This window comes from Mesorhizobium sp. ArgA1 (genome assembly GCF_053714375.1).
In genome coordinates, this window is the sequence record NZ_JBSKBQ010000013.1 from 1 (window position 1) to 57,671 (window position 57,671).

The 57,671-nt window shown below is 62.6% G+C and carries 49 protein-coding genes, 1 tRNA gene and 1 pseudogene; 32 read left to right on the top strand and 19 right to left on the bottom strand.

The genetic code is table 11. From position 1 onward, the window contains the following. The 3 genes and pseudogenes from ACWGTI_RS23585 to ACWGTI_RS23595 all read right to left on the bottom strand — a co-directional run. Window positions 1–509, bottom strand: a pseudogene (locus tag ACWGTI_RS23585) (alpha-N-arabinofuranosidase); the annotation flags it as partial. Window positions 510–692: 183 nt separating this feature from the next. Beyond that, window positions 693–1,619 (bottom strand): ArsR/SmtB family transcription factor, encoded by a 927-nt coding sequence (locus ACWGTI_RS23590; protein ID WP_454576705.1) that lies wholly within the window; start codon window positions 1,617–1,619, stop codon window positions 693–695. Between the two features lie 223 nt (window positions 1,620–1,842). After that, window positions 1,843–3,021, bottom strand: a complete 1,179-nt coding sequence (locus ACWGTI_RS23595) for an OpgC family protein (protein ID WP_454589342.1) — start codon at window positions 3,019–3,021, stop codon at window positions 1,843–1,845. Window positions 3,022–3,233: 212 nt separating this feature from the next. Between ACWGTI_RS23595 and ACWGTI_RS23600 the strand changes: the two genes are divergently transcribed. From ACWGTI_RS23600 to ACWGTI_RS23620, 5 genes are all read left to right on the top strand, one after another. Then, window positions 3,234–3,908 carry an alpha/beta hydrolase gene (locus tag ACWGTI_RS23600; protein ID WP_454589343.1) on the top strand — a complete coding sequence of 225 codons (675 nt, stop codon included), beginning with the start codon at window positions 3,234–3,236 and terminating at the stop codon, window positions 3,906–3,908. A gap of 120 nt (window positions 3,909–4,028) precedes the next feature. Next, on the top strand, window positions 4,029–5,108 hold the full coding sequence (locus ACWGTI_RS23605; RefSeq protein ID WP_454589344.1) for a toxic anion resistance protein: 1,080 nt from the start codon (window positions 4,029–4,031) through the stop codon (window positions 5,106–5,108). 11 nt (window positions 5,109–5,119) lie between these two features. Beyond that, entirely contained in the window at window positions 5,120–6,691 is a 1,572-nt protein-coding gene (locus ACWGTI_RS23610) for a substrate-binding domain-containing protein (RefSeq protein WP_454589345.1), read from the top strand. Between the two features lie 4 nt (window positions 6,692–6,695). Then, a complete protein-coding gene (locus ACWGTI_RS23615) occupies window positions 6,696–7,313 on the top strand; it encodes a 5-bromo-4-chloroindolyl phosphate hydrolysis family protein (protein WP_454589346.1) in 618 nt (205 codons plus the stop codon). After that, window positions 7,313–8,422, top strand: coding sequence for a hypothetical protein (locus ACWGTI_RS23620; RefSeq protein WP_454589347.1), 1,110 nt, complete (start codon window positions 7,313–7,315; stop codon window positions 8,420–8,422). The genes ACWGTI_RS23615 and ACWGTI_RS23620 overlap by 1 nt, the downstream gene beginning before the upstream one ends. A gap of 9 nt (window positions 8,423–8,431) precedes the next feature. Here ACWGTI_RS23620 and sthA read toward each other — a convergent pair whose 3' ends face one another. Then, window positions 8,432–9,820 (bottom strand): Si-specific NAD(P)(+) transhydrogenase, encoded by a 1,389-nt coding sequence (gene sthA, locus ACWGTI_RS23625; protein WP_454589348.1) that lies wholly within the window; start codon window positions 9,818–9,820, stop codon window positions 8,432–8,434. 198 nt (window positions 9,821–10,018) lie between these two features. Here sthA and ACWGTI_RS23630 point away from each other — a divergent pair, with 198 nt between their 5' ends. From ACWGTI_RS23630 to ACWGTI_RS23645, 4 genes are all read left to right on the top strand, one after another. Continuing rightward, on the top strand, window positions 10,019–10,489 hold the full coding sequence (locus ACWGTI_RS23630) for an RDD family protein (RefSeq protein ID WP_454589349.1): 471 nt from the start codon (window positions 10,019–10,021) through the stop codon (window positions 10,487–10,489). Between the two features lie 138 nt (window positions 10,490–10,627). After that, window positions 10,628–11,392 (top strand): arginyltransferase, encoded by a 765-nt coding sequence (locus ACWGTI_RS23635; RefSeq protein ID WP_142869454.1) that lies wholly within the window; start codon window positions 10,628–10,630, stop codon window positions 11,390–11,392. A 144-nt stretch (window positions 11,393–11,536) separates the two neighbouring features. Then, a complete protein-coding gene (locus tag ACWGTI_RS23640) occupies window positions 11,537–12,433 on the top strand; it encodes a DMT family transporter (RefSeq protein WP_454589350.1) in 897 nt (298 codons plus the stop codon). 122 nt (window positions 12,434–12,555) lie between these two features. After that, complete coding sequence (locus tag ACWGTI_RS23645) at window positions 12,556–12,879, top strand: hypothetical protein (protein ID WP_454589351.1); 324 nt, start codon at window positions 12,556–12,558, stop codon at window positions 12,877–12,879. Window positions 12,880–12,897: 18 nt separating this feature from the next. Here the strand turns inward: ACWGTI_RS23645 and ACWGTI_RS23650 are convergent, their stop codons facing one another. Both ACWGTI_RS23650 and parC read right to left on the bottom strand, forming a co-directional pair. After that, window positions 12,898–14,112, bottom strand: coding sequence for an AI-2E family transporter (locus tag ACWGTI_RS23650; protein ID WP_454589352.1), 1,215 nt, complete (start codon window positions 14,110–14,112; stop codon window positions 12,898–12,900). 117 nt (window positions 14,113–14,229) lie between these two features. Next, complete coding sequence (parC, locus tag ACWGTI_RS23655; protein WP_454589353.1) at window positions 14,230–16,482, bottom strand: DNA topoisomerase IV subunit A; 2,253 nt, start codon at window positions 16,480–16,482, stop codon at window positions 14,230–14,232. Window positions 16,483–16,883: 401 nt separating this feature from the next. Here parC and ACWGTI_RS23660 point away from each other — a divergent pair, with 401 nt between their 5' ends. Then, on the top strand, window positions 16,884–18,074 hold the full coding sequence (locus ACWGTI_RS23660) for a hypothetical protein (protein WP_454589354.1): 1,191 nt from the start codon (window positions 16,884–16,886) through the stop codon (window positions 18,072–18,074). A 121-nt stretch (window positions 18,075–18,195) separates the two neighbouring features. On the opposite strand, the gene aspS is transcribed toward ACWGTI_RS23660, so the two are convergent. Further along, the gene (gene aspS, locus ACWGTI_RS23665; protein WP_454589482.1) at window positions 18,196–19,986 is read right to left on the bottom strand and encodes an aspartate--tRNA ligase; all 1,791 of its coding nucleotides are present in this window, start codon (window positions 19,984–19,986) and stop codon (window positions 18,196–18,198) included. A 224-nt stretch (window positions 19,987–20,210) separates the two neighbouring features. On the opposite strand from aspS, the gene ACWGTI_RS23670 reads away from it, so the two are divergent. After that, window positions 20,211–20,603, top strand: coding sequence for a hemin receptor (locus ACWGTI_RS23670; RefSeq protein WP_454589355.1), 393 nt, complete (start codon window positions 20,211–20,213; stop codon window positions 20,601–20,603). Between the two features lie 22 nt (window positions 20,604–20,625). Here the strand turns inward: ACWGTI_RS23670 and ACWGTI_RS23675 are convergent, their stop codons facing one another. Further along, window positions 20,626–21,384 carry a DeoR/GlpR family DNA-binding transcription regulator gene (locus tag ACWGTI_RS23675; protein ID WP_454589356.1) on the bottom strand — a complete coding sequence of 253 codons (759 nt, stop codon included), beginning with the start codon at window positions 21,382–21,384 and terminating at the stop codon, window positions 20,626–20,628. A gap of 114 nt (window positions 21,385–21,498) precedes the next feature. On the opposite strand from ACWGTI_RS23675, the gene ACWGTI_RS23680 reads away from it, so the two are divergent. From ACWGTI_RS23680 to rnd, 3 genes are all read left to right on the top strand, one after another. Continuing rightward, window positions 21,499–22,704, top strand: coding sequence for an MFS transporter (locus tag ACWGTI_RS23680; RefSeq protein WP_454589357.1), 1,206 nt, complete (start codon window positions 21,499–21,501; stop codon window positions 22,702–22,704). Window positions 22,705–22,904: 200 nt separating this feature from the next. Next, window positions 22,905–24,149, top strand: coding sequence for an MFS transporter (locus ACWGTI_RS23685; RefSeq protein ID WP_454589358.1), 1,245 nt, complete (start codon window positions 22,905–22,907; stop codon window positions 24,147–24,149). A 73-nt stretch (window positions 24,150–24,222) separates the two neighbouring features. After that, window positions 24,223–25,374 (top strand): ribonuclease D, encoded by a 1,152-nt coding sequence (gene rnd / locus ACWGTI_RS23690; protein ID WP_454589359.1) that lies wholly within the window; start codon window positions 24,223–24,225, stop codon window positions 25,372–25,374. 171 nt (window positions 25,375–25,545) lie between these two features. Here the strand turns inward: rnd and ACWGTI_RS23695 are convergent, their stop codons facing one another. The 3 genes from ACWGTI_RS23695 to guaB are packed head-to-tail and all read right to left on the bottom strand — an operon-like array spanning window position 25,546 to window position 28,079. Then, the gene (locus ACWGTI_RS23695) at window positions 25,546–25,965 is read right to left on the bottom strand and encodes an MAPEG family protein (protein WP_454589360.1); all 420 of its coding nucleotides are present in this window, start codon (window positions 25,963–25,965) and stop codon (window positions 25,546–25,548) included. Between the two features lie 22 nt (window positions 25,966–25,987). Then, entirely contained in the window at window positions 25,988–26,557 is a 570-nt protein-coding gene (locus ACWGTI_RS23700) for a hypothetical protein (RefSeq protein ID WP_454589361.1), read from the bottom strand. A 19-nt stretch (window positions 26,558–26,576) separates the two neighbouring features. Continuing rightward, window positions 26,577–28,079, bottom strand: a complete 1,503-nt coding sequence (gene guaB / locus ACWGTI_RS23705) for an IMP dehydrogenase (protein WP_454589362.1) — start codon at window positions 28,077–28,079, stop codon at window positions 26,577–26,579. A 330-nt stretch (window positions 28,080–28,409) separates the two neighbouring features. Here guaB and ACWGTI_RS23710 point away from each other — a divergent pair, with 330 nt between their 5' ends. Then, window positions 28,410–29,831, top strand: coding sequence for an MFS transporter (locus ACWGTI_RS23710; protein ID WP_454589363.1), 1,422 nt, complete (start codon window positions 28,410–28,412; stop codon window positions 29,829–29,831). Window positions 29,832–30,025: 194 nt separating this feature from the next. Here ACWGTI_RS23710 and ACWGTI_RS23715 read toward each other — a convergent pair whose 3' ends face one another. Then, a complete protein-coding gene (locus ACWGTI_RS23715; RefSeq protein ID WP_454589364.1) occupies window positions 30,026–30,736 on the bottom strand; it encodes an RlmE family RNA methyltransferase in 711 nt (236 codons plus the stop codon). Window positions 30,737–30,794: 58 nt separating this feature from the next. Continuing rightward, a complete protein-coding gene (locus tag ACWGTI_RS23720; protein WP_454589365.1) occupies window positions 30,795–32,135 on the bottom strand; it encodes a Ppx/GppA phosphatase family protein in 1,341 nt (446 codons plus the stop codon). Window positions 32,136–32,420: 285 nt separating this feature from the next. Here ACWGTI_RS23720 and ACWGTI_RS23725 point away from each other — a divergent pair, with 285 nt between their 5' ends. The 10 genes from ACWGTI_RS23725 (at window position 32,421) to ACWGTI_RS23770 (ending at window position 43,867) form a co-directional block, all read left to right on the top strand. Further along, window positions 32,421–33,353, top strand: coding sequence for a lysylphosphatidylglycerol synthase domain-containing protein (locus tag ACWGTI_RS23725; protein WP_454589366.1), 933 nt, complete (start codon window positions 32,421–32,423; stop codon window positions 33,351–33,353). A 148-nt stretch (window positions 33,354–33,501) separates the two neighbouring features. Further along, a tRNA-Gln gene (locus ACWGTI_RS23730) sits at window positions 33,502–33,575 on the top strand. A 375-nt stretch (window positions 33,576–33,950) separates the two neighbouring features. Next, window positions 33,951–34,481: a DnaJ domain-containing protein gene (locus ACWGTI_RS23735; protein WP_454589367.1), complete on the top strand. Its 531-nt coding sequence runs from the start codon at window positions 33,951–33,953 to the stop codon at window positions 34,479–34,481. Window positions 34,482–34,716: 235 nt separating this feature from the next. After that, on the top strand, window positions 34,717–35,346 hold the full coding sequence (locus ACWGTI_RS23740) for a hypothetical protein (protein WP_454589368.1): 630 nt from the start codon (window positions 34,717–34,719) through the stop codon (window positions 35,344–35,346). Between the two features lie 95 nt (window positions 35,347–35,441). Further along, window positions 35,442–35,732, top strand: coding sequence for a hypothetical protein (locus ACWGTI_RS23745; protein WP_454589369.1), 291 nt, complete (start codon window positions 35,442–35,444; stop codon window positions 35,730–35,732). 286 nt (window positions 35,733–36,018) lie between these two features. Continuing rightward, complete coding sequence (locus ACWGTI_RS23750; protein ID WP_454589370.1) at window positions 36,019–36,516, top strand: hypothetical protein; 498 nt, start codon at window positions 36,019–36,021, stop codon at window positions 36,514–36,516. 346 nt (window positions 36,517–36,862) lie between these two features. After that, window positions 36,863–40,204 (top strand): M10 family metallopeptidase C-terminal domain-containing protein, encoded by a 3,342-nt coding sequence (locus tag ACWGTI_RS23755; RefSeq protein ID WP_454589371.1) that lies wholly within the window; start codon window positions 36,863–36,865, stop codon window positions 40,202–40,204. A 192-nt stretch (window positions 40,205–40,396) separates the two neighbouring features. Then, window positions 40,397–40,789 carry a hypothetical protein gene (locus ACWGTI_RS23760; protein ID WP_454589372.1) on the top strand — a complete coding sequence of 131 codons (393 nt, stop codon included), beginning with the start codon at window positions 40,397–40,399 and terminating at the stop codon, window positions 40,787–40,789. Between the two features lie 34 nt (window positions 40,790–40,823). After that, on the top strand, window positions 40,824–42,560 hold the full coding sequence (locus tag ACWGTI_RS23765; protein WP_454589373.1) for a type I secretion system permease/ATPase: 1,737 nt from the start codon (window positions 40,824–40,826) through the stop codon (window positions 42,558–42,560). Further along, window positions 42,557–43,867, top strand: coding sequence for an HlyD family type I secretion periplasmic adaptor subunit (locus ACWGTI_RS23770; protein ID WP_454589374.1), 1,311 nt, complete (start codon window positions 42,557–42,559; stop codon window positions 43,865–43,867). Before ACWGTI_RS23765 ends, ACWGTI_RS23770 begins: the two co-directional genes overlap by 4 nt. Window positions 43,868–43,930: 63 nt before the next feature. Here the strand turns inward: ACWGTI_RS23770 and ACWGTI_RS23775 are convergent, their stop codons facing one another. From ACWGTI_RS23775 to ACWGTI_RS23790, 4 genes are all read right to left on the bottom strand, one after another. Further along, the gene (locus ACWGTI_RS23775; protein ID WP_454589375.1) at window positions 43,931–45,364 is read right to left on the bottom strand and encodes an aldehyde dehydrogenase family protein; all 1,434 of its coding nucleotides are present in this window, start codon (window positions 45,362–45,364) and stop codon (window positions 43,931–43,933) included. Window positions 45,365–45,514: 150 nt separating this feature from the next. Then, window positions 45,515–45,898, bottom strand: a complete 384-nt coding sequence (locus ACWGTI_RS23780; RefSeq protein ID WP_454589376.1) for an ACT domain-containing protein — start codon at window positions 45,896–45,898, stop codon at window positions 45,515–45,517. A 92-nt stretch (window positions 45,899–45,990) separates the two neighbouring features. Then, entirely contained in the window at window positions 45,991–46,314 is a 324-nt protein-coding gene (locus ACWGTI_RS23785; RefSeq protein WP_454589377.1) for a hypothetical protein, read from the bottom strand. Further along, the gene (locus ACWGTI_RS23790; RefSeq protein WP_454589483.1) at window positions 46,314–46,778 is read right to left on the bottom strand and encodes a GNAT family N-acetyltransferase; all 465 of its coding nucleotides are present in this window, start codon (window positions 46,776–46,778) and stop codon (window positions 46,314–46,316) included. Before ACWGTI_RS23790 ends, ACWGTI_RS23785 begins: the two co-directional genes overlap by 1 nt. Window positions 46,779–47,123: 345 nt before the next feature. On the opposite strand from ACWGTI_RS23790, the gene ACWGTI_RS23795 reads away from it, so the two are divergent. Further along, window positions 47,124–48,194 carry a YeiH family protein gene (locus ACWGTI_RS23795; RefSeq protein ID WP_454589378.1) on the top strand — a complete coding sequence of 357 codons (1,071 nt, stop codon included), beginning with the start codon at window positions 47,124–47,126 and terminating at the stop codon, window positions 48,192–48,194. On the opposite strand, the gene ACWGTI_RS23800 is transcribed toward ACWGTI_RS23795, so the two are convergent. Next, window positions 48,191–48,688: a GAF domain-containing protein gene (locus ACWGTI_RS23800; RefSeq protein WP_454589379.1), complete on the bottom strand. Its 498-nt coding sequence runs from the start codon at window positions 48,686–48,688 to the stop codon at window positions 48,191–48,193. The genes ACWGTI_RS23795 and ACWGTI_RS23800 overlap by 4 nt on opposite strands. A 182-nt stretch (window positions 48,689–48,870) precedes the next feature. Here ACWGTI_RS23800 and ACWGTI_RS23805 point away from each other — a divergent pair, with 182 nt between their 5' ends. The 6 genes from ACWGTI_RS23805 to ACWGTI_RS23830 all read left to right on the top strand — a co-directional run bounded on the left by ACWGTI_RS23805 (window position 48,871) and on the right by ACWGTI_RS23830 (window position 56,719). Then, entirely contained in the window at window positions 48,871–49,767 is an 897-nt protein-coding gene (locus ACWGTI_RS23805; protein ID WP_454589484.1) for a GlxA family transcriptional regulator, read from the top strand. A gap of 174 nt (window positions 49,768–49,941) precedes the next feature. Next, window positions 49,942–51,246 (top strand): M24 family metallopeptidase, encoded by a 1,305-nt coding sequence (locus ACWGTI_RS23810; protein ID WP_454589380.1) that lies wholly within the window; start codon window positions 49,942–49,944, stop codon window positions 51,244–51,246. Next, window positions 51,247–51,924 (top strand): isochorismatase family protein, encoded by a 678-nt coding sequence (locus tag ACWGTI_RS23815; RefSeq protein WP_454589381.1) that lies wholly within the window; start codon window positions 51,247–51,249, stop codon window positions 51,922–51,924. An 8-nt stretch (window positions 51,925–51,932) separates the two neighbouring features. Further along, window positions 51,933–52,991, top strand: coding sequence for an alpha/beta hydrolase (locus ACWGTI_RS23820; protein ID WP_454589382.1), 1,059 nt, complete (start codon window positions 51,933–51,935; stop codon window positions 52,989–52,991). A gap of 278 nt (window positions 52,992–53,269) precedes the next feature. Then, the gene (locus tag ACWGTI_RS23825) at window positions 53,270–54,910 is read left to right on the top strand and encodes an ABC transporter substrate-binding protein (RefSeq protein WP_454589383.1); all 1,641 of its coding nucleotides are present in this window, start codon (window positions 53,270–53,272) and stop codon (window positions 54,908–54,910) included. Window positions 54,911–55,033: 123 nt separating this feature from the next. Next, window positions 55,034–56,719 carry a hypothetical protein gene (locus ACWGTI_RS23830; RefSeq protein ID WP_454589384.1) on the top strand — a complete coding sequence of 562 codons (1,686 nt, stop codon included), beginning with the start codon at window positions 55,034–55,036 and terminating at the stop codon, window positions 56,717–56,719. A 33-nt stretch (window positions 56,720–56,752) separates the two neighbouring features. Here the strand turns inward: ACWGTI_RS23830 and ACWGTI_RS23835 are convergent, their stop codons facing one another. Then, the gene (locus tag ACWGTI_RS23835; protein WP_454589385.1) at window positions 56,753–57,622 is read right to left on the bottom strand and encodes a hypothetical protein; all 870 of its coding nucleotides are present in this window, start codon (window positions 57,620–57,622) and stop codon (window positions 56,753–56,755) included. Between the last annotated feature and the right edge of the window lie 49 nt (window positions 57,623–57,671).

Here is a 57,671-nt window from a genome sequence, read left to right on the forward strand (position 1 = left end):
CCGAGGCACCAGAGCTTGACGCCGAACGGCTCCGTGCGGCCGTTGGCGATGCGCTTGTCGCTCCATTCGCTGCCGCCAGGATGGTTGGCGTATTCAAGAAGGTTGCGGGCTTCGTCGAGGCCGCGCGAGCCGAGATTGACGGCGAGCATCATCTCGGTGTTGGCGGAGGTGCACCAGTCGGCGAATTCATGCAGGCCGACTTCATTGCTCTCCGACGTGTGCCAGGCGAGGTCGAGGCGCACCGGGCGCCCCTCCCTGGGGCCAACGCCGTCCTCCCAATTGTAGGCGGACACGAAATTTCCGCCGGGATAGCGCACAACAGGAACATTGAGTTCCCTGACGAGATCGATGACGTCCTGACGCATGCCATTGGCATCTGCGGTCGGATGGCCAGGCTCATAGATACCGGTGTAAACCGCGCGGCCCAGATGCTCGATAAAGGATCCATAGAGCCTCGGATCGATTTCCGAGACGACATAACGAGGATGCGCCGTAACTTCTGCCTTCATCATTCCTGCCCTAAATATCAAAAATGGTGATTTAAATCACCTTGTCCGATATCAGAAGGGAACCAGCAGGCTTTCGTCAAGTCAAAATAGGCAAATGTCTGATAAATCAGATGATTATTTGGAGAGCCTGTGTGCCATTTGGCTGAAATTGCTGCACAATTTTTCAAACCCGATTTTACGATATCAACTGGTTTTGATCCTGAGCAGGATGTCCTGGTCGTAATTTCCGAACCCCTTGCCGAAAATGTTGATTCCGCCGGGGCGCAGGGCGTCGTCCTTGACGCCGATACGGACGCGGATCGAATGATGGCCCATGAGGTCGAGGGCAGCGAGGCTGGCTTCGGAAATCCTGACGCCGTCGACATATGTGCCGTCGGTGGAAATTCGCCAGTTCTTCAGCTTGCCATATTGTGAGCCCTTGAGCTTCCACCAAGAAGGCGTGAAGACGCCGCGCTTGTCGCCGAAGTCGCCGGGCGAGGTCCAGGTGCCGACATCGACGCCATTGATCGTCAGCGTGATGTCGGAGGGCCAGTCGGCGCTGGTGCCCGGCACTTCCGAGGACAGTTCTATGGCCACTTCGAGCTCGGTGATCTCCGCATTGGCGAGCTTGGCATTGTTGGGAAACTGGTATTCGACAAAGCCGCGCGTGAACCACAAAAGCCCGGCTTTCATGCGGTCCGGATCGAGAAATGTGTTCGGCACGTCGAGCAGGCCGATGATGCCGTCCGGCGAACAGAGGCCGCAGGGCGCGGTGACCTCGAAACCGGTGTAAAGCCCGATCGGCATTGACACTTCGATCGCGTCGTTCCTGACAGCGCGATACTCGCTCTTGAAAACCACGAGCACTTCCTCGGCGGTCGGATAACAGATCTTCTGACTGCCTTTCTTTGCCTTCTGGTTCTCGGTGCGGATCAGTCCTGCATCCTCGAGAACCTGGATATTGGTCGAGACCGTCGATTGCGGCAGCGACAGCACGGCGGCGATTTCGTTGACATTCATCGGCCCCTTCTCATGCAGCAGCTTAAGCATGGAGATGCGCGCCGAAGAGGCCAGCCCTTTGAGAACGGCAATGCCTTCCTCAGGGTCGATCACCAGAAAATTGGGACTCATGCGATTTGCCAGTCTGCGCGAAATCTATATCCGGAATCACATTGTATATCTGGATATTTGATTTAAACAATGCGCCCGCCGAACCGCAGGCGCTGCAGCGATCAGCGGCAGGTGACAGGGTCTCGAGGCACCTGGCTGGCGGTTCAGCTATGCGACACGCGGGATGCCTGCCGCTCGGACTCCATGCGCCTGACGTCAACCATCCAGAACGGCTGGTCTGGATTCACCTGCTGAGCCTTGCCACCGCGGGCGACATGCCGAAAGCCTGTGGAACGGCCGGCGCTTCGGTGCGCACCGGTTTCTTGCCCGACCAGCCGATGCCGGACAGCCATTCGAGATAGAAGGCGAGCGCGAACTGCATGGCGATGCCGGCCGATATCAGCAGGGCGTCATAGGCAAAGCCGCCCGGATTGATCAGCTTCATCACCTGCGCCGCCATGGCGATCACCGTGCCGGCAAGGAACACCGGCAACGAGCGTTTGCCGAGCAAAGCGAGCGGATGATCCCGGCTGAGACGGAACAGGTTCGAGAAAGCCGGCAGGGCGACGATCAGATAGCTTACAGCCAGGATATGCAGCAGCCGTGGCAGCGACAGGAATGTCTTGTCGAAGCCGCCGATCACCACTGGCAGGTCGAACCAGCTTATCTGGCCCCAGAGCGGGCTGTGTACCCAGACCAGCGCTGCCGCCACATAGGTCGCGGCGGCACCCACCAGCCAGCGATTGACGGGAATTGTGCCGCCGCGCCGGACATGCAGCATGCCGGCCAGGCCAATGTTGAACAGGAACTGCCAGGACAGCGGGTTGAGGAACCAGAAGCCGGGCTCGGGATAGTTCGGCGGCGCGATCTGCCAGATGCCGGCAACGAGCCACAGCGCACCAGAGAACACAAGCGCCGGCAGCGGCCGGTAACTGACGAAGAGCAGGAAGAGCGGCGCCATCAGCAACAGCGCCGCATAGACCGGCAGGATGTTGTTGTAGCCGAGCTGGTGGCCAAGCGTGACGATGCCGACCATCACCTCCGGCGTGTTTTTCATCAGCGGCTCGATGTTGATCAGTTTCAGCATTTCGGGTCGATGGGCGAACACCGCCGCCATGCAGAACAGGGCCATCACCACCATGGTGGTGACGATGTGGGCGGTGTAGAGGACGCCGGCGCGGCGCCACATCTTCAACGTCGCGAGCAGCCGGCCGCCCGGCTGGAATTTGTTGCCATAGGCGAGCGCGACCGACATGCCGGAGATCAGCACGAAGGCTTCCGCCGCGTCCGAGAATCCGAAATTCTTGTAGGTCAGCGTTTCGAAGACGGTGCCCGGCACATGGTCGACATAGATGGTCAGGAGAGCGAGCGCGCGGAACACGTCAATGCGCGTGTCGCGCTCATTCGGAACTGGCAGGGTCATCGACAAAAGGCCTCAAAGCGAGAGCAAGGGTGCTCGTGTTGTTCATGCCGGGATGCGACCATCGGCGCACACCGCTTCGATTCCTCCCGCAGGAAGCATATCGGCGCAGAAACGGTCTGAAATGAGCCTGGTTCAATCACATTTCGCGGAGCATGAAAATATTCCGTTTTGAAGCCGGCAAATGAACAATATATCTACAAAATCAAAGAGATATGAGCGTGTCCGAATATAGCGAAAAGAACGGCTTTCTGCATCAGGATTTGGCCTTTCCCTACCGCCTGCTCAAGCCGGAAAATGCCGGCGGCGAGTGCCTGTTTTTGCTGCACGGATCGGGTGTCGACGAAACAACGATGCTGCCGATTGCAAGGCAGATCGCACCCGACGCCACGCTCGTCGCGGTGCGGGGCCGCATCCCCCAGGAGGACGGCTTCCGCTGGTTCGAGCGTGTCACCCCGACCCGCTTCGAGCAGGCGAGCATCCGCGCCGAGACCTCAGACTTTGCCGCTTTTGTCAGCGAGGCGGCAAGGCGGCACCGGCTCGATCTCGCCCGGGCGATCTTCCTCGGCTATTCCAACGGCGCCAATCTGGTGTCCAGCCTGATGCTGCTCAACCCCGGCCTCGTCCGCAAAGCGGCGCTGCTGAGAGCGATGCCGGTGCTTGACGATATGCCGTCAACCGACCTCAGCGGAACGCGTGTGCTGATCGTCGCCGGCGCCGCCGACGAGACCTACGGACCGTTTGCGCCGGCGCTGGTGACGCTGCTTCATGGTCGCGGCGCCGAGGTCGACGCCCGCATCGTGGCGTCCGGCCATCAAATCGGCGACCCCGATGCGGCAATCGTCCGGCAGTGGCTGGCGGGACCAGTCGTGGTGGCACGGGCAAGCTGAGCGGCCGGATTCACCGCGATTTCAGGCCAGGCCCGGGCAAGCTCTTCCATTGTCCACAAGACGGACATATCTCTGTCACACATTGTGTATCGAGATACTGTTCACTTGAGGGGGGTCCGCATGGCCGACAAGAACAGCATCACTCTGCTCGACGACACCTCGAAATTGCCGGTGATCGCGGCCAATCCGGCCGAAGTGGCGAAGATTGAAAGCGCCATCGACGTGCGCGACCGCGCCGGGATTTCGGTCTATGGCGACCGCGCCCAGCAAGCTGTCAGCGACTATGCCGACAAGATCCTGGGGCAGTTGCGCAACCGCGATCTCGGCGACACCGGCGATCTCCTCACCGATATCATCATGAAGGCCAAGAACCTCGATCCGGCTGCGCTGAAGGATCAAGGGTTCCTTAGCAACCTGTTCTCCTCCTTCAAGGCACGGCTCGAACGCTTCAAGGAAAAATACGAGGACGTGGCGGGGCAGATCGACCGCATCGGCCTCGAGCTCGACCGCCACAAGGATACGCTGCGGCGCGACATAGCGGTACTCGACGATCTGCATGAGCAGACCAAAGATTCCATCGTCAAGCTCGACGCCTATGTGCAGGCCGGCAAGAAGTACGTCGAAAACTACCGCGCCAATGAACTGCCCAAGCTGAAGGCGGCCGCGGACGCTGCCGGCAGCGATGTCGGCGGCACGCTTGAGGCGCAGACCTACCAGGACACCGTCCAGGCTCTCGACCGGTTGGAAAAGCGCATCTTCTATCTCATCCAGGCGCGCCAGCTCGGCATCCAGCAATTGCCGCAGATCCGCATCGTTCAATCCGGCGACGAAACGCTGATCGAGAATCTGCAGGCGACTTCGGCGCTGACCGTGCCGGCCTGGAAGCAGAAGATGGTCATCCTGCTTGGCCTCACCAACCAGAAATCGGCGCTCGACCTGCAAAAGACCGTGACCGATGCCACCAATGAGATGATCCGCCAGACGTCCAAGATGATGAAGGACCAGGCCATCTCCATCGAAGAACAGGCGCAACGCGGCATCGTCGATGTCGAGACCCTGGCGCAGGCCAATCGCGACCTCATCGACACGGTGCAAGGCGTCCTGAAGGTGCAGCAGGAAGGCCGCCAGAAGCGCGCCGATGCCGAAAAGCAGATGGACCAGATGACCGTCGATCTCAAGAAGGCGCTGACCCAGGCCTGATCGGAACCGCCATGCCGAAGACGCTGACGTCCGTTCTGGTGCTGGCCCTGGCGCTGCTTCTTGCGGCGTGCAGCGGCAGCAATGTGAAATTCTCCATCGTCTCCGGCTCCGAGAACACGGTGCTGGAACCGATCGTGCAGGAGTTCTGCGCCAAGCAAGGCGCCACCTGCACTATCACCTATCAGGGCTCGCTCGACATCGGCCTTGGCCTGCAGAAATCAGGCGGCCTCGACCAGGATGCGGTATGGCCGGCCTCGAGTGTGTGGGTCGATCTGTTCGACAGCGGCCGCAAGGTGCGCAACCTGACCTCGATCGCGCAGATGCCGGTTATCCTCGGCGTGCGCAAATCCAAGGCGGCCGAACTCGGCTGGGTCGGCAAGGAGGTGTTCATGAAGGACATCCTCGCGGCGGTGAAGGACGGCAAGCTGAAATTTCTGATGACCTCGGCGACGCAATCCAATTCCGGCGCCAGCGCCTATCTCGCCATGCTGTCCAGCGCGCTCGGCGGCAAGGAAGTGATCGAACCCGGCGACCTCGACAGTCCGGCTGTGCGGGACACGGTCGGCGCCTTGCTGCAGGGCGTCGAACGCTCGTCCGGCTCGTCGGGCTGGCTGGCCGACCTCTATGTCGAATCCGCGCGCCAGGGCACGCTCTACGATGCGATGTGGAACTACGAGGCGACGCTCAAGGAAACCAACGACAAGCTGAAGCAACTGGGCGACGAGCCGCTCTATGCCATCTACCCGGCCGATGGTGTCGCTGTCGGCGATTCACCGCTCGGCTTCATCGACCATGGGCGCGGGCCGGAGGTCGAGAAATTCTTCACCGACCTTTTGGCGTTTCTGCAATCGGATCCGATCCGCAAGCGCATCGCCGACACCGGCCGGCGACTGCCGCTCGGCGGGTCGGCGACCCAGGCGGCGGCCGAGCCGGACTGGAATTTCGATCCGGGCAAGCTTGTGACGTCGATCCGCATGCCCGAGCCGGCGGTGATCCGCACGGCGCTCAATCTCTACCAGGAGGCGCTGCGCAAGCCGTCGCTGACGGCGCTCTGCTTCGACTTTTCCGGCTCCATGGAAGATGAGGGCGAAAAGCAGCTGCAGGCAGCGGCGCAGTTCCTGTTCACGCCGGAAAAGGCCAGCGAAGTGCTGGTGCAATGGACGCCGTCCGACCACATCTTCGTGCTGCCTTTCGACAGCACCGTGCGCGACACGTTCGAGGCCAAAGGCGACGCTGTCGGCCAGAGCGAGCTTCTGGCAGATGTCGCCCGGCAGCATGCCGGCGGCGGTACTGACATGTATGCCTGCGCCGAGCAGGCCTTGCAGAAAATCACCGCCACGCCCGATCTGTCGAAATACCTGCCGGCCATCGTCATCATGACCGATGGCCGCACCGACGGCGGTCCCGATTACTTCCTCAGCCAGTGGCGCAGCGCGCCGATTCGGGTGCCGGCGTTCGGCATCACTTTCGGCGATGCTGACAAGAGCCAGCTCGACAACCTCGCCAAAGCGACCTCGGCGCGGGTCTTCGACGGCGGTCGCGATCTGGCCGGTGCCTTCCGCGCCGCCCGCGGATACAATTAGAACAATGCGCGGGCTGTTCGGCAACGACTGGAACTGGATCGCGGCAGGCGCGGTGTCGGCAGCGCTTTTGCTCGCCTTGAGCTTTCTCACCCATTTCCCGTTCCTGGTCTCGGCCATCATCGCCGGCTTGGTCTTTGCCGGACTGGTCTTCGTTCTGGCGCCGCGCCAGCTGTTCGAAGGGCTCGACCTCAGATCGATCAGCGGCAGCCGCGTGGCGTTCGCGCGCGAGTTGCTGGCGCAGGCGCAACCGGCGGCTGATCAGCTCGCCATGGCCGCCTCGTCGATCTCGGACAAGGAGATGAAGGCCAAAGTGAAGAATCTGTCCGACATTGCGGCCGACGTGATCGCCAAGGTCGAGGCAAAACCGGAAACCGCGCCCTCCGTGCGGCGGTTTCTCACCTACTATGTGCCGCAGGCGGCGGAAGTGGCCGACGGTTATGCGACGCTGGCGAACCGGCGCGCGCCGAGCCAGGCGCGGCTTGCAAATGTCGGCGCGGTCATCACCAAGCTTCAGGACGCTTTCGTGCATTATGCCGACAGCCTAGCCGATAGCGAACTCGGCACGCTCGACGTGGACTTGCGACTCATTCAGGAGTCGCTGAAAGAGGATATCGGTCGCTGATGGCCATTTCGCGCCGCGCTTTCGGACTGGGATTGCTGGGTGCCGCCGCCGCCGGCACCGGCGGCTATCTGACGCTGAAGGACCGCCCCGAGTTTCGCGGCTATCTCGGCAACCGGGCGCATCTGTTCGGCTTCATCGGCGGCGAGAAGCAGGCGTTTCTGGCCGACCCCGATGTCGTCAGCGCGCTTGGCGGTTACGGCCTCGAGCTTGACGCGCGTGTCGCCGGTTCCGTCGAAATGGTACGCGAGCCGGCCCTTCTCTCGCAAAAGCCGCAATTCCTGTGGCCGTCCTCCTCGATCATGGTCGACCTCGCCCGCAAGAGTGGCGTGTCGATCCGCAACGACCAGGTGGTGCTCAACTCGCCCATCGTCGTCTACACCTGGGGGCCGGTGGTCGAAGGCCTGAAGAAGAGCGGGCTGGTCACGGTCGCGGCCAAGGGCGGCTACAACCAGCTCGATCTCAAGGCGCTGCTCGACGCCATACTGGCGGGCAAGAGCTGGGCGGATCTCGGCATCGACGAGCTTTACGGCCGTGCCCGCATCGTTTCCACCGACCCCAACCGCTCCAACTCCGGCTTCATGTTCGCCGGCCTGGTGCTCAGCCTGATGAGCGGCGACGTCGCGACGCAGGAACTGCTGGCGCAGCATGGCGAGCAGGCCAGGGCGATCTTCCGCACCATGGGGCTGAAATCGTCCTCGTCAGGCAAACTGTTCGACCAATACATTGCCGGCGGGCTCGGCGCCGAGCCGATGGCGGTCGGCTATGAGAACCAGCTGGTCGAATGGGCGCTGGCCGATCCGGCTCGCTGGCAAAGGGTGCAGGCCGGAACCGGCGCCAAGCCGGAAATCCTCTACCCGCGCCCGACCGTCTATTCGGCGCACCCCATGATCGTCATCGACCCGGCCGTCGATCCGCTGCTCGACGCGCTGACCAGCCCGAAGCTGCAGGAACTTGCCTGGTCCAAGCACGGGTTCCGCGGGCCGCTGGGCACCGTCGCCGCTGGAGCCGATGCGGCGATCGCCGGCGTGCGGCCGGCCGAAATCGAGGCGGTGCTGCCGATGCCTTCGGCCGAGGTCATGCTGTCGCTGCTTGCGCAGATGGAAGGCTAGCGCCAGCGCCTACCCCCGCCCCATCCGGTTCCAGGCATCGAGCCCGGCGATCTTGTAGGCTTCGGCCAGCGTCGGATAGTTGAAGGTGTTGTTGACGAAGAAGTCGACCGTGCCGCCGAGATTGATCACCGCCTGGCCGATATGGATCAGTTCGGTGGCGCCCTCGCCGACGATGTGGGCGCCGAGCAGGCGGCGCGTCTCGACCGAGAACAGCAGCTTCAGGAAGCCCGAATTGACGCCCATGATGTGGCCCCGCGAGGTTTCGCGGAACCGCGCCAGGCCAACCTCATAGGCTGCACCGCTCTCGCGCACCTGTTCCTCCGACTGGCCGACGGTGGAGATCTCCGGCACGGAGTAGATGCCATATGGAAAGGTTTCCGGCGGTGGCGGCAATTGCACGCCGAAGGCGTGGCAGGCTGCCACCCTGCCCTGTTCCATCGAGGTCGAGGCAAGGCTGGGAAAACCGATGACGTCGCCGGTGGCATAGATGTTGGGTGCACTGGTCTGGAAGGTCTGCGGATCGACCTTGATGCGGCCCCTGGAGTCGGCCTCGATGCCGACCACGTCGAGGCCGAGGCTGCCGAGATTGCCACTGCGGCCGGCGGCATAGAGCACGATTTCGGAGCGGATGGTGCGGCCATCGGCAAGCGTCACTTCGGCATAGTCGGGTTTTGAGACGATTTCCTTGACCGTGCTGCCGAGGCGGATGGTCATGCCGCGGTCACGCATCTGGTGGATGAAGTCATCGACGATCTCGCGGTCGACGAAATCGAGGATGGTGTTGCGCGGCTCGACCAGCGTCACCGGCACGTCGAGGGCCGAAAAGATGGTCGCATATTCAACGCCGATGACGCCGGCGCCGATCACCGTCAGCGTGCGCGGCAGATGGTCGAGCTCCAGCATCTCGTCACTGTCGAAGACGCGGATCTTGTCGAAAGGCACGTCGCGCGGCCGGTGCGGCCTGGTGCCGACTGCAATAAGCGCATTGGCGAAGCCGACCTCCGAGTAGTCGCCATTGTCGGCCGTCAGGCTGACCTTGTTGGGGCCAACGAATTTCGCCATGGCGCGTGCGCTCTTGACCGCGTTGCGCATGAACTGGTGCTGCAGCACCTCGACCTCGTGGTCGAGCGTCTTGTGCAGGCGCTCGACCAAGTCGGCGATAGAGATGTCTTGCTTGACCCGGTAGCCGCGGCCGTAAAAGCCGCGCTCGCGCCAGCCGGAGAGGTTGAGCACCGTCTCGCGCAGCGTCTTCGACGGGATGGTGCCGGTGTGCACCGAGACGCCGCCGAGGCGCCGGCCCCTGTCGACCACCAGCACCGATTTGCCGAGCTTGGCCGATTGCACCGCGGCGCGGCGGCCGGAAGGGCCGCTGCCGATGACCAGCATGTCGTAATCCATATTTCCCCATCCCCTCGGCGTCTTGTTGCGCCGCAGCAAGCTAACGCCATCCCTAGGGTAAATTCAACCGGTTCGCAGCGCCTGTCACGACGCCGATGACCGCATTCCCGGCGCGATCTTGATTCCGCCTGCGGCCTTCACCATTTCAGGTGGCGGCGGCCGCGCACCCTAGCGTGGCGCCTGTTACGAGGACATGACATGAACGCGCGCGTACTTGACGGCGAAATCATCACCAGCAGGCTCGACGACGTCAGGGCCTATGACGGTGTGCGCACGCGGCGCATCCTCGCCTTTATCATCGACTATTGCATCGTGGCGCTGCTCACCATTCCGTTCGCGATCCTGGTGGCCGTGCTTGGCCTTTTGACATTCGGTCTTGGCTGGGCGCTGTATTCCATCCTCGTGCCGGCGGTCGCCATTCTCTACATCTGGAACACGCTGGGCGGCCGCAACCAGGCCACATCTGGTATGAGGATGATGGGCATTCGGCTCGATCGCCTCGACGGCAGCCGTATCGACGGGCTCACCGCTGTTGTCCATTCGGTGCTGTTCTGGGCGAGCACCGTCATCCTGACGCCGCTCATTCTTTTGGTGACGCTGTTTTCCGACCGCAAGCGCACGCTACACGACCTGCTGCTTGGCACAGTTGTCAGCCGCAGCGACCGTTGAACCGGCTTTCGGCTCCTCCCGACCACCATCGGCGCACAAATTGAAGGCGTCCTTTCACGCACGCCTTCACAATCCTGTTGAATTTTTCCTCGGCGAGGCCAAAGGTAGAGCGATTCGCAGGAGTGTTTCCAAGGTTCGATGACGCAGCATCCAACCCAGTCGCCGCAGTTCTTCCTGACCGCCCCATCGCCGTGCCCGTATCTTGAGGGCCAGTTCGAGCGCAAGGTGTTTACGCATCTGGTCGGCGACAAGGCGCCTGAGATGAACGACCTGTTGACGCAAGGCGGCTTCCGGCGCTCGCAGAACATCGCCTACCGGCCGGCCTGCGAGACCTGCCGCGCCTGCGTCTCTGTGCGCATCCTGGCGCAGGAATTCACCGCCAGCCGGAACATGAAGCGGGTGATCCAGCGCAATTCCGATCTCATCGGCGCCATGCACGACGCGCAGCCGTCGACCGAGCAGTATTCGCTGTTCCGCGGCTATCTCGACGCCCGCCACCGCCGCGGCGGCATGTCCGACATGACGGTGCTGGACTACGCCATGATGGTCGAGGACACCCATGTCGACACCAAAGTCATCGAGTACCGTAAGCGCGGCCCCGACACTTTCATCACCGGCAAGGGCCAGGGCGAGCTGATCGCCGTGGCGCTGACCGACAAGATGGCCGACGGTCTGTCGATGGTCTATTCCTACTTCAATCCCGAGTTCGAGGACCGCTCGCTCGGCACCTTCATGATCCTAGACCATATCGCCCGCGCCAGGGCCATGGGTCTGCCCCATGTCTATCTCGGCTACTGGGTCAACGGCTCGCGCAAGATGAACTATAAGATGCGCTTCATGCCGCAGGAGCATCTCGGCCCGAAGGGCTGGGAACGCTACGACCACGAAGCGGTCACGCGCTGATTTTTCTTTTTCCCCAAATCCGGGTCCAAGTTCGGGCCTAAATAGTTTCAACGCAGAAGATGCTGGTCTTTCCGCCTGACGGCGGAGAGTGTGCGATTGCGCAGGCCGGCCATACTCTCCCGAATTCATTGCGAAAGCCGCTTCATGTCGTCTCACAACGCTCACACCAAAGGACTTCTGCTCTCCGCGCTTGGCGGCCTGACGCTGACCGTCGACATTCCGCTGATCCGGCTCGCCCATGGCGAAGCCTGGACGATACTGCTCCTGCGCACCGGCGCCACCTTCGTCACGGCAATGATCGTCTGGGCGGTCTGGCGCTCGTTCAGCAAGAATGCGCCACAGCTCATACCGGGCTGGTCGGGGCTGATCGTTGCCGCCATTTACGGGCTCGGCGCAATCGCCTTCATCACCGGTGTCTACAACACCTCGACCGCCAATCTGGTTTTCATCCTGGCCTTCACCACCATGTTCTCAGCGCTGCTGTCGTGGCTGTTCCTGAAGGAGCGGCCACGGCCGCTGACGCTTGCGGCCATGGCGGTGATGATCGTTGGCGTCGGCATCATCGTTGGTGATTCCGTCGGCACCGGATATCTGTTCGGCGACATGATGGCGCTGTGTTCAGCCTTGGCGATCGCCTGCGCCATCACCATCTCGCGCGCCAGCGGCAAGGACATGGGTTTCACCGCGCTGATCGGCGTCGTCCCGCCGTTTGCGTTGGCGGCGTTCATGGTCGCAAAGACAGGCTTTCAGGTAGAGGCGCCGGGATGGATCCTCTTCAACGGCGCCATCATCATGCCGATCGCCTTCTTCTGCCTCGCAAACGGGCCGAAATACATCTCAGGTCCGGAAGTGGCGATGTTCTATCTCCTGGAAACAGTGCTGGCGCCGGTCTGGGTGTGGATGATCTTTGACGAGACACCATCGCCCAACAGCCTCATCGGCGGCGCGATCCTGATCGTCACACTGGTCGCGCATTCGCTGTGGCAGTTGCATGAGGGGCGCAAGCGCCGGGCAGCGCTCGCCGTCGTTCATCCGGCTTAGAATGCCGCGACGAGCAAGGCAGGCTCCAAAAGCGCTGACAGACGTAATCCTGTCGTCGCGTTAGTCCGCTAGTAACAGCTATCCTTCAGGATAAGCCCAAATCTAATTGGGCCGGTAATCCAATGAAGCGCATCGCGGCAATGATTTTCGTAGTTGTTGGGCTAGCGCTTTGCTTTACTGGCCCAGCGATCTTCTCCCGCCCCATGGACGGGCTCTCCGTAGCGTGGTTTGTCGTCCTGGCGCTGACTTCGGCCGCGGCCACGATCGGCGCGATAGCGGCGCTGATATTGCAGTATACACACTTTCAAATGCGAGACACGTTGGACGGATTCTTTTGGATCGTTTTCCTCGTGCTGCCGATTTCGGTGACACTATGCGCCTCAGCAGCGTGGGTGCTCGGCTGGTACTTTTTTAGCTGGAATGATCTGAATCTCGATGTCCCCTAAGGCGACCCGGACTGCGGGTCAGGCGCTGGCTTTCTTCGCCGCACCGGGGGCAGGCAGAACCTCGATCTGTGGATCGGCTTCGATTTCGACCGACGAGCCCGGCGGGATTTCCTCGGCCAGTTCCACCTCGCGCAACCATTCGCGCCAGATCGCGACCAGCAGCGCCATCAGAACAGGGCCGATGAACAGGCCGAGAAAGCCCATCGTCTTGACCCCACCGATCAGGCCGAAAAAGGTCGGCAGGAAGGGCAGTTTGATCGGTCCGCCGACCAGTTTCGGACGCAAGGTCTTGTCGACGATGAACAGTTCCACCGCGCCCCAGATGAACAGCGCCAGTCCGGCCATTGGTGAGCCGCTGGCGGCGAGATAGATCGACACCAGGGTAAAGGACAGCGGCGCGCCGCCGGGGATAAGCGCCATGACGCCGGTGAGCGCGCCCAGCGTCACCGGCGACGGCACGCCGGCCAGCCAGTATGCGACGCCCAGCACCAGCCCCTCGCCGATGGCAATCACGGTCATGCCGGTGACGGTGGACGAGATGGTCGCCGGTACGACGCGCGAAATCCGCTCCCAGCGTGCCGGCAGGATGCGTTCACCGAGCCGATCGATCTGGCCGGCGAACTGCTCGCCGTCGCGATAGGCGAAGAAAAGCGCGATCATCATGAACAGCAGTGTCAGCAAGAGGCCGAAGGCGCTGCCGCCGGCAGCCAGCACGCCGCGATAGATGCTGCCTATATTGGCGCCGCTGACCAGCTGGATCAGTTCGCCAATGCCGCCGGGATGGCCGAAATTGTCCGTCCATTGTTCGTTCAGCCACTCGCCAACGACGGGCAGCGTGGCGATCCAGTGCGGCGTGACAGCGCCATGCCGGTTGGTCTCGATCGCCCAACCAACCCATTCGCGGACCTCGTTGATGGCATAGGTGCCGGCGAGCGCGATCGGCACGACCAGGAAGGTCAGGATGAACAGGATGGCAAAAGTCGCAGCGATGGTGCGGTTGCCGCCGACGCCGGCAAGCAGCGTGCGATAGAGCGGCCAGCTGGCGAAGGCGATGACCAGCGCCGCGAGCACCGGAAACAGGAAGCCGTGGAAGAAATAGACGCCGGCGGCGACGATCAGCACCAACAGCCAGCGCGCCGCCGACAGCGGTGGAATGACGGCGGCTCTCAGCGGCGTCGACAGGCCGAACAGGCGTTGCTGACGTTCCGGCTTCTGGATCTTCGCTTCCTTCAAACGCCCATCACTCCCGGCCTACCAAGCGCTTATGCACTGTCATAGTGCCGCAATCGTGACGATAGTCCAAATGCGTGGTGGTGAAGCTGCCAATCTCCGCCCTCGTGGGGAGATCACCTACCCAAACTTCCCCGTCCGCGGGAATCCCTTCGGCACCATCCGCCCGGCCGAGGCCCTGGCGCCGATCCATTCGGCCAGTTCCTCGCGCGACCTGATAAACGTACGGTCGGCCGAATCCTGCCAGGACAGGCCGCTCCCCAGCGTGAAAGGCTTGAGGTCGAGCAGACCGCCATCCTTGTATTTCTGCAGGCGAACGCCCTTGCCGCGGCCCATTTCGGGGATTTCGGACAGCGCGAACACCAGCATCTTGCGGTTCTCGCCGACGATGGCGAGGTGATCGCCGGAAACCGCGACGCAGGCCTTGGCCTCGTCGGGCGCCTTGACGTTCATCACCTGCTTGCCCTTGCGGGTGTTGGCGACGACCTCTTCCTCCGGCACGATGAAGCCGTTGGCGTCGTAGGAAACAAGCAGCAGCTTGCGCTTCGGGTCATGAACGAAAGCGGTGACGATGTCCTGATCATTGTCCATATCGACGATGATGCGGATCGGTTCGCCATGGCCACGCCCGCCCGGCAGCCGGTCGGCGCCGATGGTGTAGAACTTGCCGCCGGTGGTGAAGACCAGGATCTTGTCGGTGGTCTGGGCGTGGAAGGCGAGCTTGAGGCTGTCGCCCTCCTTGAAGGTCAGCGTGGAATGGTCGGCCAGATGGCCTTTCATGGCCCGCAGCCAGCCCTTCTCCGAGATCACCACGGTGACCGGCTCGCGCTCGATCATGGCGTGCGCAATGTCGGTCAGGTCATGCTCCGGCGCGTCGGCGAACTGGGTCCGGCGCTTGCCGAGCTCGGTTTCGGGGCCGAACTTGTCGCGAACCTGCGTGACTTCCCACTTGATCGTCGACCATTGCTTGGCGTCGGACGCGAGCAATGCCTCGATCTGCTTCTTTTCGGTGGTGAGACCGTCGAATTCCTTGCGGATTTCGAACTCTTCCAGCTTGCGCAAGGCACGCAGCCGCATGTTGAGAATCGCTTCGGCCTGGGTGTCGGTGAGCGACCAGCGGGCCATCATCACCTGCTTGGGCTCATCCTCCTCGCGGATGATCCTGATGACCTCGTCGATGTTGAGATAGGCGATCAGGTAACCGGCAAGGATTTCCAGCCGCTTCTCTATCTCGCCAAGCCGATGCTTCGAGCGGCGGATCAGCACATCGCGCCGATGGTCGAGCCACTCTTTCAGCACGCCCCTCAGCGAAAGGACGTTGGGCACCTTGCCACGCGACAGCACGTTCATGTTGAGGGGGAATCGGCTTTCAAGCTCGGTCAGCTTGAACAGCGATTCCATCAGAATGCCGGGATCCACGGTGCGGCTCTTCGGCACGAGCACAATGCGGACGTCCTCGGCGCTTTCGTCCCTGATATCCTCGAGCAGCGGCAATTTGCGGGCGATCAGCAGCTCGGCGATCTTTTCGATCAGCCTGGCCTTCTGGATGCCGTAAGGAATTTCGGTGACGACGATGCTCCAGGTGCCCCTGCCCTGATCCTCCTGGCCCCATTTGGCGCGCACGCGAAACCCGCCGCGGCCGGTCTCATAGGCTTCCAGGATGGAAGCGCGGCTGTCGACGATGATGCCGCCGGTTGGGAAATCCGGTCCCTGGACGAACTCCATCAACTTTGCCACCGGTGCGTCCGGTTGCTCGATCAGATGCAGGGCCGCATCGCAAAGCTCGGCGGCGTTGTGCGGCGGGATGGACGTCGCCATGCCGACCGCAATGCCGGAAGAGCCGTTGGCGAGCAGATTCGGGAAGGCGCCAGGGAGCACCACGGGCTCCTCGTCTTCCTCATTGTAGGTCGGTCGGTAATCGACGGCATCCTCGGTGATGCCGGCAAGCAGATCGCTCGCCACCTCGGTCATGCGCGCCTCGGTATAGCGCATGGCCGCGGCGTTATCGCCGTCGATATTGCCGAAATTGCCCTGCCCGTCGACCAGCGGATAGCGCATGGAGAAATCCTGCGCCAGGCGCACCAGCGCGTCGTAGATCGACTGGTCGCCGTGCGGATGGAACTTGCCCATCACGTCGCCGACAATGCGGGCGCATTTGGCAAAGCCCTGGTCGGGGTTGAGCCTGAGCAGCCGCATGGCGTGCATGATGCGGCGATGCACGGGCTTCAGCCCGTCGCGCACATCCGGCAGAGCCCGATGCATGATGGTCGACAGCGCGTAGGCAAGATAGCGCTCTTCCAGCGCCTTCTTCAGATCGACCGGTTCGATGTGATCACCGCCGCCATCTTCAGGCGGCAAAAGCCTTTTTCCCATGCGGGTGGACTAGCCGAGCGGGTGATTCGCGGCAAGGCGGGGCTGCGGAAATCCGCAATTTGCGGCCTTGGGCTGCGAAGCGGGCTCAGGATCCGGCGATGGATGTGACGGACTTCATGTTCCAACGTGCCGCCCTGTGCAACAGCACCGGTAGCAGTGCTGTTGCCAACCAACATCAATCTGTTACATGCCCACTCTAAGGCAGGTGACGGTACGCAGGGGAGCCCGACCTTCATGACCTATTCACCGCATCGAGCGAAGGCTCCCGCTCCGATTTGCCTTTCGCCGTGATTTTCGACAAATCTGCGGGAAAGTGCCTTTTTCCCGTCCAGTTCGTCACGGAATGGTGATGGCGTAGAATTCAAGAAAACACTTTTCAGGACTCTCTCAGGGAACTCGCGATGACAATCCAACGCTCAACACTCAAGACACTCGCTTTTTCGACCTTTTTGCTGACGTTGCCGCTGAATGCCGCCTTTGCGCAGGACACTGCGGTTGCCGACCGGCTGAAGGCCGCACTTGCAGTCCAGGGCGTCGATATCACCTGGACCGGCGTTACCGGCGACAATTCCAGCATGGTGCTGCAGGGCGTGTCGGTGAAGCCGGCGGCCGAAAAGGAAGCGCTGCCGATCGGCGACATCAAGCTTGAAGGCGTGACCGAGGCCAATGGCGGCTTCGATATCGCGACCATCTCGACGTCCGCGTTCGAGCACAGCAAGGACGGCGTCACGCTCAACCTCACCCCCTTCGTCATTCATGACGCCAACATCCCGGCCGAGGGCGCTACGGGCCCGCTCGGCTCGATGATGATCTACAAGTCGGCCGAACTCGAAAACCTGACGGTCAAGGTTGCCGACAAGACCGCCTTCTCGGTAGACGGCGTTGCTGTCCAAATCACGCCTCCGGCCGACGGCAAGGCGATGGAATTTTCCGCCACGACGGAAAAGTTCAACGCCGACCTGACCTTGGTCGACGATGCGAAGTCCAAGGAAGCCATCGAGGCCCTTGGCTACCAGAACATATCGGGCAACATCGAAATCGGCGGCACCTGGCAGCCGAGCGACGGCAAGATGGACCTGTCGAAATACGACATCTCGGTCGAGAATGCCGGCACGCTCGGCATGACGTTCGGCCTCGGCGGCTACACGGTCGACTTCGTCAAGTCGATGCAGGAGATGCAGAAGAAGATGGCGGCGCAGCCCGAAGGGGCCGACAACTCGGCGCAAGGCATGGCGTTGCTCGGCCTGTTGCAGCAGCTTTCCTTCAACAGCGCCTCGGTCCGCTTCGACGACGATTCTCTGACCGGCAAGGTGCTGGATTATGTCGGCAAGCAGCAGGGCATGTCGGGCAAGGACATCGCCAACCAGGCCAAGGCTATCGTGCCGTTCGGCATGGCGCAGCTCAACAATCCGGAACTGACGGCCGAAGTGACGGCTGCGGTGAGCAAGTACCTCGACGATCCGAAGAGCCTCGAAATCTCGGCCGAGCCGCCGGCATCGGTGCCGTTCGCGCTGATCATGGCGGGTGCGATGTCCAACCCGCTCGACCTGCCGAAGACGCTCGGCGTCCACGTCACGGCCAACGAAGACTGATCGAAGCGAAAGCTCGAAAAGCAAAAGCCCGGCAGCGAAAAATGCCGGGCTTTTTTGTTGGGTTGTTGAATGAGAAGAATCGGTTCGGGCGGTTTGTTAAAGCACCGCCGGGACTTCGCGATCAGGCGTCTTTCTTCACTACCGCGACGCGCAACGAGAGCTCGCGCAGCTGCTGCGGCGTGGCTTCCGAAGGCGCGTTCATCAACAGGTCGTATGCCTGCTGGTTCATCGGGAACATGGTGATCTCGCGCAGGTTCTTGGCGCCGACCAGAAGCATGACGACACGGTCGACGCCGGCCGCCATGCCGCCATGCGGCGGGGCGCCATACTGGAAGGCGCGGTAGAGGCCGCCGAAGCGCTCTTCGACCGTGGCGCGGTCCAGCCCGACCGTCTCGAACGCCTTGACCATGGTTTCCGGCAGATGGTTGCGGATACCGCCGGACGCGATCTCGAAGCCGTTGCAGACCATGTCGTACTGGAAGGCCTTGATGCCGAGCAGATCCCCGCCACCTAGCGCCTCGATACCCCCCTGCGGCATCGAGAACGGGTTGTGGGCGAAATCGATCTTCTTCTCCTCCTCGTTCCACTCGAAGAACGGGAAGTCGACGATCCAGCACAACTCGAAGCGCTCGCGGTCGACAAGGTTCAGTTCCTCGCCGGCGCGGGTACGCGCGGCACCGGCGAAGGCGACGAATTTCTTCGGATCGCCGGCGACGAAGAAGGCGGCGTCGCCATCGGCAAGGCCGAGCTGCTGACGGATCGCCTCGGTGCGCTCCTCGCCAATGTTCTTGGCCAGCGGACCGGCGCCTTCAAGCTTGTCGCCTTCCTTGCGCCAGAAGATGTAGCCCAGGCCCGGCTGGCCCTCGCCTTGCGCCCACGAGTTCATCCGGTCGCAAAAGGCGCGGCTGCCGCCGGTCTTTGCCGGAATGCCCCACACTTCGGCCTTCGGATCGTTGGCCAGGATGTTGGCGAACACCTTGAAGCCGGAATCGCGGAAATGATCGGAGACGGCCTGCATCTCGATCGGGTTGCGCAGGTCCGGCTTGTCGGAGCCGTATTTGCGCATTGCCACATCATAGGGAATGCGCTGGAATTTCTGCGTCACCGGCTTGCCGTTGGCGAAAGTCTCGAACACGCCGCGCATCACCGGTTCCATGGTCGACAGCACGTCGTCCTGCTCGACGAAGCTCATTTCGAGGTCGAGCTGGTAGAATTCGCCGGGCAGACGGTCGGCGCGCGGATCCTCGTCGCGGAAGCAGGGCGCGATCTGGAAATAGCGGTCGAAGCCGGAGACCATGATCAGCTGCTTGTACTGCTGCGGCGCCTGCGGCAACGCGTAGAAGGTGCCGGGATGGATGCGCGACGGCACCAGGAAGTCGCGCGCGCCTTCCGGCGACGAGGCGGTCAGGATCGGCGTCGAGAATTCCGTGAAGCCGACATCGGTCATGCGCTTGCGCATCTCAGCGATGATCTTGGTGCGCGCCACGATGTTCCGGTGCAGCGTCTCACGGCGCAGGTCGAGGAAGCGGTACTTCAGGCGGATGTCCTCGGGATAGTCCGGCTCGCCGAACACCGGCAGCGGCAATTCCTTAGCCGCCGACAGCACCTCGATCTCGCGCGCAAAAATCTCGATCTCGCCGGTCGGCAAATTGGCGTTGATGGTGTCCGGCAGGCGCGCCTTGACCTCGCCGTCGACGCGGACCACCCATTCGCCACGCAGCGTCTCGGCGACCTTGAAGGCGGGCGAGTCCGGATCGGCAACAATCTGGGTCAGGCCGTAATGGTCGCGCAAATCGATGAACAGCAGGCCGCCATGGTCGCGCACGCGATGTACCCAGCCCGACAGGCGAACGGAAGAGCCGACATCGCTCTTTCTCAACTGGGCACAGGTGTGGCTGCGGTAACGATGCATGGTCATGTCAAAAGTCCGGGGTGTTGGGTTGTGGCCCGAGCATCAAAGCTCGGTCCAAAATTTGCGCGAAAAGCGCATGGGAGGCCGGATTTGTCAAGGCAAGCCGGGTCTGGTTCATCTCTGTATGCGATCGTCAGGGTTGAAGTCTTCTGCCAGGCTTGCCGCATTGCCGCCAGAAGTGTTTGTCGCGACAGTGCAGTCATCAAGTGATCTGGAGATGCTTCATGCCAAAAGCCAAAGTCCCGCCGGGTGTCGGACCACATAATGGCCGTGAGTTGGAACTGATGCTTCAGGGCGACAAACCGATGGCCTTGTTCGCGGCGGAACCGGGTATGAACGCCGAAGATGTTGGTGACGCGGGATTCAAACCGTTTGTCGAAGAAGGCCGTATCCTGAAGTGCACCCAGATTGATCCTAGAACCTCAGTGGAGGAGCGCCGCTACTGCCTGCCGACAGAAGAATGGCGCTGCAAACTGAGCTCGTTGATCTCCAGAATGTGCCGCAGCGGAGAGGCCTTTGACGTCTTCACATCGAATGATCTGGCGAGGCTTGAAGGAGCCCTTCTCGGTTATTCAAAGGAAGATGTCGAAGTGTTCGTCGCACATGCTGCGTCGTGAGCAGCCGGCGCGCCCCGCTTGTTCAAGCAACGTGGATTTCGGCGCCCTGCCGTTCGAAATCGGCGAGGATCGCGGCCGGCGCTGTCTTTTCGACCACAAGGTGGCGGATCGCCTCTGGCCGGGCGACCCGATAGGGCGCGGCGGTGGCCAGCTTGTCGTTGGTGACGGCGATGACGATGCCTGCGCTGTTCTTGGCCATGGCCCGCTTCACCTCGGCCTCAGCCGAATCGAAAGCCGTCACGCCGCGCGAGGCATCGAGACCGCAGGAACCGAGAACAAACAGGTCCGCGCCAAGCTGCGCGACGGCGGCAAGCGTGTCGGCGCCAACGCAGGCGCCGAGGTGACGGTCGAACCGCCCCCCAAGCACAATCAGCTCGATCAAAGCGTGGTTCGACAGGACTGAGGCAACTTCGAGCGAATTGGTGGCGACCGTCAGATCGAGGTCGCGCGGGATGGCCCTGGCGATCGCGGCGTTGGTCGAGCCGCTGTCGATGAACAGGGTCTGTCCGCGCGAAAGCAATGCCACGGTCGCGCGGGCAAGCCGCGTCTTTTCTTCGACCGCATGGCCGGCCCGCAGGCCGACAGGCGTAGCGGCGAACGGTGCGGCTGCAACCGCGCCGCCATAGACGCGGCGGCATTGCCCGGCCTTGGCGAGTTCCCTGAGGTCGCGGCGGACCGTGTCTTCCGAAACGCCGAAGCGGCTTGCCAGTTCGCCGGCCAGCACCCTTCCCTCGACGGCCAGGCGATCGCGGATGATTTGATGCCGCTCATCGGTCAACATTGCATGATCCTGTTTTCTTCATGCGCGTTCTTGCATGATTTGCATGTTTGTGCAAGATGTCGAGCAAATCCAGCCTGTGGCAACCGCCGGCTCCCCTGTCTTGAAAGCATCGCCATGACCTTTGGCCTCAGCCTCGCTCCGCAACACCGGGTCTATGCCGGTTTTGCGATCTACTCGTTCGGCATGGGCAACATCTTTCCGCGGCTGCCCGACATCAAGCATGCCATGGGCATCGAGGACGGCACGCTCGGGCTCAGCCTGATCGGGACGCCGATCGGCACCCTGACCGCGTTGACGCTGGCGGCGCCAATCCTGGAGCGCGTCGGCTTCCGCCGCGCATTGCTCGGGCTGGTCCCGCTTTTGTCGATAGCCTATGCCCTTGCCGTGCATGCGCCTGGGCCGCTCGCGCTGTTCCTGATGCTGATTCCGGTCGGCCTGATGATCGGCAGCGTCGAGATCATCCTCAACGTCGAAGCTGACAGGACCGAATTCCTGCTCAAGCGTAGGATCATGAACCGGGCGCATTCGTTCTGGAGCATAGGCTTTTTCGGCGCAGGCCTGTTCGGCGCGGCGCTTGCGCATCTCGGCATATCGCCGCAACTGCAGTTGGCGATCGTCGTACCGATGGTGGCGATTGGAATAGCGCTGTTTCTCGGCGGTTACGAACCGGCGCCGAGCCGCTTCGCCGGCAATGACGAGACGGTGCCAAGGCTGGCGCGGCCGACGCTGCCGATCCTCGTCCTCGTCGCAGTGACACTGTCGGCAATGCTGATGGAAGGCGCCAGCATCGACTGGTCGGCGATCTATATGCGCACCGTGTTCGATGCAGGCCCGTTCGTCGCCGGCTTCACGGTGGCGCTGTTTGCATTCTCGCAAGCGAGCACGCGCTTCTTCGCCGACAGCTTTGTCGAGCGCCATTCGCCGAGCGGCGTGGCGCGGGTGCTGCTGGCGACGATGGCGGCAGGCGTGCTGCTCGTCTTCTTCTCGCCTGCCCCGCTCGTATCGATGCTGGGCTTTGCCCTGCTGGGCATCGGCAGCAGTGCGATCTTTCCGCTGGCGATCTCGGCGGCCGCCCAGCGGACGGACCGCTCCGCGGCAATCAATGTCGCGGCGTTGTCGCAGATCTCCTTTGTCGCCTTCCTGCTCGGCCCGCCGCTGCTCGGCTTCGTCTCCGACCATTGGGGTATCCGCTCGGCCTTCGGCATCGGCATCCCGTTTATCATCCTCAGCCTGCTGACCGCCGGCTCGCTTGGCCGAAGGGCGGCCAGCCCTGTCGCGCCGGCGGCTGGCGAAGCGTTGGCGAGGGCTCACGAAGCTTGAGCGGCCCTACCTGAAGGCCACACACCTGTTGGCGGCCGGATAAGCCGCTGGCAATGGCCGCACCGATGGTTCAGAACTGCGGAGCCACCTAGATGAGTTTTCGTTGAATCGTCATACTCATCCAGCTCTTTGTCGAAGCATGATCTTTTCCGAAAACCGGTTCCCACTTTTCGGGATCATGCTCTAAGCATCGGTTCCGCATGTCCTCGATCCGCCCGCTGATCCCTCTCCTCATCGCCGCCGGCATCCTGCTTGGGGGCAATGGGTTGCAGGGCACGCTGATCGCGCTGCGTGGCGCGCAGGAAGGATTTTCCGCCTCCGACATCGGCCTGATGGGCACGTTCTATTTCGCCGGTTTCCTGCTCGGCTGCCTCGCCGTCACCCGCATCCTCAAGGCGGTCGGCCATGTCAGGACGTTTTCGGCGCTCGCCGCGACCGCCTCCGCCGGCACGCTGCTGCTGGTGCTGGTGATCGATCCCGTGATGTGGTGCGCGGTGCGCTTTGCCGGCGGCTTCTGCTTCGCCGGCCTGTTCACCGTCATGGAAGCTTGGCTGAATTCCGGCGTCGAAAACAAGGATCGCGCGCGGGTACTCGCCATCTACCGCATGGTCGATATCGGCTCGGTGACCGGCGCGCAGTTCCTGATCCCGATCTTCGGCCCCGGCGGCTTTGCCATCTTCGCCATCATGTCGATGATGATCACGCTGTCACTGGTGCCGGTGTCGCTTGGCGACCGCTCCAACCCGACGCCGCCGGAAGACGTCAAGCTCGACCTCGCGCGCGTCTGGCGAATCTCGCCCCTCGGCTGCTTCGGCTGCATCTGCGTCGGCGTCACCAACAGCGCCTTCCGCACGCTGTCGCCGGTCTATGCCGAGCAGATCGGCATGTCGGTGGCCGATGTCGTCACCTTCGTCAGCGTCGGCATCTTTGGTGGCGCGCTGATCCAGTACCCGCTCGGCTCTCTTTCCGACCGCTGGGACCGGCGGGCGGTGCTTTTGGCCACGACCTGCGGCGCGATGCTGGCGGCGCTGGCGCTGGCGTTCGTCGCCGGGGCCAATCCGACCCTCAATTTGATCATCGTCTTCATCTTCGGCAGCTTCGCCATGCCGCTCTATTCGCTGTCGGCGGCGCATTCCAACGACCGCGCCGATAAGGGGGAGTTCGTGCTGATCAACGCTGCTTTGATGCTGTTCTATTCCTTCGGCGCCATTGGCGGCCCCTTCGCGGCGTCGACGGTGATGCAGTATTTCGGACCGGGCGCCCTGTTTGTATTCAGCGCGACGGTCTATGCCATCCTCATCGCCGTCATTCTCTACCGCATGCAGGTGCGTGGCAGCGTGCCGGCGGGCAAGCGCAGCCGCTTCACGGCGCTGCTGCGCACATCGACTGTATTCGCGCGGCTGGCGCGCAGGAATGGCGATTCCGACGGATCGACGAATACTTGACCGAAGGGCGGCTTGACGAAAGCCCGCGCGGCTGAAATCTAGGCAGACCTTACTCTTTGCCAAAAGCGATTTGATGCACTTCATCACCACCCAGACAGAACTCGAGACCGCTCTCGCCGCTTTCGAAAAGTCGGATTTCGTCACCGTCGACACCGAATTCATCCGCGAAACGACGTTCTGGCCGATCCTGTGCCTGATCCAGATGGCGGCGCCCGGCGTCACCGCGCTGATCGACCCGCTATCGCCCGACATCAACCTCGCCCCGTTCTTCCGGCTGATGGCCAATGAAGCGGTGGTCAAGGTCTTCCACGCCGCGCGCCAGGACATCGAAATCATCGTCCATCTCGGCGATCTGGTGCCGCATCCCGTCTTCGACACCCAGGTCGCGGCCATGGTCTGCGGTTTCGGCGACAGCGTCTCCTACGACCAGCTGGTGCAGCGCATCACCGGCGCCCGGCTCGACAAATCCTCGCGTTTCACCGACTGGCGCCACCGGCCGCTGTCCGACAAGCAGCTCGACTATGCGCTGGCCGACGTCACCCATCTGATCGATGTCTACAAGCACCTCAGCGCCGAACTGGAGCGGGAGAACCGCGCCCATTGGTTGAACGAGGAAATGGAGGTGCTGACCTCGCGCGAGACCTACGATCCGCACCCCGAAGATGCCTGGAAGCGGCTGAAGATGCGGCTGCGCAAGCCGCAGGAACTGGCGATCGTGCAGACGGTGGCGGCATGGCGCGAGCGCGAGGCGCGTGAGCGCGACGTGCCGCGCGGCAGGGTGCTCAAGGATGACGCCATATACGAGGTTGCCCAGCAGGCGCCGCGCGATGCGGCCGCGTTGAGCAAGCTGCGCACCACGCCGAAAGGCTGGGAACGGTCATCGACAGCAACCGCATTGCTCGGCGCGGTCAACACGGCGCTCGCTCTGCCCCGGGAAGAGATGCCGAAGCTGCCCAAGAGCTTTCAGCCGCCCGAGGGTTCAAGCGCGGCTGCAGAGCTGCTGAAAGTGCTGTTGCGGATCGTCGCCGAGAAGGAAGGCGTCGCCTCGAAAGTGCTAGCATCCAGCGACGACATCGACCGCATCGCCGCCGAAGGCGAAGCCGCCGACGTGCCGGCGCTGCAAGGATGGCGGCGCGCGGTCTTCGGCGAGGCTGCACTGAAGCTGGTGCGCGGCGAAATCGGCATCAAGTTCGACAAGCGCAAGATCGCGGTGTTCGATTTGTAGCATCCGCCTTCCCCTTCTCCCCTTGTGGAGAAGGTTGATCGGCACGCGGCGCCGAGACGGTTGAGGGGTGCGTGACGGATCGCCATCCCCGCCAAGCTGGAACGCCCCTCATGCTACCGAGCTTCGCTCGACCACCTCCTCCCAAAAGGGGAAGGGAAAGTCAGCGCCTGCTCAAACCAGGCCGAGCAGGTGCAGCGCGAACAGAATCCATGCCAGCAAGAGAATGATCGCGCCCAAGTAGAAGGCGCGGCTGCGAAAGCGAAGATTGTTGCTGGTGAGGTGGACCCAGGCATGGCCATAGCGGGAAATCACGAAAATCCACATCAAGGCCAAGGTCAGATAATTGACGCCATTGGTCGCGTGCAGGGCCAGGCACAGCACGTAGAAAAGCACCGGCAGTTCGAACTGATTGATGAGATTGTTGGCGACCGTGACGCTGGACGCCGGCTCGGTCGTGCGCGCCTTGTATTGGCCAACCTTGGCCTCGCCCGTTTTGACCGCACCGTAGCGGCGCCGGCCCATCACCACATAGACGATATAGACGAGCAGCACCTGCGCCAGCATCGGCCAGAAGATTGCGGTCTGGCTCATGGCGTTGCCCCTGCCTTGTCGTTCATGCCTGTGGACGTCGCCGGCTGGCGACAATGAAGGCCGCGATGACGGCGACAGGTATGGCCAGAAGCACGAATTTGGTGACGATCAGCGACGACGCGAAGGACAGCGAATCCGGATTGGCCGACAGCGCATCGGACAAAAGCCGTGCGACCGCAATGTTCTGGGCATAATCGGCGCAGGTGTAGGGAAGCACCACAAACAGCGCCAACAGCGGCTGCGCCTGTACGGGCAGGGCGCGAAAGGGCTTCAGCCGCCGCCCTGTGGCGAGAATCAGGCTGACCATGGTCAGTGACAGCAGCGCCGGGAACAGAAGGTCGAAAGTGAGGTAGTGCCAGACGAGGATGATCTCGCTGCCACGCCGGCCGAGCGCTGTCAGCCAGGCCATGCCCTCATCCGGCGTGAACCCTTCAAAGCGCACATCGAGCGACGACAGGCCGCCGCTCAACTGCCGGAAATAGAAGAATTCCAGCAGCGTCATGGCGATGAAAACCGCCGCGGAGGCAAAACACAGCGCGCCCGCATGGCGCGCCAGCCGCAGCACGATCGCCGCCTGATGGCGCCAGAGCATGTGCCGCTCTGGCTGCTGGTCAGGCTCCGCCAGGATAATTGGGGCTTTCGCGGGTAATCGTGACGTCATGGGCGTGGCTTTCACGAAGTCCGGCGTTGGAAATGCGCACAAAGGTGGCGCGCTCCCGGAAATCGGCAAGATCGCGGCCACCGACATAACCCATAGCGGCTTTTAGCCCGCCTGCAAGCTGGTGCAGCACGCCAGACACAGGTCCTTTGTAAGGCACCTGCCCTTCAATGCCTTCCGGGACCAGTTTCAGCGTGTCGCGCACCTCGGCCTGGAAGTAGCGATCGGCCGAGCCGCGCGCCATGGCGCCGACCGAGCCCATACCGCGATAGGCCTTGAAGGAGCGGCCCTGATGCAGATAGACCTCGCCCGGGCTTTCATCTGTGCCTGCGAGCAGCGAGCCGATCATGGCTGCACTGGCGCCGGCGGCGAGCGCCTTGGCCAGGTCGCCCGAATATTTGATGCCGCCGTCAGCGATGACCGACACGCCGGATTTGTGCGCCGTCTCGACAGCCGACATGATCGCCGACAGCTGCGGAACGCCGACGCCGGCGACGATTCGGGTGGTGCAGATCGAGCCCGGGCCGATGCCGACCTTGACGGCGTCGGCCCCGGCATCGATCAACGCCTGCGTGCCTTCGGCAGTGGCGACGTTGCCGGCGAGAATGCGCACGGAATTCGAGAGCTTCTTGGCACGCGTCACGGCATCGAGCACGCGCTGCGAATGGCCATGCGCGGTGTCGATGACCAGAAGGTCCACACCGGCATCGATCAGCCGTTCGGCGCGCTCGAAGCCGTCATCGCCGACGCTGGTGGCGGCGGCGGCGCGCAGGCGGCCCTGCGCGTCCTTGGTGGCATGTGGGTTCAGCTGCGACTTCTCGATGTCCTTGACAGTGATCAGGCCGACGCAATTGCCTTGCTTGTCGACGACGACGAGCTTCTCGATGCGGTGCTGGTGCAGCAGCCGCTTGGCTTCGTCCTGGTCGACATTCTCCTTGACCGTGATCAGGTTCTCACGGGTCATCAACTCATAGACCTTCTGCGAAGGATCCGAGGCGAAGCGCACGTCGCGGTTGGTCAGGATGCCGACCAGGCGGCCGATCTTCTGGCCGCCGGTGCCGCCATTCTCGACCACCGGAATGCCCGAGATGGAATAGGTGCGCATCAGCGCCAGCGCATCGGCCAGCGTCGCGTCGGGGCCGATGGTGACCGGGTTGATGACCATGCCCGATTCGAATTTCTTGACCTGGCGCACCTGCTCGGCCTGTTCGGCCGGCGAAAAATTGCGGTGGATGACGCCGATGCCGCCGGCCTGGGCCATGGCAATCGCAAGCCTCGCCTCGGTGACCGTGTCCATCGCGGCCGAGAGAATAGGCACGTTGAGGTCGATATCGCCGGCGATGCGGGTGCGGATGTCGGTCTCACCGGGCATGACCTCGGAGTGACCGGGCTGCAGCAGCACGTCGTCAAAAGTCAGCGCCAGAGCGCCGGTGGACGTTTCGATGATTTTTGCCATGGCCAGTCCTTCGAATACGAAAAAGCGATGGGAGAATACAAAAAAGCGCTGGACCGCAATGGACAGCGCCGACTCGTTTCTTCCCTTTCAGGATTGGCGCTGGCTGGTAACACGTCGCGATGGCGTTGGAAAGAAGATGATTGCATCTCACCGCAAAGTGTTGCGGTTGCCCTGTTAGCCGCCACCAAGGCTTGCGGTCGCACAAAAGTGACAGCAAGTTAATGCGACATCCGGCCGAAGCTATGATAACCGCCCGTTTGTATCGGCTTGCCGCCTTTTCATTGCTTGGATTGGCCGGCACGCGTTTTTTGACCAATTCGGACGCGTTCGTTGAACCGCATCATTCCGCTCATCCTGGCGGTCGCGCTTTTCATGGAAAACATGGATTCGACCGTAATTGCGACATCGCTGCCGGCGATCGCCGTCGACATCCACACCAGCCCGATCGCGCTCAAGCTGGCGCTGACCGCCTATCTCGTGTCGCTGGCGATCTTCATTCCGATCAGCGGCTGGATGGCCGACCGGTTCGGCGCCAAGAACGTGTTTCGCGCCGCGATCGGGGTGTTCATCCTCGGCTCGATCGCCTGCGCCATTTCCAATTCGCTGCCGGCCTTCGTCGTGTCGCGCTTCCTGCAAGGCATAGGCGGGGCCATGATGACGCCGGTCGGCCGCCTGGTGCTGGTGCGCACGACGCCGAAGAGCGAACTGGTCGCCGCCATGTCGTGGCTGACCGTGCCGGCGCTGGTCGGTCCGCTTGTCGGCCCGCCGATCGGCGGTTTCATCACCACCTATTTCACCTGGCACTGGATCTTCCTGATCAACGTGCCGATCGGCCTGATCGGCATCTGGCTGGCGACGCGCTTCCTGCCGCAAACCGACTCGATGGAGACGCCGCCGCTCGACTTCATCGGCTTCGTGCTCTCCGGGCTCGCGGCGTCGGGTGTGGTGTTCGGCCTGTCGGTTGTCAGCCTGCCCTATCTGCCGCCGATTATCGGCTTTGCCACCGTGGCCGTCGGCCTGGTGACGGGCGCGCTCTATCTGTTGCATGCGCGCCGAGCCAAGAATCCCCTGTTGGCGCTCGAACTGTTCCGCAACCAGGTGTTCCGCTCCTCCGTGCTCGGCGGTTCGCTGTTTCGCATCGGCATCGGCGCAGTGCCGTTCCTGTTGCCGCTGATGTTCCAGATCGGCTTCGGGCTGACGCCGTTCCAGTCGGGCATGATCACCTTCGTCTCGGCCATCGGCGCCATCGGCATGAAGTTCGTCACTGCGCTGATCTTCCGGCTTGCCGGCTTCCGCCGGGTGTTGATCTGGGGCTCGCTGATCGCCGCCGCATCGATCGCCATATACGGCCTGTTCACGCCCGAAACGCCTTACGCGCTGATGCTGGCCATGCTGCTGGTCGGTGGCTTCATCCGCTCGATGTTCTTCACCGGCGTCAACGCGCTGTCCTATGCCGAGGTGTCGGCCGAAGACACCAGCAAGGCAACGCCGATCACGGCGGTGTTCCAGCAGTTGTCGATCGCGCTCGGCGTGGCGCTGGCCGGCGGCATACTGGAAGTCTCGACCTCGATCCATGGCGGCCCGCTGATGCTCAGCGATTTCCACATCGCCTTCTTCATCGTGGCGGCGGTCTCGGCGGCGGCGTCAGTATCGTTCATGCGGCTGGCGCCGGATGCCGGCAACGCGGTGTCGGGACATGGCCGGTTGACGACGCCGAAGACGCTGGAGCCGGCCAGATCACCGGCAGAGTGAGTTTCCAACGCTGGCGGGACAGCACCCCCCTCTGGCCTGCCGGCCATCTCCCCCGCAAGGAGGGAGATCAGATGCCGTCTCGGCCTTCGCCAATCTCCAACACCTGAAGGCTGGCGAAGCGTTGAAACCGCCAATCTCCCCACTTGCGGGGGAGATGTCCGGCAGGACAGAGGGGGGTGTGCCGGATCACAACCTTATTCTAGGCCGTCCCGCCCTTTGAAATCTTTCGCCAGCAGATAAAGCTCCACTGACTCATCGCGCGACGCCGGCGGCTTGACGTGGTGCACCGAACGAAAATTCTTCTTGAGCATGGAGAGCAGCTCGTTTTCGGCGCCGCCTTGAAAGGTCTTGGCGAGAAAATGCCCTCCTGGCTTCAGCACCGACAGCGCAAAATCGGCAGCCACCTCGCACAGATGCATGGTGCGGATGTGGTCGGTCCGCTTGTGGCCGGTGGTCGGCGCGGCCATGTCGGAAAGCACCACATCGGGGTCACCGCCAAGCGCCTCGGCGAGCTTTTGCGGCGCATCGGGATCGAGGAAATCCATCAGCAGGACCGGCGCGCCGGGCACCGCATCCATTTCGAGATAGTCGATGCCGACGACATGCGGGTTTTCCGCGGTGGATTTCGTCCGCGCGGCCGCCACCTGGCACCAACCGCCGGGGGCCGCACCGAGGTCGATCACCTTCATGCCAGGCTTCAGCAGATGATGCTTGTCGTCGATTTCGATCAGCTTGTAGGCGGCGCGCGAGCGGTAGCCATCGGCCTTGGAGCGCTGGACGTAGGGGTCGTTGATGTGGCGCTGCAGCCAGCGGCGTGACGATTCCTTCAGGCCAGACTTCTTCTTGATTCGCGTCTTCAGCACGCGAATGCTCGCCGAGCCCAGCTTTTCCGGTTTCTTGGTCATGACTTCGTTTCTTGTTTGAGCATGATCTTTTCCGAAAACCGCTCGCCACTTTTCGGGATCATGCCCTGCCTCGCCCACTGTTGCGCCAGACGCCGTCGTCGGCCATCAATTCGCTCAGAATCCCCTCGCGCAGGCCGCGATCGGCAACGCGCAGGCGCTCCGATGGCCACACGGCGCGAATGGCTTCGAGGATAGCACAGCCGGCCAGCACCAGATCGGCGCGGTCCGCGCCAATGCACGGGTTGGCGCAGCGCTGCTGGAAATCCCAGCCGACCAGCTTTTCGACCATGCGGTCGACGCTGTCGCGGTCCATCCACAGTCCGTCGACGCGGCGACGGTCGTAGCGTTCGAGATCGAGATGGACGCCAGCCAGCGTCGTCACCGTTCCGGACGTCCCCAGCAGATGGAATTTCGGGCTGGCCAGCACATGGCTCAGCCGGTCGCGACCGTCGAAGGCTTTCAGTCGCACGGCGACATCGTCGACCATGGCGGCAAAAATCTCGCGGGTCACCGTGCGGCCGCCGAAGCGCTCGGCCAGCGAGACCACGCCGACCGGCAGCGAGGTCCACGACACGATGTGGTTGGCCAGCCGCGGCGAGCGCTGGCCGGTGAGGTCGATCAGCGCGATTTCGGATGAGCCGCCGCCAATGTCGAACAGCACAACGCCTTGCGTGTCGCGCTCGACCAGCGAGCCGCAGCCCGACACCGCAAGGCGGGCCTCGGTCTGACGGTCAATGATCTCGAGATTCAGCCCTGCCTCGCGCTCGACACGCTGCAGGAATTCCACGCCATTGTCGGCGGTGCGGCAGGCCTCGGTGGCGATCAGCCGCGCCTTCCTGATCTTGCGGTTGCGCAATTTGTCGCCGCAGACCTTCAGCGCCTCGACGGCGCGGTCCATCGCCGCCTGGCTCAGGTGGCCATTGGCGGTCAGCCCCTCGCCCAGCCTGACGATGCGCGAGAAGGCGTCGATGACGCGGAACTGGCCATGACGCTGCGGCACCGCGACCAAAAGCCGGCAATTGTTGGTGCCGAGATCGAGCGCGGCAAACACCGGCAGTTCCTGCATCGGCGGCCGCTGAATGGGCTGTTCAGGCCTGGGCTGCGGCGCCGGAGGCGCGACCAGAGGCGGGGCAGCGACGCTGACGGCCGGCGGGCCGGCTGCAACGAGGTGCGCTGATACCGCCAACTCATCGCGTGCAAAAACCTTGCGTCCGCGCCGGCGCTTGCGCCGCTTTCTCGCCTTGCCTCGCTGATGCTGGGCGTCGCCGGCCTGTCCGTCACCGGACTGAGGCCCCGCCTGGCGGGGCCGCCCGGCGGAGGGGCTCGGCCGACCTGACGGCGGCGAAGCCCTGGACACGCCCACTTCCGGCGCGCCTGCGCCGGTGTCGTGGTCTTCCACTTCGGGTCCTTCCGGCGCCGCGCGAACCGGAAACCGGACGCAGCAGGCACCTAAATGTTTTAAGTTGCCGCCAGAGTATCAGTGCCGGACCCGATCACCAAGAGCAGCGGGGCAAATTTTGCCGGCATCATGCAGCGGCAATGCTTTTGGGGTGGAATAGCGCGGCTTGTCCGGTTGAATAGCCGGCTTCAATGAGGCATTTCTGAAATGAGGGGTAGTGTTGGTGAATCGCGGATTTTTTCGCGCCCGCCTGGGCGATGGGCAGCAACGCATGACGAGAACTCCATGAACTGGAGGCGCTATCTGTGGCCGGTCATCGGCATTGCAGCGGTGATCTTCTCGCTGCTGTTGCTGTGGCATGAGCTGCGCGGCATTTCGCTCGACGATGTCTGGGACGGCATCGTCGCCATCCCGACGCGCGGCTGGGTGCTGGCGGCGCTGAGTGCGGTGGTCGCCTATGCCTCACTCGCCGGTTACGACCACATCGCGCTGCTGCACATCGGAAAGAAGGTGTCGTGGCTGTTCGTCACCTTCTGCTCCTTCACCACCTACGCGCTGTCGCACAACATTGGCGGCTCGGTGTTGTCGGGCGCGGTGATCCGCTACCGCGCCTATGGCACCAGGGGGCTCACCGGCCAGGATGTCGGCATATTGGTGGCGATCTGCTGGATCACCTTCGTGCTCTCCAGCCTGCTGGTCGGCGGCCTGGTGCTGGTGTTCGAGCCGCAGATCATCGGCCGCTTTTCCGGCGCACCCCATCACGGGCTGTCGATCGCGGCCGGCCTCGCTTTGCTCATTCTGGTCGGCGCCTATATCTTCGGCAGCTGGCTGCATCTGAAGCCGCTGAAAATCGCCGGCTTCCAGCTGCACTATCCGGCGCTGCCGATCGTGGCGCGGCAATTGCTGATCGGCCCGATCGAACTCTTGGCAGCGGCTGCGATCATTTTCTTTGCCCTACCCGTGGCCGGCAATCCCGGCTATTTCGTCATCCTCGGCGTGTTCCTGGTGTCATTCTCCGTGGCGCAGATCTCGCATGCGCCCGGCGGGCTCGGCGTGTTCGAGGTCGTGTTCCTCGCCGGCCTGTCGCAGATGGACCCGGTCGGCGTGCTGGCGGCACTTTTGGTGTTTCGCCTGTTCTACCTGATCATCCCGCTGCTGATCGCGCTTGGCGTGGTGCTGTTCTTCGAGCATTCGCAATACAGCCGAACGGAGAGCTGAGGATCGCCCTGGACGCCGGCGCTGGCCGGACGCGCCTGCCCTGATGAAACTCAGAGATTGAAACGCAGCGCAGGCTTGACTATTTTCCGGCGGCGGCTACAAGGCACGCGCGGCTGCTTCGGCGGCCCACCAGCGCGACAGCGCCTGCTGGGGAATAGGTTAACGGTAGACCCACGGACTCTGACTCCGTTAGTCCTGGTTCGAATCCAGGTTCCCCAGCCAAAGCCATCTCCTTGAACTTCCTGCAAACTTCCTCTGAGAAAACTCGGAAGAACAGGAACACCCTATGGACATCGGACGCACTGAAACCGGCACAGCCAAGGCTATCACTTCGTCGGCTTCCGCAATGACCGCTATTTTGCTGCCGCGTTCATCCATTGGAACACCATTCGGCCGGCCGCCTGCCGCTGATAACTAGGCCAGCGCGTTTATTGCCTTGCCGGTACCGGCTTAGGCCGGGACCAAAGTCCGGCTTGTGGCTGGCCTCAAGCCAGCGCAACATCGCTGAGAAACCCGACGGTTGACGGCTTGGATCGCAACAGATAAGGCGGCCCAGGCTTTTGGTTTTTCGGGGGCGATGTTTGAGGGAGCAGCGCATTGTTCGTCGATTACTACGAACTCTTGGAGATCAGCCCGAACGCCAACTCGGAGACGCTTGAGCGAATATTCCGCTATTTTGCGATGCGCTATCATCCCGACAATCAGCAAACCGGAAATGAAGCCCGCTTCAGTGAAATAGTAGAAGCACACAACGTCCTGAAAGATCCGGTCAAGCGCGCGCAGTACGACATCTCCTATCGGGAGCATGCCGGTCTGCACATTCAATTGGTGGAGGAAGCAAGCGACGCCAAGGGCGTTCAGAAGGACGCCGTGGTTCAGGCCAAACTGCTTTCCCTGCTCTATGTGAAGCGCCGCCAGGATGTCAGCAACCCCGGCATTGGCGACGTCGAAATCGAACGCTTGTTAGGCTGTCCGCGAGAGCATCTCGAATTCCATCTCTGGTACATGAAGGCGAAGGGGTGGATCGCAAGAATTGAGAACGGGACAATCGCGATCACGGTTGAAGGCGTCGACCGCGCCGATTCCGAACTGCGTCGCGATACCAGCATTCGGCTCCTGGGACCGTAGAACACTGAACCGTTGACCTGGGCTATTTGCAGGTCCGGCGGGACCGCAGCGAGGCTGTGTTCAAACAGGGATTCACATCATCGACACGGTTCGATCCAGAATCTGGCATGGAGGCGCTATTCGATGACCTCTCAAACGCCTTGAGCTAGCCAAGAGTCCCGGAGCGAAGAAGATCGGTGGCCGCTGGTGCGTGCACCGGCTAAGCTTCGTGCAGATTCCCGCACAAGGCCAAATCATGCCCACCGATAGCCAGTACATTCTCGAGAGCGTCGCCCAAGGATGCGTGACGCTTTCCGATGACGAGTTCGTCATCGACAGGCTGGTGAAGTATGTGGGCAATGGCAGGATCCGCTGGCACGTCGAACTGCGTGGGCATCGCGTCGAACTGACCACTGGGCAGATCAAGAAACAGCCGACCTTCCGCAGGAAAATCCTCGAACAGGCTGGTGTGCTGCCGCCCCTGCGTGCCGGCGCCGACTACCGGCGATGGGCACTCGATCTGAGGAGGAGCGCCATCGAGCTTCCCTGGCGCGACAGGCCGGTCGATGCCGGTTTTGCCATCGACAGGCTCGCCAGCCACGGGGATGGGCGTTGGACGGTTGAATACCAGGGCAAGACCATCAACTTCACGACGACCAAGCTGCGCAGGCAAGTCAGTTTCCGCAAACGCATGCTGGCCAAGGCCAAGGTGCTGCCGCCCGAACTGGCCCCGGCTGCCTATCGCAAGTGGATGGACTGGCTCATTCAAAACGCCACAGAGGCGGCACCGCAGGCCGGCGAAACCTCGATGACAGAGAGGAGCTGGCTTGACGACCTGCCGGAGCTGGCCGGCTGGGAAGACGAGGCACCGCTAGGGACCGACTAGGGCAGCGACAGTGTCCCAGTAAGATTTATCCGCATTTTAACTAATGTAGATGATCCTTGCAGCTCAGCATTCTCCCGGCTGATGGGTAAAATGGAATGACTGACCTTTTGGATGAAGATGAACTTCCAAAACCCGGCCCGCCCAAACGCTGGCGCGCAATAACTTTGGCGACAATCGTCCCACCGGTCATCTCGATAGGCTGCGCCATCATGGCCGGCTATTTCACCTATGTGACTTCGCACAACAAGCCGCCCGCGGACATGGCCGCGCTGGCCGTATCGATCATGAAATCCAGCGATTCTTCTCCGGAACTGCGCGATTGGGCCGCGGACGTTCTGGGAATACAGACCGATATCGGAATGCCTACCAAAACTGCCCAGCAATAACCGCCAGCAGGGCCAGATATTCTTGCAGCAGGAATTTGGTCTCCGCCCAGGCCGGCGGCCGGCGCCGCTCATCGAAGAGACTGCCTGAGGAGGCGCCGGCCAGGCGGGCATTGGGGTACCCGCCGTCGCTACATTAGCACCGGCGCATGGGTCTGACACGGCGCGAACGCGGAAGCCGGCGCCGCGGCATTACAGCAATTTTTCCCAAGACCCTGAGCCCGCAACGCTGCAGTGATTGTGGCGCCGACGTTGCAGTGTTTTGGCGCAGCTTGCCGTGGAGACAATCATGACGACGTTTCTCGCCGCTCTCGGATCTGAAGGTCCCCCGGCCGACCAAGCGAAAGACATGGATCTCTATGGATGGTTGATTGGCGGCTGGGACATGGAGACGCTCCACCACCGCGACGACGGCACAATTCAGAAATGGGATGGCGAATGCCATTTCGGCTGGGTGCTCGAAGGCCGCGCCATTCAAGACATCTGGATCAGACCAAGGCGCCCTGCCCCCTCCACCATGTATGGCACGACCTTGCGCATCTTCGATCCCGGGATCGCTGGCTGGCACATCATCTGGAGCGATCCGCTCAACCAGGACTATTCGCGCCAGATCGGGCGGGCCGAGGGCCAAGACATTGTCCAGATCGGCACCGACTCGCGCGGTCTGCAGGCTCGGTGGCGGTTCACCGAGATCACCGCCGACAGCTTTCACTGGATCGGCGAGGAGAGACGCGCGGAGAGCGACCCCTGGCGCGTGACGTATGAGCATTTCGCGCGCCGTTCCTGAAGCACGCCTCCGCGTTCGCGCCAGCTTCTGGTATCAGCCGGCCGTCTAGTGCCCCAGCACCTTGGCCTTTCTGGCTGGGCTGAAGCCGGGCGAGGTAATACAAAACATATATTAGCACGAGCGCAACTAACAGCAAGCGAGTATCTCAAAGTCCACCGACGCAAGCGCGCCAATAATCTCATATGTACTGAGCGCGAACAGAGGCTAGACAAGCGAAGATTCCAATAGCATTGTTGTCAATGGGACGGGGCTCGACCGGCAAGCGCAAACGATGCTTGTCGGTGGTTGGCACAAGCTAAACCGTACAGCCGTAATTGCCACGGTTGTAAGACAAGGAGTCCCAACGATGCCGAACCCAAGCCAGACCAGCGATCAATGGTGGGTCAACGACCAGACGCCGGATAATCCGTATGGCAAAAGCGAAGATTACGGCGCCTTCCTCGACTACCTCGGAGCGCTGGACCGGTCGCTGACGCCGGCGATCGCGGCGGGAACGTTACGGATCAATGTCTCCGACCTCAACGACCATCCGGAATACAAGGCCGCTGCGATCGGCGCCTTGCAGATGTGGGCCTCGGTCACCCCTCTGAAATTCGAAATCGTCGACAATGCACCATACAACAGCGCAACGGACTGGATGCAGGTTGTCAGCCCGGAACTGGGCGAGGAGGACGACGGCAGCGCCTATTCCAACGACCGCTATGTCAGCATAGGTCAGCGTTTCCACGACACCGAGCACAACAAGACCGATATTGGCGGCTATGTGTTCGATTCCTTCATCCATGAATTCGGCCACGAGTTCGGCCTGAACCATCCCGGCCTCTACAATTACAGCGGTCCTGGCGGCGTACAGATTAATTATCTGAACAATGCGACCTGGACCTACGACCGTCAGCAATACAGCGTCATGTCCTATTTCGACGGGATCGATGTCGGCGAACCCACCCGCTGGTCGGCGGCGACGCCCATGATGGCCGACATCGAAGCCGTCATCCGTCGCTTTTTCTCGACCGTCGACGAGAACGGGGTACGCACCTATCAGCATATCGACCTCAACACGGGGGACAACGTCTACGGCTTCGGCAGCACACAATATGGCTACCAGCTGACCTCCTCGGGCATGCAGCACGATGTCGGTTTTGTGATCCATGACACCGGCGGAACCGACACGATCGACTTCTCGGGCTCCACGGCCGGCACGATCCTTGACCTGCGCGCCGGACAGTTCTCCAGCGTCAACGGCCACAGCAACAATGTGTCGATCTTTGCCGGCCACAACGCCGATGGCACCGACTATTACATCGAGAACGGCATCGGCAGCAGCCATGACGACGTCCTGATCGGCAATGACGGAGACAACGTGCTGGATGGCCGCGGCGGCGGCGACCGCATGGCTGGCAATGGCGGTGACGACACCTACTTCGTCGATTCCCTCGACGACATCGTGCGCGAAGAAGCCGATGGCGGGGACGACACGGTCATCCTGATGTCCAGGAGCCTGCGGATCGGCAAAATCGCCAACGTCGAACACATCATCTACGCCGACGAGTCGACACCCCAGCCGGGAGGTGGCGGCGGCGAAACGCCTCCCATCATCGGCGACAACACGATGACCAGCGTCATTATCGGCGACAATGGGAATAACACGCTCGACGGCGGCGCCGGCAACGACACGATCTTCGGCCAGGGTGGCGATGACCTCATCATCGGTGGCCGCGACTCGCTCGCCAGCCGCGACATCAACAACACCATCGACGTCGCCGACCTTCCCGACCAGACCGAGAGCGACGACGGCAACGACACGCTCTATGGCGGCAATGGCAACGACACCATCCTCGGCGGCCAGGGCAACGATATTCTCGACGGCGGCAACGGCGACGATACGCTGAGCGGCCAGGATGGCATCGATATATTCAGGGGCGGCGCCGGCGTCGACACGGTCGACTACAGCAAGGAAAGCCCCTTCCAGCTGCTGGTCAATCTGGAGACGAACGTTGCCAATGGCGGCACCGCCACGGGCGACACCTTCTACAGCATCGAGAATTTGATCGGATCCGATGACCGCATCGACCGTTTCATCGGCACGTCAGCGGCAAATCATTTCTGGGGCCGGGGCGGCGGCGACTACTTCAACGGCGGCGGCGGCAATGACATACTGGATGGCGGCAATGACGGCGACATCCTCTACGGTGAAGGCGGCAACGACACGATCATCGGCGGCGCCGGCCAGGACTATCTGGATGGCGGCGCCGGTATCGACACGGTCGTCTACGAAGGCAGCTCCTCGGGTGTGACGATCGACCTCGCCAATGGCACGGCCAACGGCGGCGACGGCGACGGCCCGGTGCAGATCGTCGGGCGCGGCACCGTTATCCGGCACGACATCCTCGTCGGCTTCGAAAACGCCGTCGGTTCATTCTTCGATGACCATCTGATCGGCAACGCCCAGGCCAACAAACTTTCCGGCGGCGCGGGCAACGACACGCTGACCGGCGGCGGCGGCGCTGATATATTGAATGGCGGGGCCGGCAGCGACACGGCGGACTATGCCGACGCGACCAGTGGGCTCAGCCTCAAACTGGGTGGCGGCAAATCCGGCGGCGACACCTATATCTCGATCGAAAATCTGGCCGGTTCGGGCTTCAACGACCACCTGACGGGCGACGGCTCGGCCAATGTGCTGACCGGCCAGGGCGGCGCCGACACGATCGACGGCGGCGGCGGCGATGACACCCTGCTCGGCGATTTCGCCTATCAGGGCGATGCTCCGCCACGCCCGGGTATGGGCACCGGCTACGCCACGCTCGGACCGGAGGCGACGAACAATTCGACGTCAACTGCCTTCGACATTTCGAACAACTTCTCGCTGGCCGCCGACCCCGACATTTTCGACTCGACGACCACGTTGCATACGACCGTCAACGCCACCGGAAACGGCCTGGGCGGATATTACAGCGTCAACCTGGCGGCCGGCACGATCATCACCATCGACATCGATGGAATTGCCGACCCCAACGTCCACGACAGCATCGTCAGGCTGCTGGACAGCGACGGCAATGTCGTCGCCCAGAACGACGATGGCGGCGACGACCCTGGCTCCACAAACGGCCGGGATTCGAGCACGAGCTTCATCGTCCAGGAGACCGGAACCTACTATATTCTGGAAGGCCGCTGGTCGGACACGGCTCCGGGGGATGGCTGGGTGGAAGAGGTGCCGGTGGGCTCGACATACAAGGTGAACGTATCGGTCGAATTCCCGCCCGCGCCGGCTCAGCCGGGCGTTGCGGGCGCCGATACGCTCAACGGTGGCAGCGGCAACGACCTGCTGGATGGCGGGCTGGCTGCCGACACGCTGACCGGGGGCGCCGGCCAGGACTATTTCCGCTTCTCGACAGAACTCGGGAACGGCAATATCGACTGGATCAAGGACTTCAAGGTCGCCGACGATACGATCCTGCTGGACAACCTCATCTTTGCAAGCGTTGGCGGCGACGGCGCCCTCGCCCTGGGCTCATTTTACAAGAGCGCAGCCGGTGCTGCTCATGATGCCGACGACCGCATCATCTACGACACCGACAGTGGAATATTGTCTTACGACGCCGATGGTTCCGGACAGGAAGCGGCCATTCAATTTGCGCACCTGAACACAAACCTGGATCTTTCGGCTGCAGACTTCATTGTCATCTAACGCGTTGCCAGGAGGGGTGCTTCCAGGCTCCCCTCCTGAACCGCGTCGCGTTGAAACGGATAGAGGCGACGCGTTTTTAGTCTTCGGTTTTGTGCATGCCCCGGGTCCACGTTTGGGCAACATGCGTTGGTACGACGCTGGTCACCCCTGTGCAGCTGGCAGAGGTAACGCAGCGAAAAAGGGAGAGTACGGATGACCGACCGCCGCACAGTATTGATGGCCGCCGGAGTCGCGGCTGTCGCCGCGGCCGCCGGGGCAGCGGCTGCGCAATCGACCGATATTCATGGCGCGGTCACCTTCGCGGGCGGCAAAACTATCCCGGAAGGCCATCTCGAGATCTACCTCGAGGACCCCGCCATTCAGGACGGTGCGCGACGTCGCGCCGCGAAAACGAGCCTCAAAAGCGAGGGCGGCTCAAAGACGATAGAATTTTCCCTGCCCTTGCCCGCAAGCTCGACTGCTTCACCAACGCTGCAGGTCGTTGCGCGCCTGGAGCGTGCCGATGGCTGGCTGGTGGCCAGGGGCAGTGCCCGGTTCGAGGCCGGCTTGCCGGTCCATGTCACACTCAAGGCAGTTACGTATTGAGGGGCGAGATGCCATATCCTGATTGCGAGCCTGCATGCAGCTGACGCCATCGCCGCCGCTTACGCTGGTCGGAATTCTGTCGTCCTTTCGACGTGCTTTTTCGGGCATTGTCCTGATGAGCGGGGTCGTCAACGTGCTGACCCTGACGGGCTCGTTCTTCATGTTGCAAGTCTATGACCGGGTCGTTCCGGGCCGCAGCGTGCCGACGCTGGTCGGCCTGGCGGTGCTTGCAGGAACACTGTTCGTGTTTCAGGGGGTGCTGGAGCTGATCCGCTCTCGCCTGATGGTGCGGCTGGGACAGGGGTTGGACGCAAAGCTGAGCCCGTCCGTCTATTCGGCGCTGATGCGCCTGCCGCTGCGCGCCAAGCCTTCCGGTGACGGACTGCAGCCCTTGCGGGATCTGGACCAGGTTCGCGCCTTTATCGGCAGTGCCGGACCGACCGCGCTGTTCGACCTGCCATGGATGCCGCTCTATATCGGCATCTGTTTCATTTTTCATTTCTGGATCGGCGTTACCGCGCTTGCTGGCGCCGTTGTCCTGTTTGCGCTGACGCTTCTGGCCGAATTCCGGACCCGCGGCCCGACAAGGGTCGCCGGACAGCACGCAGCCGTCCGAAGCACGTTGGCCGAGGCGACAAGGCGCAATGCCGAAGCCATGCAGGCCATGGGTTTTGGCGGGCGTATCGCCGAGCGCTGGCATGTCGTCAATGCCGAGTACCTGAACGCCCATGCGGCGGCCAGCGATGTGGCGGGAACGCTTGGCACGATTTCCAAGATCCTGCGATTGATGCTGCAATCCGCCATGCTGGCGATCGGCGCTTATCTGGTGATCAAGCAAGAGGCGACCGGCGGCATCATGATCGCAAGCTCGATCATGATGGGCAGGGCGCTGGCTCCGATCGAACTGGCGATAGCGCATTGGAAGGGTTTCATTGCGGCGCGGCAAAGCTGGGCACGCCTGAAGCAGCTGTTGGCTGCGCTGCCGGAAGGCGCAACCGGCGTAACCCTGCCCGCGCCGGTCAGCGCGCTGGTGGTTGAGAATGTCAGTGTCGCGCCACCGGGCGAACAGAAGCCGGTGCTGTGGGATGCCAGTTTTTCACTGGCCAAGGGATCGGGCCTGGGGGTCATCGGTCCGAGCGCTTCCGGCAAATCGTCGCTGGTGCGTGCGCTTGCGGGTGTCTGGCTGCCGGCGCGGGGCGCCGTGCGGCTGGACGGCGCGACGCTTGACCAGTGGCCGAGCGAGGAGCTCGGCAAACATATCGGCTATCTGCCGCAGGATGTGCAGCTGTTCGACGGAACGATTGCGCAGAACATCGCCCGCTTCGACCCGGATGCGTCATCCGACATGGTGCTTGCGGCGGCCAAGGCCGCCGGCGTGCATGATCTCGTCGTGCATCTGGCCGACGGTTACGACACAAGGGTCGGCGAAGCTGGTGCTTCGCTGTCGGCCGGGCAACGGCAGCGTATCGCCCTTGCGCGCTCCCTCTATGGCGATCCGTTCATGGTCATCCTGGACGAGCCGAATTCCAATCTCGATGCGGACGGTGAAGTGGCCTTGTCCGCCGCCATCCAGGGCATCAGGGACCGCGGCGGCATCGTTATCGTCGTCGCGCACCGATCCACTGTCCTGGCCAATGTCGATACGGTGCTGGTGATGGCCAATGGGCATGTGCAGGCCTTCGGTCCGAAGGATGAGGTGCTGAACAAGGTTTTCCGATCGGCAGCACCGCTCAAGGTCGTTGCCGCCACGGAGAGAGGCATTCCGGCATGAGCGAGGACAGAAGCGCTTTGCATCATAAGCAGGTCCACCGCTATCTCGTGGCCGGGGTTGCTACCTGTCTGCTGCTTGTCGGAGGTGTTGGCGGCTTGGCGGCCGTGACCAAAATGTCGGGTGCGGTGATCGCAGCTGGTCGGCTGGTGGTCGATTCCAATGTAAAGAAGGTTCAGCATCCGACGGGCGGCGTGGTCGGCGAGATCAGGGTGCGTGAAGGCGACCGGGTCAAAGCCGGCGATATTCTGGTGCGCCTGGATGAGACGGTAACGCGCGCCAACCTGGCGATCGTCTCAAAAGGTCTGGATGAGTTTTATGCACGGTTGGCGCGCCTGGAGGCAGAGCGTGACGGCAAGGACACGATCAGCTTTCCGGAGGTTTTGACATCGCGGGGCGACGAAGCTGGTGTCGCCGCATCGATGGCCGGAGAACAATCACTGTTCGATTTCCGGCGCCAGGCTCGATCTGGCCAGCGATCGCAATTGCGCGAACGGATCGCCCAATTGACGCAGGAGACCGCCGGCCTGACCGAGCAGCTGCAGGCCAAACGCCGCGAGATCGAGCTGATCCAGATCGAGTTGGAGGGCGTGCGGTCCCTGTGGCATCGCAAGCTGATAGGGATCGAGCGCATGACGGCGCTGGAACGGGACGCGGTGCGGCTCGAAGGCGAGCATGGGCAGTTGACGGCGGGAATTGCCCAGGTGAAAGGCAAGGCGTCCGAGATCGAACTGCAGATCATCCAGATCGACCAGGATCTTCGCAGCGAGGTCGCGAACGATTTACGCGAAACGCAAGGGAAGATCTCCGAGTTCGTCGAACGCAAGGTAGCGGCCGAGGACCAGTTGAAGCGCATCGATCTGCGCAGCCCGCAGGATGGCGTGGTGCTGCAGTTGGCCGTGCATACGATTGGCGGGGTCATCGCGCCCGGCGAACAGGTGATGCAGATCGTACCGGTAACAGACGACCTGACCGTTGAAGCGCATATTGCACCGCAGGATATCGACCAGGTGACGATGGGCCAGAATGCCATTTTGCGCCTGTCGGCCTTCAATCGGCAAACCACGCCGGAACTGACCGGGACGCTGTCGCGGATCTCGGCGGATCTCACCACCGAAGAGCGCACCGGAGCAGCCTTCTATGTTGCGCGGGTGACGCTGCCGAAAACCGAGGTCGCCAAGCTGCACGGGCTTTCGCTGGCGCCGGGGATGCCGGCTGAGGTGTTCTTCCCGACGGGTGATCGCACGATGCTTTCCTATCTGGTGAAGCCGCTGTCGGACCAGATCGAGAAAGCTTTCCGGGAAGAGTGAAGCCGCACCTTTGAGAGCTGGAGCACCGGGACCGGCTGGCTGCCGATCCCGAAGGGTTAGCCCCTACTCCGCCGCCTCGTAGCCCGCTATGCCCTTGATCTCGAGGAAATCCTCGAGACCGTATTCGGCGTATTCGCGGCCGTTGCCGGATTGCTTGTAGCCGCCGAAGGGCAAGCCGGCGTCCCACTGGGGATAGTTGATGTAGACATTGCCGGTGCGCATGCGGGCGGCGACCTCGCGGGCCTTCTGGATGTCCTTGGCCTGGATGTAGGAGGCCAGACCATAGACGGTGTCGTTGGCGGTGCCGACCGCCTCTTCGACGGTGTCATAAGGCATGATCGCCAGCACCGGCCCGAAGATTTCTTCCCTGGCGATGCGCATGTCCGGCGTGACGTCGGCAAACACGGTCGGGCGGACGTAATAGCCGCGGTTGAGTTCGGCCGGGCGGCCGGGCCCACCGGCGACCAATGTCGCACCTTCGTCGATGCCGGCCTGGATCAGGTCCTGAATCTTGTCGAACTGAAGCTGGCTGACCACCGGGCCGAGCTTGGAACCGGCGGCATCAGCGGGGCCAACGGTGAATTTTTCCGCCGCCGTTTTGGCATAGGAGGCCGCCTCGTCATGGCGGTCGCGCGGCACGAACATGCGCGTCGGCGCGTTGCAGGACTGGCCTGAGTTGCTGAAGCAGCCGGCGACGCCCTTGCTGACGGCCTTTTGCAGATCGACATCGGGGAACAGGATGTTGGCCGACTTGCCGCCAAGTTCCTGATGCACGCGCTTGACCGTGTCGGCGGCCGCCTTGGCAACCAGAATGCCGGCGCGGGTCGAGCCGGTGAACGACATCATGTCGATGTCGGGGTGGCTGGACAGCGCCTGGCCGACGCCCGGGCCGTCGCCATTGACGAGGTTGAAGACGCCCTTCGGCACGCCGGCCTCGTCGATGATCTCGGCGAAGATGATGGCGTCGAGCGGCGCGATTTCCGACGGCTTCAGCACCATGGTGCAGCCGGCGGCGAGTGCCGGACCGACCTTGCAGGTAATCTGGTTCAGCGGCCAGTTCCACGGCGTGATCAAGCCGACGACGCCGATCGGCTCCTTGACGATCAGGGACGAGCCCTTGACGTGTCGGAATTCGAACGATTTCAGCACTTCGGCGATCTTCATGAGATGCGCGAGGCCAATGCCGACCTGGCTGTCGAGCGCCATCTGGCGCGGCGCGCCCATCTCGCGCGATACGGCCAGCGCCAGCTCGGCGCTGCGGTTCTTGTAGACCTCGATGATGCGATTGAGGATGTCGAGACGTTCCTCGGCCGAGGTGAAGCCGTATGTATCGAAGGCGCGTTTTGCCGCGGCCACCGCCTTGTCGACATCGGCCTTGGAGCCGAGCGAAATCTGCGCGAAGGCATCCTCGTTGGAGGGGTCGATGACATCGAAACTGTTGGGCACGACCGGATCGACCCAGGCGCCATCGATATAGAACTGCAGATTGTGAGACATGGACTTCTCCCTGGGGGTCGCCAGCAAATGTGGGGTGATCGTCGTATTCTTCTAGAGATAACGATGCGCAAACGGTGCTGTCAAACGCCAGCGCCAAATGCAAGGGGCCAAGCGATTGAGCCAGACCTGAGGCGGTCGCGACTGCAAGCGCTAAAGCAGTGTATGGCCGGCGTCTGTCAGAAGAACGGCGGCCCTTGGCGCATCAGCGGCCTTCACCAGCAGATGGTCGCCGTCGAAGGTCGATACCAGGAAAATGCCCAGTTCGTTTTCCGACAATGGCTCTATCACCGACAGCACGATGCCTGTTTCGTCGAAGGCAAAGGGACCCTGGAGTTTCAGCGCGACCCAGTCCCTGTCGTGCTTCACGCCGTCCGGAACCCGCTCCTGAAGGCAAACGACCGAAAGCTCGTCCTCGGTCCTGGTGATGCTGACGAAGCCCGGCCCGTCGGCCCAGCCGGGAATGCTGTCTTTTGCGTCGAGGCGCGAAACCGCGTACCGCCCCGAGAGTGGCTTCAACCGAACCCTGATTGCCATCCGAACCTCCCCTCTTTGTCGGCGATCACGCCAGCCGCTTGCAAGTGCCGGCGATTGAGCCAGACACGCTGGCAGCGCGGTCACTGAGCCTTTTACTTGCGACCTTGTGGGGCCTCGAAACCTGCATTGACAAGCCTTTGGCGAAAGCTGCGAACCCAATCATTTCCCTCGTCCCCGAGCATGTCCCACAGCGGCCATTCCGGAGCCGCTTCGACCACATGCAAAATGGACCAGTTGAGCCCATAGGCGGTATCGCCGTCAGCCGGCAGCAACGATATCAGCGCACTGATGTCATCGGCTGACAGTGGAAGAACCAAGGATTCGATGCACGTCTGAGCGGCGGCAATTTGCTCCAAACCGAGATTCTCCGTCAACTTGGGAGCAATCCTACAGAGATCATCGACGGCCTTCTGCATCACGCCAGTTTCTTGCTCATATAGACCGTCATGCCGTTCATGAACGGCTCTTCGCGGTCGATCGTATAGCCGTGCTTCTTGTAAAGCGACACATTGGCTGCGAAGGCGCCGTTGGTCAGCAGGCGCAGTTCGAAGCGGCCGGCCTCGCGCGCCTTTTGTTCGGCGCGCTCCAGCAACAGCCTGCCGATGCCCCTGCCCTGTGCGTCCGGAGAAACGCAGACATTCTCGATCCAGAGGTGATCGTCCTCCAGCATGGTTTCGATCATGCCGACAATACGGTCGCTCTCGGCGGCGAGTTCGAACGGATGCTCGACAACCGCTCTGTCATAGTCGGCGCGCATCGGCATCGGCTCGCGGCCGATCACCGGCACCCATCTGGCATAGGCGGCACGCACGATGTCCCTGATCGCGGCGGCGTCAGCGCGTTCGGCTGGCCGAAACCGGATGGAAGAATTCATAACAATGCTCCAGATATGAAAAACCCCGCCGGCGAATAGTGCGGCGGGGCTGGAAACGAACGAACCGGGATCTATCGTGCCGGCCTTTGTCGTCGCGCAATCAGCTTGCCGTTCCGCACTGTGCGGAGGCGACGTCGCGTGGCGATGGCGAGCGAGAAAATGAACATGGCGCCAAGCTGGAGCAGGAACATTGGCGCGTCAAGATTTTGGAATTGGCCCAGCCTGTCTAACACAGTGACACTTGGCCAAGGCCAATCGTTCGTAGAAATCGATCATTCCAACCAAAACAATTCGTTGGAAAGATTGGTTCTGGAATGGCATTCTCTCGGGATACCCGCCTGGAGAATTGCATTGTCTTCCGTTACCCACATCGCGAACGATATTCCGAAAAGCCTGATTTCCGCCGATCTGGCCGCGGGCCGCAAGCGGCTCGACCAGGTGTGGAACGGCATCATTCCCGGCATCGTGCTGGTGGCGATGATCACGGCGGTCGCCTTCTCCGCTCACAATGTCTCCGGCTTTGCGCTGTTCAGCCCGATGATCCTCGCCGTCGTCGCCGGCATGATCTATTCCAACGTGCTCGGCACGCCCGCGCATGCCAAGGCGGGCATCGCTTTTTCGCAAAAGCGCCTGCTGCGCTTTGCCATCGTGCTGCTCGGCTTCCAGCTGACGCTCGGCCAGGTCGTTTCCATCGGTGCTACCGGCGTCGGCATCGTGGCGCTGACACTCGGCGCGACCTTCGTCTTCACCATCACACTCGGCCGCCTGCTCGGCGTCGACCGCAAGCTGGCGCAGTTGATCGCCGCCGGCACATCGATCTGCGGCGCCTCGGCCATTGTCGCCACCAACATCGTTACCGATGCGCGCGACGAGGACGTCACCTACGCCGTCGCCTCGATCACGCTGTTTGGCACAATCGCCATGCTCGGCTTTCCGCTGCTGGCGCCGGTGCTCGGCCTCGACCAGCATGCGTTCGGCCTGTGGGCCGGCGCCTCGATCCACGAGGTGGCGCAGGTCATCGGCGCCGGTTTCCAGAACGGCGCTCAGTCCGGCGAGATCGCCACCGTCGCCAAGCTCACCCGCGTCGCCATGCTGGCGCCGATGGTCATCGCGCTCGGCATGATGGCGCGGCGCAAGAGCAACCGGTCAAGCGATCAATCCGGGGCGCGGCCGCCGATGCCGTGGTTCGTCGCCGCCTTCATCGCCGTCGTGGCGCTGAACAGCCTGGTCACGGTACCGGCCGAAGTGAAGTCGGCGATGGCGCTCGGCACCACCATGATGCTGACCATGGGGCTCGCCGCCATGGGCCTGCAGGCCAACATTTCGCAGCTGCGCTCGCGCGGCCTGCGCCCGCTGGCGCTCGCCTTCACGGCCTTCCTGTTCATCGGCTGCTTCAGCCTGATGCTGGTGAAGTTCGCTTAATCCTCGAACGAGCTTGCCGCGATATAGATCGCGGCAAGCGCCTCGATGCCGGCCTGGTCTTCCTTGTCGAAGCGGCCGGGTGTCGGGCTGTCGAGGTCGATCAGGCCGAAGACACCGTCATTGTCCCTGAGCAGCACGACCAGTTCCGAGCGCGAGTCCGCGTCGCAGGCGATATGGCCAGCAAACTCGTGCACATCCTTGACCAGCATCGACATTTCGAGATCGATCGCGGTGCCGCACACGCCCTTGCCGACGGCGATGCGCACGCAGGCCGGCTTGCCCTGGAACGGCCCGAGCACCAGCTCCTCGTCGGAGGCCAGGAAGTAGAAACCGGCCCAGTTGAGATCGGGCACCATCTGGAAAATCAGCGCCGATGTGTTGGCTGCATTGGCGACCGAGTCGCTCTCGCCGTCCAGCAGCGCCTTCAACTGGGTGGCCAGTTCGCGATAAAAGGCTGGTTTGTCGGTGCTGTCGATGGTCTGGGCCGCAAACATGTCTCGTCTCCGTTGCCGGCGAGCCAACAAGCCCGCTATATCACCTGTCTGCCACCAATGAGGCGCCCGGGAAATACACAATTGTGAATACCGCCCATGCCAGCCGAAGACAGGACCGGGTGCAACCGGCAGTGAGCGAAAGCCCCCTCACCTCTGCCGTGCTGGTCTTTCCCGGCTTTCCGATGATGGCGTTCAGTTCGGTGATCGAGCCACTGCGCGCCGCCAATGTGCTGGCCAAACGGGATTGTTATCGCTGGGTGATCGTCGGCGCCGCCGAAGGTCCGGTCGAGGCGTCCAACGGCGTCGTCATCCAGCCCGGCTTTGCCGCCGGCAATGCGCCGAAGGTCGACCGCATCGTCGTCTGCTCGGGCGGCAATGCGGACTTGCTTGTCGCCGACGACGCGGTTGCCTGGATGCGCAAGAGCCTGCGGGGCGGCGCCCATATTGGCGCGGTGGCCGACGCGGCGTTCTTCCTCGCCAGGGCCGGCCTGCTCGACGGCCATGCCTGCACCTTGCACTGGACCAGCCAGGCGGCCTTCACCGAGGCCTTTCCGGACATCGAGTTGAGGCGTGATCTCTACGTCATCGACCGCAAGCGCTTCACCTCGGCCGGCGGCGTCGGCAGCCTCGACATGATGCTGGAGATCATCACCAATGACTATGGTGCAGAGATCGCTGCGGGCGTCGCCGAATGGTTCGTGCACAGCCCCTTGCGCTCGAGCGTCGACCGCAAGCTGATGCCGCTCAGACTGCGCACCGGCGTCCAGAACGAGCTGGTGTTGTCGGCCATCGCCATCATGGAGGATGCGGTCGAGGAGCGGCTCGGCATGACGGAGCTGGCGGCAAGGCTCGGCGTCTCCTCCGACAAGCTCGAGCGCAATTTCCGCTCGGAGCTCAGCATTTCGCCCAACGGCTACTACCGGCGGCTGAGGCTGCGGCGCGCTGCGGATTTGCTCGCGCATTCGACGCTGATGGTGCGCGACGTGGCGCTGGCGTGTGGGTTTGCCTCGATGTCGAGCTTTGCGAGGGCTTTCCGCGAAGAACATGGGCATGCGCCGAAGGCGATGCGAAGGCATTAGAATGCTACGAAACGCCAACCTTCTATTCGTCATCCTAGGGCGGAGCGACGCGAAGCGGAGCGCAGACCCTAGGATGACGAATTCATAGGTGCGGCATTCCGCACGACATCTGCGGATTCCCGCACAGCCATTCTGCGGCGCCCGGCTATGTTCGAGCCTTCAGGAGGCGCAACCATGAGCATCGTCGTTTTCGACCCAGACAGCACCGAGGATGTCGACTTCAAAGACCGCATGCGCCATCCGGCAGCAGCCGACTCTGCCGGCGGCATGTGGCTGTCGGACACCGAGCCGTCCTTCATCGATGCCGACGCGCTGCGCAAGGGACGGCTTGCCAAACTGCGCGGCTGGATGCGCGAGGCCGGCTATGGCGGGGTCGTCCTCTTCGACCCTTACAACCAGCGCTACGCCACCGGCTCGCGCAACATGTTCGGCTATTTCCTGCGCAACTCGACACGCTATTTCTTCATCCCGACCGAAGGGCCGATCGTGCTGTTCGAATATCCGCAGAGCTACCATGTCTCGATGGTGCTCGACACGATCGACGAGGCGCGGCCGTCCAAGCTGGTGTGGTCCTCGGTCTCAGGCCGCGACGACGAGACCGCCGGCCCGTTCGCCGATGAGATCGCCGATCTCCTGAAGAAGCATGGCGGCGGCTCGATGAAGCTCGGGCTCGACCGCTGCAGCCATCTGCAGGCGCTGGCATTGGAAAAGCGCGGCTGCGAGGTCAGGGATTGCCAAGGCGAAATCCTGGCGGTGCGGGCGGTGAAAACACCCGAGGAAGTCAAATGCCTGCAGGTGTCGATGGCCGGCGCCGAAGCCGCAGTCTACGCCGTGCGCGAAGCGATCAAGCCCGGCGTGTCCGAGAACGACCTGTTCGCCATCATGTATGGCGAGGTCATCCGCCAGGGCGGCGAGTTCGTCGAGACCCGGCTGCTCACCTCGGGACAGCGCACCAATCCGTGGTTCAACGAGGCCAGCGGCCGCAAGATCCGGCCGGGCGAATTGTTGGCACTCGATACCGACACCATCGGCTGCTACGGCTATTATTCCGATTTTTCCCGCACCTTCCGCTGCGGGCCGGGCAGGCCGACCGACTATCAGAAATCGCTCTACCGCATGGCGCACGACCAGGTTCAGCACAATATTTCGATCGTGAAGCCGGGCATGGCGTTTCGCGAGATCGCCGAAAAGGCGTGGAAAATCCCGGACCGTTTCGTCGACCAGCGCTATACTTCGGTTATGCACGGCGTCGGCATGCATGGCGAAACTCCGTTCATTGCGCACGCCATGGACTACGAGACTTACGGCCGCGACGGCATTATCGTCCCCGGCATGGTGGTCAGCGTGGAAAGCTATATCGGCGAGAAAGGTGGCCGCGAGGGTGTCAAGCTGGAGGACGAGATCCTGATCACCGAGACCGGCACCGAATTGCTGTCGCGCTTTCCCTATGAGGACGAGTTTCTGGCAGGGGCCGCCTAGATGAAGGCACCGATCTCGATCAGACGCGGCACGGTGGCCGCGGTGTTCATCGACCTCCAGGAAGAACATCGGCAGGACAAGCGCTATCTGGTCGAAGGCTATGGTGAGGTGCTGGCCAACGTCCAGCGCCTGCAAGCGGCGGCGCGGCGCAATTTCGTGCCGCTCTACCACTGGGCCTACATCGTCGACACCGCCAAGGCGCGGCCGTTCCATCCGCTCGATGCCAACGGCAAGTCCGCCTTTTCCGACAAGAGCGATCCGCTGACGCAAATCTGTCATGAGGTGGCGCCGGCCAATGGCGAGGCGTTGCTGATCAAGGCAGAGGCCAGCGCCTTCCGTTCCGGGCCGGCGGCTCGCGACCTGAAATCCGGCGGGATAGAGTGGCTGATCGTCGCCGGCGTGTGGACCGAGGCCTGCGTCGACGCCACGGTGAAGGACGCGGTGGCATCCGGCTTTCGCGTGCTGCTGGTCAAGGATGCCTGCGGCAGCGGCAGTGCCGCCATGCACCAGACCGCCATCCTCAACCTTGCCAACCGGCTCTATGGCGGCGCCGTCACCAACACACTCGATGCCTGCCGGCTGATGGCGGGCGACACGGTCGATGCATGGCAGGTCGAGGGCTCGGTGCCGCTGCGCTTCACCTTTGAAAACGCCGGCCGGCTCTACGACGAGCTCTGAGCTGCAAGATGGGCACGGTCCACAAGCTCAAGACAGCCAGACAGGGAAAATACGCCACGAGGCTGGACCCGGCGCTGTGGGATTATATCGACCTGGTCAACGACTGGTTCCCGCCTGAAATCGCTGAATTGCCGATCGCCGAGCAAAGATCGGTCTATGACGCGATGTGCCGCGCCTTCCATCAGGGTTATCCCAAGGGCGTTTCGGCCAGCGACGGCATCATTGCCGCCGATGAAGGACATATCATCCCGATCCGTTACTACCGGATGGCGGGCAAGCCGGCGCGCGCAATCATCGTCTACTATCATGGCGGCGGGTTTGTGCTGGGCGGGCTCGACAGTCATGACGACATCTGCGCCGAGATTTGCGCCGGCACCGGCTTCGACGTCGTCTCCGCCGACTACCGGCTGGTGCCGGAACATCGCCATCCGGCCGCCTTCGAGGATGCGCTTGCTGTCTTCGAATGGGCGGCGCAAACGACTGATCTGCCGATCGTGCTCGTCGGCGAAAGTGCCGGCGGCAACCTTGCCGCCGCGGTCGCGCATGCATCGCGTCGTCATCTGCGCCACGCTGTCGGCCAGGTGCTGATCTATCCCGGCCTCGGCGGCGACGAGACTGCCGGCTCTTACGTCGAACATGCGCAGGCGCCGCTGCTGACGCTGCGCGACATCGAGACCTATCGCACCATCCGCGCAGGCCCGGCGCAGTCGCGCGAGGACCCAACATTCTCGCCGCTGGAAGACAGCGATTTTTCCGGCCTGCCGCCGACCGTCATCGTCACCGCCGAGTGCGATCCGCTGTCGTCGGACGGTGAGACCTATCGCAACCGCATCCTCGCCGCCGGCGGCCGCGCCTGGTGGTACGAGGAGCCGCGGCTGGTGCACAGTTTTTTGCGCGCCCGCAAAAGTGTTCCGCGCGCCGGCGAGGCGTTTTTGTGCATCCTTGCGGCCATCGCCGCCGTCGCCGTGCTCGGCAAGAACGACGACGTGCTGATCTCCCCCCTCGTGGGGGAGATGGCCGGCAGGCCAGAGGGGGGCGCGAAGGATCGCGGCCCCTCAATCTCCTAAATCAACGCGACGATTGCCCTGCGAAGGGACGCGCGTTGACAAGAAGGGCCGGCGGGACAGCGCCCCCTCTGTCCTGCCGGACATCTCCCCCACAACAATGGGGGAGATTGGCTGTACTCCGCGCTGCGGAGCAGCGCACAAGAATTGCGGAAACCCGAACATTTCCCGGTATCGGCCCGCTTTATCATCACCTGCTCAGGCAACGGCACCCCGACGGTCACATCCGCCCCCAAGCGGAGGTGACCTGTCGGGGGCGCTCAACAAAAGAGGGAACGACGATGAAATTCATGCTGACCGAGAGAGAATTGCACCCGCAAGCGAAACCCGTTGCCGATGATTTCAGGAAAGGCGGCGTCAACCGGCGCGAATACCTCGCCATCATGGCCGGCCTCAGTGTCAGCGCGGCCGGAGCGCTGGCGCTGGGCGGCCTTGCCTCCACGCCTGCCCGGGCCGAGGAGCCGAAGCGCGGCGGCACCTTGCGCGTCGCCATGAACGTCAAAGGGTTCAAGGACCCGCGCACTTTCGACGGCGTCGAAATGTCCAATGTCGCGCGCCACTGCAACGAATATCTGGTGCGCTGGAATCGCGACTTCACCTTCGAGCCGTGGCTGCTGGAAAGCTGGGAAACCAGCGACGACGCCAGGACAATCACGCTGCATGTGCGCAAGGGCATCGCCTGGTCGAATGGCGACACCTTCAGCGCCGACGATGTCATCCACAATCTCACCCGCTGGTGCGATGCGTCAGTCGCCGGCAATTCGGTCGCCGCGCGCATGGGCGCGCTGGTCAATGCCGACACTAAGAAGCCGGTCGACGGCGGGATCGAGAAGGTCGACGACTTCACCGTAAAGCTCAATCTGCCGAAGCCAGACATCTCGCTGATTGCGGGGATGGCCGACTATCCGGCGCTGATCATGCACCGCTCCTATGAGGGCGGCGACGACCCGATGAAGGCGCTGGCGATCACCACCGGCCCCTGCGAACTGGTCAGCTGGAATGCCGAGACAAGTGCTGAGGTCAAGCGCAAGGAGAAGCCTTGGTGGAAAGGCGATTTCTATCTCGACGGCATCAAATGGGTCGATTACGGCTCCGACCCCAACGCCATGCTGTCGGCCTTCGAATCCGGCGAGATCGACACTGACCACGAAACCGCTTCGGATGCCGTGTCGCAGACCGTGCAGATGGGCTTGCTAAATTCCGAGATCGCCACGGGCTCGACCATCGTTGCCCGCTTCAACGTCGGCAACGCGCCCTATGACGACATCAAGGTGCGCCGCGCGGCCCAGCTTGCCGTCGACAATTCCGCCGTGCTGACGCTTGGTCTCGGTGGCCGCGGCAAGCCCGCCGACAACCACCATGTCGGCCCGATGCACCCTGAATTTGCCGATATCGGCCCGGCCAAACGTGACATGGACCAGGCGAAGAAACTGCTCGCCGAGGCCGGCAAGGCCGACCACGAGTTCGACCTCATCTCGGTCGACGTCGAATGGCAAAAGAGCACCGGCGATGCGATCGCCGCGCAGATGCGCGAGGCTGGCCTGAAGATCAAGCGCACCGTGCTGCCGGCCGCGACCTTCTGGAACGACTGGAGCAAATACCCCTTCTCCACCACCGAATGGCTGGGCCGGCCGCTCGGAGTCCAGGTGCTGGCGCTGGCCTACAAATCCGGCGCCGCCTGGAACGAAAGTGCTTACGCCAACAAGGACTTCGACGAACTCCTCGACAAGGCGCTGGCAACGCCGGATGCCGCCCAGCGCAAGGAGATCATGGCCAAGATCGAGCAGAATTTGCGCGACAGCGGCATCATCATCCAGCCCTACTGGCGCTCCGTCTACCGCACCTATCGCAAGGGCGTGCAAGGCTGCGAACAGCACCAGTCGCTGGAGCAGCACTTTGAGAAGGTTTGGGTGGAAAGCTGATCCCTCCCGGGACCCGTTGGGCCGGCGCGGTTCGGATGGACCGCGCCGGAATGCTGTTTGCCATGTGCATGAATTTTGGCACAGATTGCGCCTGACCGACTTTCGGCTCAGAGCGAGTCAGACATGGACCACTTCGACCTCGGCACTTACCGGCGCCACATCTCCACCGCCTCGGCAGAGACGCAGCGCTGGTTCGATATCGGGCTGAACTGGTGCTACGGCTTCAACCACGAGGAAGGCATCAAGTGCTTCGAGAAGGCGCTAGAGAGCGACCCCGATAGCGCCTTCGTGCATTGGGGCATCGCCTATGCCGCGGGTCCCTTCTACAACCTCACCTGGAAGGAGCATGGCAAGGACGAGGCGGACCGGGCGGCGCGGCGTTGCTTCGATCATGTGCAACTGGCGCGGGCCAATGCCTCCAGAGCCAGCGCGGTGGAGCAGCGGCTGATCGAGGCGCTGGCCGCCCGCTTCCAGCGGCCGCATGGCGTGACATCCGCGGAATTCGAGCAATGGGACAATGCCTATGCCGCCGCGATGCGGCAGGTTTATCGCGACTTTCCCGACGATCATGACGTGATGGCGCTCACCGTCGAGGCGCTGATGATGCGCACGGTCAGGCGGCTCTGGGATTTGAAGACCGGCAGACCGGCGCCAAATTCGGATGTGCTCGAGGCGCTGGAGGTCTGCGAGCGTTCGATCCAACTGTCGGACGAAGCGGGCGCGGCGCCGCATCCGGCGATCCTGCACCTGCACATCCATCTCTTGGAAATGTCGACGCAGCCGGAACGCGGTGTGCGCTCGGCGGAGTTGCTTGGAACCATGTGCCCCGATGCCGGCCACATGAACCACATGCCAGGGCATATCCATGTGCTGTGCGGCGACTATGAGAAGGCAAAGCTCGCCAGCGAAAAGGCGGTGCGGGCCAACGACCTCTACCTCGCCTATGCTAGTGAGACGACCTACTATCTGCTCGGCTGCTGCCACGATTTGCACCTGATGATGTTCACCTGCATGTTTCTGGGCCAGTACCAGCCGGCGCTGTGGGCAGCCGACAAGGTCCGCAGCCTGGTCGCGCGCGACGTGGTCGCCATCCCCGACCGGCCGAAGCTCACCCAAACAGTGGAAGGCTATCATGCCATGCGCGCGCATGTGCAGGTGCGCTTCGGCCGCTGGCAGGAGATCATCGATGAGCCGATGGTGGAAGAGCCGGAACTCTATTTGCTCACGACAGCCATGCAGCACTACGCCAAGGGCGTCGCGCATGCTACGCTCAAGCAGTTTTCAGCCGCCGAGGGCGAGCGCGAGAATTTTCGCCGGCATGTCGAGGCCATCCCGCACGAACGGCGCTTCCTCAGCAATCCGACGCGGGCCTCCCTGGCCGTGGGTGCGGCCCTCCTCGACGGCGAGCTTGCCTATCACCAAGGCCGGCATGACGAGGCCTACACGCATCTGCGCCAAGCGGTCGAGCTCGACGACAATCTGTCCTACACCGAGCCATGGGCCTGGATGCACCCTCCCCGCCATGCGCTGGCGGCACTGCTGCTCGACCAGGGCCACGCCGGCGAGGCCGAACAGGTCTATCGCGACGATCTGGGCCTCAGCGACAAGGTGCAGCGCTGCGCCCAGCACCCGGACAATGTCTGGGCGCTGCATGGGCTGGTGGAGTGCCTGAAACGGCGCGGCGAGAGCCTGGAGCTGCCGGGGCTGCAGGCGAAACTGACCGCAGCTTTGGCCAAGGCGGATGTGGCAATCACCTCATCGTGCCTGTGCCGGACGAGTATGCAGTCAGGACAAGGATGCTGTCATTGACATACGGTCGGCCCAGCCGGCTGACGGCGGCGTCTACGAGAATATCTCCGCCAGCTCGTCGACGCTGGTGCCTTCCTTGACCTGGCGCAGTTCGACATAGGCGACTGCAATCGTCACCGACAGCACCGTCGAGAAGATGGTCGAGACAAGGCTGCTGCCGATCGCTGCGACAATGATTCCGATGCCGGTGATGCCGCCAGTCGAGGCGAGCCCCAGATTGATGAACAAGGAGAGCGCCGTCTGGATGAGCATTGCTGCCACGCCAATGATCAGCAAAAGCCAGAATATCGACCAACGGCTGCCCTTGGTCAGGGCTCGGCTGCGCGATATCGAGCCGAACACGCCAAGCCTTTCTTGAACCGCAATGGGGACAGAGACGGACACGGAAAGCAGCCAGATAAGAACCGGAATCAATGCCAGGGCGAGTCCGATCAGCCACCCGATAGGGGGAATGAGCCACGCAATGAAAACCATCACAAAGACAGCCACCACCAAGGCCAGAATAACCAGTATGCCGATGCCGAGTGTTGGGAAGAAGCTGCGCAAAGCTATCTGGATGCAGTCGCCGATGGCGGGACGCTTGCCGTTCAGATCCTCGATAGCTGCCCGCACCAACGCCGCTTGCACCAGCAGGGCCAGCACAAAAATGATCAGGCCAGCAATCAGCGTTGTGGCCGGATAGATCTCCACGGCCAAGGTTTCGAAATCCTCGGCGGTCCCGGAGTTCACAATACTGGCAAGCCGCGACAGGTTCCAAATGTTGTACAGCAGTGCAGGCAGGGTCGAAAAAAGTCCAACGACCACGGCAAGAAAGCCGAGATTGCGGCCGATGACCACAAAGCTGTTGCTGAAAACCCTGCCGATGCGGAATTTTTCCGGTCGTTGCTGCGCCAGTGACGTCACGATGCCCCCTGCCCTGACAAACGCCTTGGCCCGATCGGGCCAAGGCGGC

Excerpts from the sequence above, each read along its gene's own strand:
- ACWGTI_RS23615 (WP_454589346.1), top strand. The coding sequence starts at position 6,696 with ATGCGCGGGCTGTTCGGCAACGACTGGAACTGGATCGCGGCAGGCGCG.
- ACWGTI_RS23740 (WP_454589368.1), top strand. The coding sequence starts at position 34,717 with ATGCCCACCGATAGCCAGTACATTCTCGAGAGCGTCGCCCAAGGATGC.
- ACWGTI_RS23620 (WP_454589347.1), top strand. The coding sequence starts at position 7,313 with ATGGCCATTTCGCGCCGCGCTTTCGGACTGGGATTGCTGGGTGCCGCC.
- ACWGTI_RS23770 (WP_454589374.1), top strand. The coding sequence starts at position 42,557 with ATGAGCGAGGACAGAAGCGCTTTGCATCATAAGCAGGTCCACCGCTAT.
- ACWGTI_RS23750 (WP_454589370.1), top strand. The coding sequence starts at position 36,019 with ATGACGACGTTTCTCGCCGCTCTCGGATCTGAAGGTCCCCCGGCCGAC.
- ACWGTI_RS23775 (WP_454589375.1), bottom strand. The coding sequence starts at position 45,364 with ATGTCTCACAATCTGCAGTTCTATATCGATGGCGCCTGGGTCGATCCG.
- ACWGTI_RS23680 (WP_454589357.1), top strand. The coding sequence starts at position 21,499 with ATGACCTTTGGCCTCAGCCTCGCTCCGCAACACCGGGTCTATGCCGGT.
- ACWGTI_RS23830 (WP_454589384.1), top strand. The coding sequence starts at position 55,034 with ATGGACCACTTCGACCTCGGCACTTACCGGCGCCACATCTCCACCGCC.
- ACWGTI_RS23700 (WP_454589361.1), bottom strand. The coding sequence starts at position 26,557 with ATGCTCTGGCGCCATCAGGCGGCGATCGTGCTGCGGCTGGCGCGCCAT.
- ACWGTI_RS23760 (WP_454589372.1), top strand. The coding sequence starts at position 40,397 with ATGACCGACCGCCGCACAGTATTGATGGCCGCCGGAGTCGCGGCTGTC.
- ACWGTI_RS23725 (WP_454589366.1), top strand. The coding sequence starts at position 32,421 with ATGAACTGGAGGCGCTATCTGTGGCCGGTCATCGGCATTGCAGCGGTG.
- ACWGTI_RS23600 (WP_454589343.1), top strand. The coding sequence starts at position 3,234 with ATGAGCGTGTCCGAATATAGCGAAAAGAACGGCTTTCTGCATCAGGAT.
- ACWGTI_RS23685 (WP_454589358.1), top strand. The coding sequence starts at position 22,905 with ATGTCCTCGATCCGCCCGCTGATCCCTCTCCTCATCGCCGCCGGCATC.
- ACWGTI_RS23610 (WP_454589345.1), top strand. The coding sequence starts at position 5,120 with ATGCCGAAGACGCTGACGTCCGTTCTGGTGCTGGCCCTGGCGCTGCTT.
- ACWGTI_RS23660 (WP_454589354.1), top strand. The coding sequence starts at position 16,884 with ATGACAATCCAACGCTCAACACTCAAGACACTCGCTTTTTCGACCTTT.
- ACWGTI_RS23745 (WP_454589369.1), top strand. The coding sequence starts at position 35,442 with ATGACTGACCTTTTGGATGAAGATGAACTTCCAAAACCCGGCCCGCCC.
- ACWGTI_RS23635 (WP_142869454.1), top strand. The coding sequence starts at position 10,628 with ATGACGCAGCATCCAACCCAGTCGCCGCAGTTCTTCCTGACCGCCCCA.
- ACWGTI_RS23645 (WP_454589351.1), top strand. The coding sequence starts at position 12,556 with ATGAAGCGCATCGCGGCAATGATTTTCGTAGTTGTTGGGCTAGCGCTT.
- ACWGTI_RS23805 (WP_454589484.1), top strand. The coding sequence starts at position 48,871 with ATGATGGCGTTCAGTTCGGTGATCGAGCCACTGCGCGCCGCCAATGTG.
- ACWGTI_RS23825 (WP_454589383.1), top strand. The coding sequence starts at position 53,270 with ATGAAATTCATGCTGACCGAGAGAGAATTGCACCCGCAAGCGAAACCC.
- parC (WP_454589353.1), bottom strand. The coding sequence starts at position 16,482 with ATGGGAAAAAGGCTTTTGCCGCCTGAAGATGGCGGCGGTGATCACATC.
- aspS (WP_454589482.1), bottom strand. The coding sequence starts at position 19,986 with ATGCATCGTTACCGCAGCCACACCTGTGCCCAGTTGAGAAAGAGCGAT.
- guaB (WP_454589362.1), bottom strand. The coding sequence starts at position 28,079 with ATGGCAAAAATCATCGAAACGTCCACCGGCGCTCTGGCGCTGACTTTT.
- sthA (WP_454589348.1), bottom strand. The coding sequence starts at position 9,820 with ATGGATTACGACATGCTGGTCATCGGCAGCGGCCCTTCCGGCCGCCGC.
- ACWGTI_RS23595 (WP_454589342.1), bottom strand. The coding sequence starts at position 3,021 with ATGACCCTGCCAGTTCCGAATGAGCGCGACACGCGCATTGACGTGTTC.
- rnd (WP_454589359.1), top strand. The coding sequence starts at position 24,223 with ATGCACTTCATCACCACCCAGACAGAACTCGAGACCGCTCTCGCCGCT.
- ACWGTI_RS23800 (WP_454589379.1), bottom strand. The coding sequence starts at position 48,688 with ATGTTTGCGGCCCAGACCATCGACAGCACCGACAAACCAGCCTTTTAT.
- ACWGTI_RS23605 (WP_454589344.1), top strand. The coding sequence starts at position 4,029 with ATGGCCGACAAGAACAGCATCACTCTGCTCGACGACACCTCGAAATTG.
- ACWGTI_RS23640 (WP_454589350.1), top strand. The coding sequence starts at position 11,537 with ATGTCGTCTCACAACGCTCACACCAAAGGACTTCTGCTCTCCGCGCTT.
- ACWGTI_RS23590 (WP_454576705.1), bottom strand. The coding sequence starts at position 1,619 with ATGAGTCCCAATTTTCTGGTGATCGACCCTGAGGAAGGCATTGCCGTT.
- ACWGTI_RS23670 (WP_454589355.1), top strand. The coding sequence starts at position 20,211 with ATGCCAAAAGCCAAAGTCCCGCCGGGTGTCGGACCACATAATGGCCGT.
- ACWGTI_RS23820 (WP_454589382.1), top strand. The coding sequence starts at position 51,933 with ATGGGCACGGTCCACAAGCTCAAGACAGCCAGACAGGGAAAATACGCC.
- ACWGTI_RS23780 (WP_454589376.1), bottom strand. The coding sequence starts at position 45,898 with ATGGCAATCAGGGTTCGGTTGAAGCCACTCTCGGGGCGGTACGCGGTT.
- ACWGTI_RS23810 (WP_454589380.1), top strand. The coding sequence starts at position 49,942 with ATGAGCATCGTCGTTTTCGACCCAGACAGCACCGAGGATGTCGACTTC.
- ACWGTI_RS23765 (WP_454589373.1), top strand. The coding sequence starts at position 40,824 with ATGCAGCTGACGCCATCGCCGCCGCTTACGCTGGTCGGAATTCTGTCG.
- ACWGTI_RS23675 (WP_454589356.1), bottom strand. The coding sequence starts at position 21,384 with ATGTTGACCGATGAGCGGCATCAAATCATCCGCGATCGCCTGGCCGTC.
- ACWGTI_RS23630 (WP_454589349.1), top strand. The coding sequence starts at position 10,019 with ATGAACGCGCGCGTACTTGACGGCGAAATCATCACCAGCAGGCTCGAC.
- ACWGTI_RS23815 (WP_454589381.1), top strand. The coding sequence starts at position 51,247 with ATGAAGGCACCGATCTCGATCAGACGCGGCACGGTGGCCGCGGTGTTC.
- ACWGTI_RS23755 (WP_454589371.1), top strand. The coding sequence starts at position 36,863 with ATGCCGAACCCAAGCCAGACCAGCGATCAATGGTGGGTCAACGACCAG.
- ACWGTI_RS23715 (WP_454589364.1), bottom strand. The coding sequence starts at position 30,736 with ATGACCAAGAAACCGGAAAAGCTGGGCTCGGCGAGCATTCGCGTGCTG.
- ACWGTI_RS23785 (WP_454589377.1), bottom strand. The coding sequence starts at position 46,314 with ATGCAGAAGGCCGTCGATGATCTCTGTAGGATTGCTCCCAAGTTGACG.
- ACWGTI_RS23695 (WP_454589360.1), bottom strand. The coding sequence starts at position 25,965 with ATGAGCCAGACCGCAATCTTCTGGCCGATGCTGGCGCAGGTGCTGCTC.